Annotated in this window: 42 protein-coding genes, 1 tRNA gene and 1 rRNA gene (1 of these 44 running past the window's edge); 29 read left to right on the plus strand and 15 right to left on the minus strand. The window is 72.6% G+C overall.

Annotated elements, in window-relative coordinates; all coding sequences use genetic code 11:
* The 3 genes from rrf to HCC30_RS00015 form a co-directional block, all read left to right on the plus strand.
* Positions 1-93 (plus strand): 5S ribosomal RNA (gene rrf / locus HCC30_RS00005); the annotation flags it as partial.
* Positions 94-197: 104 nt separating this feature from the next.
* Positions 198-884 carry a DegT/DnrJ/EryC1/StrS family aminotransferase gene (locus HCC30_RS00010; RefSeq protein ID WP_169439843.1) on the plus strand — a complete coding sequence of 229 codons (687 nt, stop codon included), beginning with the start codon at positions 198-200 and terminating at the stop codon, positions 882-884.
* A gap of 133 nt (positions 885-1,017) precedes the next feature.
* Positions 1,018-1,090, plus strand: a tRNA-Thr gene (locus HCC30_RS00015).
* A gap of 138 nt (positions 1,091-1,228) precedes the next feature.
* Here the strand turns inward: HCC30_RS00015 and HCC30_RS00020 are convergent.
* Positions 1,229-3,862 carry a SpoIIE family protein phosphatase gene (locus HCC30_RS00020; protein ID WP_169439844.1) on the minus strand — a complete coding sequence of 878 codons (2,634 nt, stop codon included), beginning with the start codon at positions 3,860-3,862 and terminating at the stop codon, positions 1,229-1,231.
* Between the two features lie 367 nt (positions 3,863-4,229).
* On the opposite strand from HCC30_RS00020, the gene HCC30_RS00025 reads away from it, so the two are divergent.
* The 8 genes from HCC30_RS00025 (at position 4,230) to HCC30_RS00060 (ending at position 18,351) form a co-directional block, all read left to right on the plus strand.
* Positions 4,230-10,001, plus strand: a complete 5,772-nt coding sequence (locus tag HCC30_RS00025; RefSeq protein ID WP_169439845.1) for a HAMP domain-containing protein — start codon at positions 4,230-4,232, stop codon at positions 9,999-10,001.
* 280 nt (positions 10,002-10,281) lie between these two features.
* The gene (locus HCC30_RS00030) at positions 10,282-10,992 is read left to right on the plus strand and encodes a response regulator (RefSeq protein WP_169439846.1); all 711 of its coding nucleotides are present in this window, start codon (positions 10,282-10,284) and stop codon (positions 10,990-10,992) included.
* Between the two features lie 148 nt (positions 10,993-11,140).
* Complete coding sequence (locus HCC30_RS00035) at positions 11,141-13,912, plus strand: DNA translocase FtsK (RefSeq protein ID WP_169439847.1); 2,772 nt, start codon at positions 11,141-11,143, stop codon at positions 13,910-13,912.
* A 188-nt stretch (positions 13,913-14,100) separates the two neighbouring features.
* Positions 14,101-14,907, plus strand: a complete 807-nt coding sequence (locus HCC30_RS00040) for a helix-turn-helix domain-containing protein (protein ID WP_169439848.1) — start codon at positions 14,101-14,103, stop codon at positions 14,905-14,907.
* A 142-nt stretch (positions 14,908-15,049) separates the two neighbouring features.
* On the plus strand, positions 15,050-16,621 hold the full coding sequence (gene rimO / locus HCC30_RS00045; RefSeq protein WP_169439849.1) for a 30S ribosomal protein S12 methylthiotransferase RimO: 1,572 nt from the start codon (positions 15,050-15,052) through the stop codon (positions 16,619-16,621).
* Complete coding sequence (gene pgsA, locus HCC30_RS00050) at positions 16,618-17,277, plus strand: CDP-diacylglycerol--glycerol-3-phosphate 3-phosphatidyltransferase (protein ID WP_169439850.1); 660 nt, start codon at positions 16,618-16,620, stop codon at positions 17,275-17,277. Before rimO ends, pgsA begins: the two co-directional genes overlap by 4 nt.
* Positions 17,274-17,816 carry a nicotinamide-nucleotide amidohydrolase family protein gene (locus HCC30_RS00055; RefSeq protein ID WP_346776429.1) on the plus strand — a complete coding sequence of 181 codons (543 nt, stop codon included), beginning with the start codon at positions 17,274-17,276 and terminating at the stop codon, positions 17,814-17,816. Before pgsA ends, HCC30_RS00055 begins: the two co-directional genes overlap by 4 nt.
* Before the next feature lie 154 nt (positions 17,817-17,970).
* The gene (locus tag HCC30_RS00060) at positions 17,971-18,351 is read left to right on the plus strand and encodes a helix-turn-helix transcriptional regulator (protein WP_169439851.1); all 381 of its coding nucleotides are present in this window, start codon (positions 17,971-17,973) and stop codon (positions 18,349-18,351) included.
* Positions 18,352-18,937: 586 nt separating this feature from the next.
* Here HCC30_RS00060 and HCC30_RS00065 read toward each other — a convergent pair.
* Both HCC30_RS00065 and HCC30_RS00070 read right to left on the minus strand, forming a co-directional pair.
* Positions 18,938-19,756, minus strand: coding sequence for an Fpg/Nei family DNA glycosylase (locus HCC30_RS00065; RefSeq protein WP_169439852.1), 819 nt, complete (start codon positions 19,754-19,756; stop codon positions 18,938-18,940).
* An 82-nt stretch (positions 19,757-19,838) separates the two neighbouring features.
* The gene (locus HCC30_RS00070; protein WP_169439853.1) at positions 19,839-24,569 is read right to left on the minus strand and encodes an ATP-dependent helicase; all 4,731 of its coding nucleotides are present in this window, start codon (positions 24,567-24,569) and stop codon (positions 19,839-19,841) included.
* 90 nt (positions 24,570-24,659) lie between these two features.
* Between HCC30_RS00070 and HCC30_RS00075 the strand changes: the two genes are divergently transcribed.
* From HCC30_RS00075 to HCC30_RS00085, 3 genes are all read left to right on the plus strand, one after another.
* Positions 24,660-25,523 carry an AraC family transcriptional regulator gene (locus HCC30_RS00075; RefSeq protein WP_169439854.1) on the plus strand — a complete coding sequence of 288 codons (864 nt, stop codon included), beginning with the start codon at positions 24,660-24,662 and terminating at the stop codon, positions 25,521-25,523.
* Positions 25,524-25,652: 129 nt separating this feature from the next.
* Entirely contained in the window at positions 25,653-26,363 is a 711-nt protein-coding gene (locus HCC30_RS00080) for an AzlC family ABC transporter permease (protein WP_346776471.1), read from the plus strand.
* Positions 26,360-26,668: an AzlD domain-containing protein gene (locus HCC30_RS00085; RefSeq protein WP_169439856.1), complete on the plus strand. Its 309-nt coding sequence runs from the start codon at positions 26,360-26,362 to the stop codon at positions 26,666-26,668. The genes HCC30_RS00080 and HCC30_RS00085 overlap by 4 nt, the downstream gene beginning before the upstream one ends.
* On the opposite strand, the gene HCC30_RS00090 is transcribed toward HCC30_RS00085, so the two are convergent.
* Complete coding sequence (locus tag HCC30_RS00090; protein ID WP_169439857.1) at positions 26,637-27,968, minus strand: MFS transporter; 1,332 nt, start codon at positions 27,966-27,968, stop codon at positions 26,637-26,639. The genes HCC30_RS00085 and HCC30_RS00090 overlap by 32 nt on opposite strands.
* Positions 27,965-29,434: an alkyl sulfatase dimerization domain-containing protein gene (locus tag HCC30_RS00095; RefSeq protein ID WP_169439858.1), complete on the minus strand. Its 1,470-nt coding sequence runs from the start codon at positions 29,432-29,434 to the stop codon at positions 27,965-27,967. The genes HCC30_RS00090 and HCC30_RS00095 overlap by 4 nt, the downstream gene beginning before the upstream one ends.
* A 186-nt stretch (positions 29,435-29,620) precedes the next feature.
* Here HCC30_RS00095 and HCC30_RS00100 point away from each other — a divergent pair, with 186 nt between their 5' ends.
* Positions 29,621-30,895 (plus strand): helix-turn-helix domain-containing protein, encoded by a 1,275-nt coding sequence (locus HCC30_RS00100; protein WP_346776430.1) that lies wholly within the window; start codon positions 29,621-29,623, stop codon positions 30,893-30,895.
* A 4-nt stretch (positions 30,896-30,899) separates the two neighbouring features.
* On the opposite strand, the gene HCC30_RS00105 is transcribed toward HCC30_RS00100, so the two are convergent.
* Positions 30,900-31,811, minus strand: a complete 912-nt coding sequence (locus HCC30_RS00105) for a hypothetical protein (protein WP_169440464.1) — start codon at positions 31,809-31,811, stop codon at positions 30,900-30,902.
* An 80-nt stretch (positions 31,812-31,891) separates the two neighbouring features.
* Here HCC30_RS00105 and HCC30_RS00110 point away from each other — a divergent pair, with 80 nt between their 5' ends.
* The 4 genes from HCC30_RS00110 to recX all read left to right on the plus strand — a co-directional run bounded on the left by HCC30_RS00110 (position 31,892) and on the right by recX (position 35,662).
* Positions 31,892-32,086: a DUF3046 domain-containing protein gene (locus tag HCC30_RS00110; protein WP_169439860.1), complete on the plus strand. Its 195-nt coding sequence runs from the start codon at positions 31,892-31,894 to the stop codon at positions 32,084-32,086.
* 367 nt (positions 32,087-32,453) lie between these two features.
* Entirely contained in the window at positions 32,454-33,527 is a 1,074-nt protein-coding gene (locus HCC30_RS00115) for an AI-2E family transporter (RefSeq protein ID WP_169439861.1), read from the plus strand.
* Between the two features lie 248 nt (positions 33,528-33,775).
* Positions 33,776-34,897: a recombinase RecA gene (gene recA, locus HCC30_RS00120; RefSeq protein WP_169439862.1), complete on the plus strand. Its 1,122-nt coding sequence runs from the start codon at positions 33,776-33,778 to the stop codon at positions 34,895-34,897.
* Between the two features lie 3 nt (positions 34,898-34,900).
* Positions 34,901-35,662: a recombination regulator RecX gene (recX, locus tag HCC30_RS00125; protein WP_169439863.1), complete on the plus strand. Its 762-nt coding sequence runs from the start codon at positions 34,901-34,903 to the stop codon at positions 35,660-35,662.
* Positions 35,663-35,802: 140 nt separating this feature from the next.
* Here recX and HCC30_RS00130 read toward each other — a convergent pair whose 3' ends face one another.
* The 5 genes from HCC30_RS00130 to HCC30_RS00150 all read right to left on the minus strand — a co-directional run bounded on the left by HCC30_RS00130 (position 35,803) and on the right by HCC30_RS00150 (position 41,444).
* Complete coding sequence (locus HCC30_RS00130; protein ID WP_169439864.1) at positions 35,803-37,785, minus strand: FAD-dependent monooxygenase; 1,983 nt, start codon at positions 37,783-37,785, stop codon at positions 35,803-35,805.
* Positions 37,786-37,991: 206 nt separating this feature from the next.
* Positions 37,992-38,843 carry an amino acid ABC transporter permease gene (locus HCC30_RS00135; protein ID WP_169439865.1) on the minus strand — a complete coding sequence of 284 codons (852 nt, stop codon included), beginning with the start codon at positions 38,841-38,843 and terminating at the stop codon, positions 37,992-37,994.
* A complete protein-coding gene (locus HCC30_RS00140) occupies positions 38,840-39,487 on the minus strand; it encodes an amino acid ABC transporter permease (protein WP_169439866.1) in 648 nt (215 codons plus the stop codon). The genes HCC30_RS00135 and HCC30_RS00140 overlap by 4 nt, the downstream gene beginning before the upstream one ends.
* A 156-nt stretch (positions 39,488-39,643) precedes the next feature.
* The gene (locus HCC30_RS00145; protein WP_169439867.1) at positions 39,644-40,555 is read right to left on the minus strand and encodes a glutamate ABC transporter substrate-binding protein; all 912 of its coding nucleotides are present in this window, start codon (positions 40,553-40,555) and stop codon (positions 39,644-39,646) included.
* Between the two features lie 103 nt (positions 40,556-40,658).
* Positions 40,659-41,444 carry an amino acid ABC transporter ATP-binding protein gene (locus HCC30_RS00150; RefSeq protein WP_169439868.1) on the minus strand — a complete coding sequence of 262 codons (786 nt, stop codon included), beginning with the start codon at positions 41,442-41,444 and terminating at the stop codon, positions 40,659-40,661.
* Between the two features lie 378 nt (positions 41,445-41,822).
* Between HCC30_RS00150 and HCC30_RS00155 the strand changes: the two genes are divergently transcribed.
* The 3 genes from HCC30_RS00155 to HCC30_RS00165 all read left to right on the plus strand — a co-directional run bounded on the left by HCC30_RS00155 (position 41,823) and on the right by HCC30_RS00165 (position 44,759).
* Positions 41,823-42,584, plus strand: coding sequence for a response regulator transcription factor (locus HCC30_RS00155; RefSeq protein ID WP_169439869.1), 762 nt, complete (start codon positions 41,823-41,825; stop codon positions 42,582-42,584).
* A gap of 21 nt (positions 42,585-42,605) precedes the next feature.
* Positions 42,606-43,997: a HAMP domain-containing sensor histidine kinase gene (locus HCC30_RS00160; RefSeq protein ID WP_169439870.1), complete on the plus strand. Its 1,392-nt coding sequence runs from the start codon at positions 42,606-42,608 to the stop codon at positions 43,995-43,997.
* A 93-nt stretch (positions 43,998-44,090) separates the two neighbouring features.
* Positions 44,091-44,759, plus strand: a complete 669-nt coding sequence (locus tag HCC30_RS00165; protein ID WP_169439871.1) for a hypothetical protein — start codon at positions 44,091-44,093, stop codon at positions 44,757-44,759.
* Positions 44,760-44,771: 12 nt separating this feature from the next.
* Here the strand turns inward: HCC30_RS00165 and HCC30_RS00170 are convergent, their stop codons facing one another.
* Positions 44,772-47,822, minus strand: coding sequence for a glycoside hydrolase family 38 C-terminal domain-containing protein (locus tag HCC30_RS00170; RefSeq protein ID WP_169439872.1), 3,051 nt, complete (start codon positions 47,820-47,822; stop codon positions 44,772-44,774).
* Between the two features lie 155 nt (positions 47,823-47,977).
* The gene (locus tag HCC30_RS00175; protein ID WP_169439873.1) at positions 47,978-48,979 is read right to left on the minus strand and encodes a TAXI family TRAP transporter solute-binding subunit; all 1,002 of its coding nucleotides are present in this window, start codon (positions 48,977-48,979) and stop codon (positions 47,978-47,980) included.
* 77 nt (positions 48,980-49,056) lie between these two features.
* On the opposite strand from HCC30_RS00175, the gene miaB reads away from it, so the two are divergent.
* Both miaB and HCC30_RS00185 read left to right on the plus strand, forming a co-directional pair.
* Positions 49,057-50,544, plus strand: coding sequence for a tRNA (N6-isopentenyl adenosine(37)-C2)-methylthiotransferase MiaB (miaB, locus tag HCC30_RS00180; RefSeq protein ID WP_169439874.1), 1,488 nt, complete (start codon positions 49,057-49,059; stop codon positions 50,542-50,544).
* A gap of 146 nt (positions 50,545-50,690) precedes the next feature.
* Positions 50,691-51,398, plus strand: a complete 708-nt coding sequence (locus HCC30_RS00185) for a class III extradiol dioxygenase subunit B-like domain-containing protein (RefSeq protein WP_169439875.1) — start codon at positions 50,691-50,693, stop codon at positions 51,396-51,398.
* Between the two features lie 137 nt (positions 51,399-51,535).
* On the opposite strand, the gene HCC30_RS00190 is transcribed toward HCC30_RS00185, so the two are convergent.
* Positions 51,536-51,763: an antitoxin gene (locus HCC30_RS00190; RefSeq protein WP_169439876.1), complete on the minus strand. Its 228-nt coding sequence runs from the start codon at positions 51,761-51,763 to the stop codon at positions 51,536-51,538.
* A gap of 34 nt (positions 51,764-51,797) precedes the next feature.
* The gene (locus HCC30_RS00195; protein WP_169439877.1) at positions 51,798-52,190 is read right to left on the minus strand and encodes a hypothetical protein; all 393 of its coding nucleotides are present in this window, start codon (positions 52,188-52,190) and stop codon (positions 51,798-51,800) included.
* A gap of 184 nt (positions 52,191-52,374) precedes the next feature.
* Here HCC30_RS00195 and miaA point away from each other — a divergent pair, with 184 nt between their 5' ends.
* The 5 genes from miaA to hflX all read left to right on the plus strand — a co-directional run.
* Positions 52,375-53,325 (plus strand): tRNA (adenosine(37)-N6)-dimethylallyltransferase MiaA, encoded by a 951-nt coding sequence (gene miaA, locus HCC30_RS00200; protein WP_169439878.1) that lies wholly within the window; start codon positions 52,375-52,377, stop codon positions 53,323-53,325.
* Positions 53,326-53,467: 142 nt separating this feature from the next.
* Positions 53,468-53,953: a hypothetical protein gene (locus HCC30_RS00205; RefSeq protein ID WP_346776431.1), complete on the plus strand. Its 486-nt coding sequence runs from the start codon at positions 53,468-53,470 to the stop codon at positions 53,951-53,953.
* Positions 53,954-53,983: 30 nt separating this feature from the next.
* Positions 53,984-54,904: a diaminopimelate epimerase gene (dapF, locus tag HCC30_RS00210; RefSeq protein ID WP_169439879.1), complete on the plus strand. Its 921-nt coding sequence runs from the start codon at positions 53,984-53,986 to the stop codon at positions 54,902-54,904.
* Positions 54,905-55,076: 172 nt separating this feature from the next.
* Complete coding sequence (locus HCC30_RS00215; protein ID WP_346776432.1) at positions 55,077-57,251, plus strand: HD domain-containing protein; 2,175 nt, start codon at positions 55,077-55,079, stop codon at positions 57,249-57,251.
* 209 nt (positions 57,252-57,460) lie between these two features.
* Positions 57,461-57,671, plus strand: partial view of a GTPase HflX gene (gene hflX, locus HCC30_RS00220; RefSeq protein WP_169439880.1) — the 5' portion only. It continues 1,298 nt past the right edge of the window; the window shows 211 of its 1,509 coding nt (coding positions 1-211); its start codon is at positions 57,461-57,463; the stop codon falls past the right edge of the window.

The following is a 57,671-nucleotide window of genomic DNA, read 5'->3' on the forward strand; positions in this document are numbered from 1 at the left end:
ACGCCCGGTTACATTCCGAACCCGGAAGCTAAGCCTTTCAGCGCCGATGGTACTGCATGCGGGAGCGTGTGGGAGAGTAGGACGCCGCCGAACTCCTTTTAGAGAAAGAGGACTGTGGTCCGGGATTTAATCCCTGGACCACAGTCCTTTTTTGTTGCGTCATCTGTTGTTCACATCACCTGGACAGCATCACAGGCATGGGGACGACACAGTTCATCGCTGCCGGAGTGGGTGCCGGAGACGACGTCGTACTGCCGGCGTTCGGAGGAGAGGCGGCCGCGGTGGCCGTCCGTGAGCTCGGGGCCCGGCCTGTCTTCGCGGACATCGATCCGTGGACCTACTGCATCGATCCGGCCTCGGTCGAGGATGTGCTGACGGAGCGGACCGTCGCCGTCGTCGCGCTCCATCTCTTCGGGCATCCGGCCGACTTGGACGGGCTGCGGGCCGTCGGCGGACGTCACGGGGCGGCTGTGGTGGAGGCCGAGCCGCTGCCGCAGTGCGCGACCGTGGACGCCGTACGCCGTCGGCAGCACGCCGCGTACCTGGACCGCCGGCTGACGGGTGTGGTGAAGCCCGAGGTGGCCGAGGGGACGCAGCACGGGTTCTCCGCGTACGTGGTGCGGGTGCCGGGGAACGGGAGACCGGACCGGGACGCGTTCAAGAGAGCCCTGCGGGCGCGCGGAGTTGAGTGCTACGTCCCCGTGAAGGCGCCTGTGCACCGGCTGCCGGGTTTCTCGGCCGGGACGCGGCTCCCGGTGGCGGAGAGGGCCGCCGACGAGACGCTGGCGCTTCCCGTGGACGCCTCGATGTCGAAGCGGGATCTGCACCGTGTGGTGTCCGCCTGCAACGCCCTGGGCGGCCTGCTGATGGAACCCGCCTGCTGACGTTGCCGGTTGGGCTTCTGCGGCTCGGTTCCGGGCCGCGGAAGGGCGCGTTGACGAGGGGCGGCGGAGGCCCGTCCGGGGTGGTCATCGGGGCTCCGAAAATGATGTAGAGTTTACGTCGTGCACAGCGCACGCCCCAATAGCTCAGTCGGCAGAGCGTCTCCATGGTAAGGAGAAGGTCAGCGGTTCGATTCCGCTTTGGGGCTCAGAGCAAGGAAGTTGAGAAGGCCCCCACCATTCGGTGGGGGCCTTCTTGTGTTTCCGGGGTCCGTGCACGGGCGGGAAAGCGACGAGGGGCGTGTGGCAGCGGGTGGGGATTGTCCCGTGCTGCCACACGCCCCCGGTCACTCCGGTACGCGCATCGCGAGGATCGCCATGTCGTCGGAGGGGGCGTCGCTGGCGAAGCGTTCGACGGCGCGCATGATGCGCGCGGCGACGGCGCCCGCGGTGAGGCCCGTGCAGGTGGTGAGGACGCCGGCGAGGCCGTCGTCGCCCAGCATGCGGGTGCCCTCGCGGCGTTCCGTGACGCCGTCGGTGACGCAGAGCAGGACGTCCCCGGGGTCGAGGACGACGTCCTGTTCGTAGAGTTCGAGGTCGTCGATCACGCCGAGCAGGGGCTGGGGTTCGGCCGCCGGCTCGACGCTGCCGTCCTGGCGGAGGCGGAGCGGCAGCGGGTGGCCGGCGCAGACGACCTTGAGGGCCGCGCTCCCGTCGTCCTGCGGGCGCATCTCGCCGTAGAGCAGCGTGAGGAAGCGGCTGCGGGTGCCCTCGTCGAGGATGGCGCTGTTGAGGCGTTCGAGGACGGCGGGGCCGCCGAGGCCCTCGCGGGCGAGCAGGCGCAGCGCGTGCCGGGCCAGGCCGGTGACGGCGGCGGCCTCGGGGCCCGTGCCGCAGACGTCGCCGATGGCGAACCCGTAGGTGCCCTCGCTGATTTCGAAGAGGTCGTAGAAGTCGCCGCCGACCTCGTTGCCTTCGCCCGCGGCGCGGTAGATGACCTCGACCTCGACTCCGCCCCGTACGTCGGGGAGTTCGGGCGGGAGGAGGCTGCGCTGGAGGGACTGGCTGATGGCGGTGCGCTCCGAGTAGAGGCGCGCGTTGTCCAGGGCGAGTGCGGCCCGTCGGGAGAGGTCCTCGGCGAGTTCGAGGATCTCCTGGCGGAAGCGTTCGTCGGTGGGCTTGCCGAGCGTCAGCATGCCGATGACGCGGTTGCGGGCGACGAGCGGCAGGACGACGGTCTCGCCGCCGACGGCGGCCGCGGTGGCCAGTGCGCCGCCGGGGGCGAGGTGGTGGTCCTCCTCGCCGAGGACGACGCTGCGCAGGGAGGTGCGCAGGGCGGCGGAGTGCGCCGCGTCGGAGGGCGCGGTCCACACGCGGGCGCCCGGGGTGGGGACCGGTTCGGGCGGATCGACCTTGGAGAGCAGGGCCTTGAGGTTGTCGATGCGTTCCTCGTCCTCGTGCAGGACGTAGGAGAGCTTCGGGTCGGAGCCCTGGTCGGCGACGGTGTAGACGGCGCACCAGGAGGAGAGCGTCGGGACCGTCATCTGGGCCATGAGGGCGAGGGTCTGGTCGCGGTCGAGCGTGCCGGCGAGCAGGTCGGACGCCTCGACGAGGAAGGAGAGCGAGCCGCGGCGCAGCCGTTCCAGCTCGGTGAGGCGGGCCCGTTCGACGGCGAGGGCGATGCGGTCGGCGGCGAACTGGAGCCGGAGGGCTTCCTCGTTGGTGTAGCGCCCCGGGGTCTCGGTGGCGACGCCGACGGAGCCGGTGAGGCGGCCCTCGACCTTGAGCGGGACGGTGACGACGGAGCGCATGCCGGTGCCCGCGAGGAGCGGGACGGCGCCGGGGACGACGGTGAGGTCCTCGTGCACGGAGGGCATCCGCGCGGATCCGTACCGCCCGCTGCCGGCCTCGACGGGGACGCGGGCGAAGCGCTGCCGCGCGGAGGGCAGGCCGGTGGAGGCGCGGACCTCCAGCTCGGTCTCGTCGTCGGTGGCGAGGAGGAGGTACGCGGCGTCGCCGTCGAGCATGTCGCGGGCGCGTTCGACGGTGCGCTGGAGCAGGCCGTCGAGGTCGTCCGGGGTGGGGGAGCCGATGAAGACCTCGAACGGGTCCGTGGCCGGGTGCTCGCTCCCGTCCGTGCGCCGTCCCGCGCTGTCGGGCGCCGGGGTGCGGGTGGGCGACTGGAGGACGGCGCGCTCGTGGTCGCGCACCAGCAGGCAGACCGTGGACGGTTCGCCGTCGCCGTCGCGTACCCGCAGGTGGGAGCCGTAGACGGGGAGGGTGCGGCCGTCGACGCCGCGCATGCCGTAGGAGCCCTCCCAGCGGGAGAGCTGGAGTGCCTCGGCGATGCCGGTGCTGGTGCCCGGGGTGTGCGGCCAGGCGGCGAGGTCGGTCAGCGGCTTGCCGACGACCTGTTCCGCGGGGTAGCCGAAGAGTTCCTGTGCGTCGTCGTTCCAGGCGGAGATGGTGCCGCCGCGGTCGACCTGGATCACGGCGACGTGCACCCGGGTGTCCGCGACGGGCAGGGCCGCGTCGGGGAGGGCCGGGCCGGCGGCGCGGGTGCCGACGGGGCGGTCGGGGAGGTCGAGGCGGAACCAGACGTGTTTGTCGGCGGCCGTGTAGTCGACGCCCCAGCGTGAGGCGAGCGCCGCGCACAGCAACAGGCCGCGGCCGCCCTCGCGGTCGGGGCTGCCCATGGCCGCCGAGGGGTCCTGGACGGGGAGTTCGCGCTCGGGGTAGCGGTCGATGACCTCGATGCGGACGCCGTCGGTGTCGCGCAGGCACAGCACTTCGGCGGAGGTGCCCGCGTGCACCACGGCGTTGGTGACCAGTTCGCTGGTGAGGACGACGGCGTCGTCGATGATGTCGGCGAGGCCCCAGCCCTGCAGGGTGTCGCGGACGAAGGCGCGGGCCGTCGCGACGGAACGGCCGACCGGTTCGAAGGTGGCCGCAGCCCTCGCGGTGATCACTGGTCTCCCCATGGGTGTCCGATCGCTGCCCGTGCGCACAGCGGTGTCCGCCGCCGACGTGTGGCCCCCGTCCACGGGAGGCTCCCCTCGCCCGGTGCCCTCCTCTTGCGTCACCGCAGCGCCCCTCCGTTGCCCTTCGTGCTCACGCGGCCGCCCTGGTTCTTCCTTTCCGGTGGCCGGAACGGATGGACAGCCGGATGCCAGGTTACTTACGTTCGCAGTGTGCGCGGGTGCCGGATGCCGGTGAAATCTGTCGGGGGCCGGGCCGAGAGCGGGTGTGCGATGCTGCCGAACTGTTATCGCCTGGTTCGGGCAGGGTGAAACACTGGGAAGGCTCGAAGCAAAAGCCCGGGTGGACGGTCGATCCTGGAGGGACACGGTGGAGTCTGGCGCGGCGGCGCGTAGCACCAACACGCGCGCGAAGGGCGGACGATCCCGGAAGAACGGGACGATCGAAGTGGACGCGGCCGCGGTCAACAGACTGCTGACGGCGCTCGTCTCGATGCGGGACGGCAACTTCCGGAAGCGGCTGACCGTCACGGGCGACGGGCCGATGGCGGAGATCGCCGCGGTCTTCAACGAGGTCGCGGACCAGAATCTGCACCTCACCGGCGAGCTGGCGCGGGTGCGGCGGGTGGTCGGCCGGGAGGGAAAACTCACAGAGCGGCTGGATCCCGGCACCTGTGAGGGCTCCTGGGCGACGGCGATCGAGGCGTCCAACGCGCTGGTCGACGATCTCGTCCGGCCGGTCTCGGAGGTCGGCCGGGTGCTGTCGGCGGTCGCGGACGGTGACCTGGAGCAGCGGATGGATCTGCGCTCCCGGGGGACGGACGGCGCGGGGCATCCGCTGCGCGGCGAGTTCCTGAAGGTCGGCCGTACGGTCAACGGGCTGGTCGATCAACTGTCGACGTTCACCGACGAGGTGACCCGGGTCGCCAGCGAGGTCGGCACCGAGGGCAAGCTCGGCGGGCAGGCCCGGGTGCGTGGGATGTCCGGTTCCTGGAAGGACCTCACGGACTCCGTCAACACGATGGCCTCCCGGCTGACGGCGCAGGTGCGGGACATCGCGCTGGTGACGACGGCGGTGGCGAAGGGTGATCTGTCGCGCAAGGTCACCGTCCACGTGTCCGGCGAGATGCTTGAGCTGAAGAACACCGTGAACACGATGGTGGACCAGCTCTCCTCGTTCCAGTCCGAGGTGACCCGGGTCGCGCGCGAGGTCGGTACCGAGGGTGAACTCGGCGGCCAGGCGCGGGTGCAGGGCGTGGCCGGGGTGTGGAAGGACCTCACCGACTCGGTGAACCTGATGGCCGGCAACCTCACTTCGCAGGTGCGGGAGATCGCCCAGGTCACCACGGCGGTCGCGAACGGCGACCTGTCGCAGAAGATCACGGTGAACGCGCGCGGCGAGGTGGCGCAGCTCGCCGAGACGATCAACACGATGACGGAGACGCTGCGTACGTTCGCCGACGAGGTCACCCGTGCGGCCAACGAGGTCGGTACCGAGGGTGTGCTCGGCGGGCAGGCGCAGGTGCCGGGCGCGGCCGGGATCTGGAAGGACCTCACCGACTCGGTGAACGGCGCGTTCCGGAACCTGACGGCGCAGGTGCGGGACATCGCGCAGGTGACGACGGCGGTGGCCAACGGTGATCTCTCGCAGAAGGTCACCGTCGATGTCTCGGGCGAGATGCTCGAGTTGAAGAACACCGTGAACACCATGGTGGATCAGCTCTCGTCCTTCGGTGCCGAAGTCACCCGCGTCGCACGGGAGATCGGCGTCGAGGGCGAACTGGGCGGCCAGGCGCAGGTGCCGGGTGCGGCGGGGACGTGGAAGGACCTCACGGACTCGGTGAACACCGCGTTCCGGAACCTCACGGGCCAGGTGCGCAACATCGCCCAGGTGACGACGGCGGTGGCCAACGGCGACCTGTCGCAGAAGGTCACCGTCGATGTGTCCGGCGAGATGCTCGAGTTGAAGAACACCGTGAACACGATGGTGGACCAGCTCTCCTCCTTCGCCGAGCAGGTCACGCGGATGGCGCGGGACGTGGGCACGGAGGGCCGGCTGGGCGGTCAGGCCCGGGTGGACGGCGTCTCGGGCACCTGGAAGGACCTCACCGACTCGGTGAACTTCATGGCGGGCAACCTGACGTCGCAGGTCCGCCAGATCGCGCAGGTGACGACGGCCGTCGCGCGGGGTGACCTCTCGCAGAAGATCGAGGTCGACGCGCGCGGGGAGATCCTGGAGCTGAAGAACACCATCAACACGATGGTCGACCAGCTGTCCGCGTTCGCCGACCAGGTGACGCGGGTGGCCCGTGAGGTGGGCACCGAGGGCAGGCTCGGCGGCCAGGCCCAGGTGCCCGGAGTCGCGGGCGTGTGGCGGGACTTGACGGATTCGGTGAACGGCATGGCCGGGAACCTGACGGCGCAGGTCCGCAACATCTCGCAGGTCGCGACGGCGGTGGCGCGCGGTGACCTGTCGCAGAAGATCGACGTGGACGCGCGCGGGGAGATCCTGGAGCTCAAGACCACGATCAACACGATGGTCGACCAGCTCTCGTCGTTCGCCGAGGAGGTCACCCGGGTCGCCCGCGAGGTGGGTACGGAGGGCATCCTCGGCGGTCAGGCCGAGGTCAAGGGTGTCTCCGGCACCTGGAAGGACCTCACCCAGTCCGTGAACTTCATGGCGAACAACCTGACGTCGCAGGTCCGCAACATCGCCGAGGTCACGACCGCGGTCGCGCAGGGCGACCTGTCGAAGAAGATCACCGTCGACGCCAAGGGCGAGGTGCTCGCGCTCGTCACCACGGTGAACACCATGGTGGAGACGCTGTCCTCGTTCGCCGAGCAGGTCACCCGCGTGGCCCGGGAGGTGGGCACCGAGGGGCAGTTGGGCGGCCAGGCCCGGGTGCGGAACGTCTCCGGCATCTGGAAGGACCTGACCGACAACGTCAACCTGATGGCCAACAACCTGACGTCGCAGGTGCGTCAGATCGCGCAGGTCACGACCGCGGTCGCCGGCGGTGACCTCACCAAGAAGGTGACGGTCGAGGCGAGCGGCGAGGTCGCGCAGCTCGCCGACACGGTCAACACGATGGTGACGACGCTCTCGTCCTTCGCCGACCAGGTGACGAGGGTGGCCCGCGAGGTGGGCACCGACGGCATGCTGGGCGGCCAGGCCCGGGTGGCGGGCGTCGCCGGTACGTGGAAGGACCTCACCGAGTCGGTGAACTCGATGGCGTCCAACCTGACGGGCCAGGTGCGGAACATCGCGATGGTCACCACGGCCATCGCCAAGGGCGACCTGACCAAGAAGATCGACATCGAGGCCAACGGCGAGATCCTCGAGCTGAAGACGACGATCAACACGATGGTCGACCAGCTGTCCTCCTTCGCCGAGCAGGTGACCCGGGTGGCCCGGGAGGTGGGCACCGAGGGCCAGTTGGGCGGCCAGGCGCGCGTCCAGGGCGTCGCCGGCGTGTGGAAGGACCTCACCGAATCGGTGAACGAGATGGCGGGCAACCTCACCCGTCAGGTCCGCGCGATCGCCGAGGTCGCCACCGCGGTGACCCGCGGCGACCACAACGTCCGCATCGACGTCGAGGCGGCCGGGGAGATCCTCCAGCTCCAGGGCTACATCAACTCGATGATCACCAACCTGCGCGAGACCACGCTCGCCAACCAGGAGCAGGACTGGCTCAAGGGCAACCTGGCCCGCATCTCCGGCCTCATGCAGGGCCGCCGTGACCTGGAGGACGTCGCCCGCCTGATCATGAGCGAGCTGACGCCCGTCGTCTCCGCGCAGCACGGCGCCTTCTTCCTCGCCGTCTCGCAGGACGAGGACATGGAGGACATCCGCGTCGGCGCCGACGACGAGCGCGGCGAGTCCTACGAGCTGCGGCTGCAGGGCAGTTACGGGTACGCGCACGGCGCGATGCCCGCGACGTTCAAGCCGGGCGAGTCGCTGATCGGCACGGCCGCGGCGGAGAAGCGCACCATCCTGGTGGAGAACGCGCCGCCCGGTTACCTCAAGATCTCCTCCGGCCTGGGGGAGGCCCCGCCGTCGCACGTGATCGTGCTGCCGGTCATCTTCGAGGGGACGGTGCTCGGGGTCGTCGAGCTCGCCTCGTTCCAGCCGTTCACGCAGATCCAGAAGGACTTCCTCAGCCAGATCGCCGAGATGATCGCGACGAGCGTCAACACGATCAGCGTCAACACCAAGACGGAGATCCTGCTGAAGCAGTCGCAGGAGCTCACCGAGCAGCTGAAGGAGCGCTCGGCCGAGCTGGAGAACCGGCAGAAGGCACTCCAGGAGTCCAACGAGCAGCTGGAGGAGAAGGCCGAGCAGCTCGCGCAGACCAACAGCGACATCGAGATCAAGAACCGCGAGATCGAGGAGGCGCGGCAGGTCCTGGAGGAGCGCGCCGAGCAACTGTCGGTGTCGATGCGCTACAAGTCCGAGTTCCTGGCGAACATGTCGCACGAGCTGCGTACGCCGCTGAACTCGCTGCTCATCCTCGCCAAGCTGCTCGCGGACAACGCGGAGGGCAATCTCTCCCCGAAGCAGGTGGAGTTCTCCGAGACGATCCACGGCGCCGGTTCCGACCTGCTCCAGCTGATCAACGACATCCTCGACCTGTCCAAGGTCGAGGCGGGCAAGATGGACGTCAGCCCGACCCGGATCGCGCTGGTCCAGCTCGTCGACTACGTGGAGGCCACGTTCCGGCCGCTGACGGCGGAGAAGGGGCTCGACTTCTCGGTCCGCGTCTCGCCCGAACTGCCCGCCACGCTGCACACCGACGAGCAGCGGCTGCTGCAGGTGCTGCGCAACCTGCTGTCGAACGCGGTGAAGTTCACCGACGGCGGCGCCGTCGAGCTGGTCATCCGCTCGGCCCGGACGGACGTTCCCGACTCGATCCGCGAGCAGATGCTGGAGCACGGTTCGCTGCGGGACGCGGACGCGGAGCTCATCGCGTTCTCCGTGACGGACACCGGCATCGGCATCGCGGCCAGCAAGATGCGCGTCATCTTCGAGGCGTTCAAGCAGGCCGACGGCACGACCAGCCGCAAGTACGGCGGCACCGGCCTGGGCCTGTCCATCAGCCGGGAGATCGCGCGGCTGCTGGGCGGCGAGATCTACGCGGCCAGCGAGCCGGGCCGCGGCTCGACGTTCACGCTGTACCTGCCGCTGCACCCGACCGAACTCCCGCCGCAGGGCTACCCGCAGCTCGGCTCCGGCACCACGCTGGCCGTCTCGGCGGCCGCGGCGACCGGGGCAGCGGCGGCGGAGCCCGTCGAACCCCTGGAGCGGGGCGAGGAGTCCGCTGAGGAGGCGTGGGACGACGCTGCCTCCGCGGCCCCCGGCGACTCCGGCGCGGCCGCGCAGACGGGCGCACAGCCGTCCGGCGCGGCCGACGGCGCGGCGTGGGGGCCCAACGGGCAGGCGACGGAGGCCGGTTCGGCCGCCGCGGCCAGGACCGCACCGGCGCCCGCACCGGCTCCGGCCGAGGACGGCGCCGGCGGGGTGGCCGACGTGGCCGCGAGCGAGGCGGAGCGGGCGGCGGCCTCGCTGGCGCGCCGCCGCAGGCAGCGCTCGGCGAACGGCCCCGAGCGGCACTCGCTGCCGCCCGAGGCGCGCCCCGGTCAGCAGATCCTGCGCAACGGCCGGGAGAACGGCCGGCCGCAGCAGCCGGCGCCCGAGGTCCGGCAGGAGGACGACTCGTGGCTGCACAGCGGCCAGGACCTGGTGGAGCCGGGCCCCGGCGGCGACTTCAGCGGCGAGAAGGTGCTCATCGTCGACGACGACATCCGGAACGTCTTCGCGCTCACCAGCGTCCTGGAACAGCACGGGCTGCAGGTGCTGTACGCGGAGAACGGCCGGGAGGGCATCGAGGTCCTGGAGCAGAACGACAACGTCGCGGTCGTCCTGATGGACATCATGATGCCGGAGATGGACGGCTACGCGACGACGGCCGCGATCCGGAAGATGCCGCAGTTCGCCGGGCTGCCGATCGTCGCGCTGACGGCGAAGGCCATGAAGGGCGACCGGGAGAAGAGCATCGAGGCCGGTGCGTCCGACTATGTCACCAAGCCGGTGGACACCGACCACCTGCTGTCCGTCATGCGGCAGTGGATGCACGGGGAGTGATGTGACACGGTGCAGGTCGGTCACGTGAGCGGTGCCGTGGCGTCCCAAGAGGGCGTCCGGCGCTGACTCTCGGTGGCCGAAGCGGCAGGAAAACACGGTAAAGCGGGAACCTTATGGTCTCCTGGTGCGTTTCTGCTACGGACACAGTGACATCACCGTGACAGGGTGTGGTGGACCGCGACGGGCGGCTACCATGACCCGCACAAGGACGGGCGGCGATGCATAAGGATCCGCCCCAGGGGCGGCGTCCGAGGGGCTGCCGGGGCGAGGAGGACGGGCCATGGTTCAGAAGGCCAAGATCCTCCTGGTCGATGACCGGCCGGAGAATCTGCTGGCGCTGGAGGCCATTCTCTCCGCGCTCGATCAGACGCTGGTGCGGGCATCGTCAGGGGAGGAAGCGCTCAAGGCGCTGCTGACGGACGATTTCGCGGTCATTCTGCTGGACGTGCAGATGCCGGGGATGGACGGTTTCGAGACAGCGGCCCACATCAAGCGGCGGGAGCGCACCCGGGACATCCCGATCATCTTCCTCACGGCCATCAACCACGGCCCGCACCACACCTTCCGGGGGTACGCGGCGGGCGCGGTCGACTACATCTCCAAGCCGTTCGACCCGTGGGTGCTGCGCGCCAAGGTCTCGGTCTTCGTCGAGCTGTACATGAAGAACGTCCAGCTGCGGGAGCAGGCTTCGCTGCTGCGCGTCCAGCTGGAGGGCAACGGCGGCCCGGCCGGCGGCCAGCAGCCCGAGCCCCCGGCGGACGAGGAGGAGGGTGAGCCCCCGGGCCTGCTCGCCGAACTCTCCGCGAGACTCGCGGCCGTGGAGGAGCAGGCCGAGGCGCTGTCCAAACAGCTGGGCGACAGCGCCGACTCGGCCGCGGTCGCCACGGCGGCGCACCTGGAGCGCAAACTCACCGGCCTCCGCAGGGCACTTGACGCCCTGGAGCCCGGCACCGGCGGAAGCGCCTCCACCCAGGTCCCCTCCCAGACCTGACGCGCGCCGCGAGCCCCCGGCGGGAGTGAACCGGAGGGCGGGGCGCGGGAGTTGAGAGACGGTCACGGGGCCCCGGAGGGGTCGCCGTTGCACAGGTGTGCCATGGGCGTCCGTGCCTCCGCAGGCCGGCGACGGTAACCTCACCACCATGGCCTCACGTACGTCCGGATCCGGTAAGGCAGCCGGGAAAGCGCCCGCGAAGAAGGCTGCCGCGAAAAAGGCGCCGGCGAAGAAGGCCCCGTCGGGGAAAGCGCCGGCCAAGAAGACGGCGGCGAAGAAGACCACGGCGAAGAAGTCCGCGGCCAAGGCCCCCGCCAAGGCCAGGGCGAAGCCCGCACCGTCCCCCACCGGCGGCATCTACCGCATGGTGCGCGCCTGCTGGCTCGGGCTGGCGCACGGCGTGGGCGCGGTGTTCCGCGGCATAGGGCGCAGCACCAAGGGACTCGACCCCGCGCACCGCAAGGACGGCCTCGCGCTGCTGCTGCTCGGCGTCGCCCTCGTCGTCGCCGCCGGCACCTGGTCCAATCTGCAGGGACCGGTCGGCGATCTGGTGCAGATGCTGGTCACCGGCGCCTTCGGACGGCTGGACCTGCTGGTGCCGGTGCTGTTCGGCGCCATCGCCGTACGCCTCATCCGGCACCCGGAGAAGCCGGACGCCAACGGCCGCATAGTGATCGGCCTCTCCGCGCTCGTCGTCGGCGTGCTCGGACTGGTGCACATCGGCTGCGGGGCGCCGGGGCGCGGTGAGGGCACGGCCGCCATGCGGGACGCGGGCGGCCTCATCGGCTGGGCCGCCTCCCAGCCGCTCCTGTTCACCGTCGGCGACGTGCTGGCGGTGCCGCTGCTGGCGCTGGTCACCGTCTTCGGCCTGCTCGTCGTCACCGCCACCCCGGTGAACGCCATCCCCCGGCGGCTGCGCGAGCTCGGGGTGCGCCTCGGCGTCGTCGACGGGCACGAGGGCCACGAGGACGCCGACGCGTACGAGGACGAGGACGACGCGCGGCCCGTGCGGCACAGCATGCGCAAGGACCACCTCGACCCGGCGCTCGCCGAGAAGGAGGCGCTGGACAGCCGCCGCAAGGCCAGGGGCAAGGGCCGCGCCGGACGCACGGCCGCCGCCGAGAGCGCCGACTCGGGCCCGGAGACGGCCGGTTCGCCGGACGCCGTGGACGTCGCCGCCGCCGCGGCCGCCTCGCTCGACGGCGCCGTGCTGCACGGCGTCCAGCCCTCACCGCTCGTCGCCGACCTGACGACGGGCGTCACCGCGGAGCGCCGCAAGGCCGCCCGAGCGGGCCAGGTGCCCGGTGCGCGCGGCGAGGAGCCGGGCGCGGACGACGGCGTCGACCGGACGGAGCGCACGCCCGTCCCCGACCTGACCAAGGCGCCCCAGCCGCCGGACCCCGCCTCGCTGCCGCCGCGGGCCGAACAGCTCCAGCTGGCGGGCGACATCACCTACGCGCTGCCCTCGCTCGACCTGCTGGAGCGGGGCGGCCCCGGACGGACCCGCAGCGCGGTGAACGACCAGGTGGTCGAGTCGCTGACCACGGTGTTCAGCGAGTTCAAGGTGGACGCGACGGTCACGGGCTTCACCCGCGGGCCCACGGTGACCCGGTACGAGATCGCGCTCGGCCCCGGCGTGAAGGTCGAGAAGATCACGGCGCTGGCGAAGAACATCGCGTACGCGGTGGCCAGTCCGGACGTGCGGATCATCAACCCGATCCCCGGCAAGTCCGCCGTCGGCATCGAAATCCCCAACAGCGACCGGGAGATGGTCAACCTCGGCGACGTCCTGCGGTCCGCCGAGGCGGCGGGCGAGGAGCACCCGCTGATCGTGGGCCTCGGCAAGGACGTCGAGGGCGGCTACGTCGACGCGAACCTCGCGAAGATGCCGCACATCCTCGTCGCCGGCGCCACCGGCTCCGGAAAGTCCTCCTGCATCAACTGCCTGATCACCTCGGTGATGATGCGGGCCACCCCGGAGGACGTGCGGATGGTCCTCGTCGACCCCAAGCGCGTCGAACTCACGGCGTACGAGGGCATCCCGCACCTGATCACGCCGATCATCACCAACCCGAAGAAGGCCGCCGAGGCGCTCCAGTGGGTCGTGCGCGAGATGGACCTGCGCTACGACGACCTGGCCGCCTTCGGGTACCGGCACATCGACGACTTCAACGCGGCCGTCCGCAACGGCAGCGTCACCCCGCCCGAGGGCAGCGAACGCGAACTCGCCCCGTACCCCTACCTGCTGGTGATCGTGGACGAGCTGGCCGACCTGATGATGGTCGCCCCGCGGGACGTCGAGGACGCCATCGTCCGCATCACGCAGCTCGCCCGTGCCGCCGGCATCCACCTGGTGCTGGCCACGCAGCGCCCGTCCGTCGACGTCGTCACCGGTCTGATCAAGGCCAATGTGCCCTCCCGGCTCGGCTTCTCGACCTCCTCGCTGGCCGACAGCCGCGTCATCCTCGACCAGCCCGGCGCGGAGAAGCTCATCGGCAAGGGTGACGCGCTGTTCCTGCCGATGGGCGCCAGCAAGTCGACGCGGATGCAGGGCGCCTTCGTCACCGAGGACGAGATCCAGGGCGTCGTGCGGCACTGCAAGGAACAGATGGCACCGGTCTTCCGCGAGGACGTGACCGCGGGCCAGGGGCAGAAGAAGGAGATAGACGAGGAGATCGGCGACGACCTGGACCTCCTCTGCCAGGCCGCCGAGCTGGTGGTCTCCACCCAGTTCGGCTCCACCTCGATGCTCCAGCGGAAGCTGCGCGTGGGCTTCGCCAAGGCCGGACGGCTGATGGACCTGATGGAGTCGCGCGGAGTGGTGGGCCCCAGCGAGGGCTCCAAGGCACGGGACGTCCTGATCAAGCCCGATGAATTGGACGGTGTACTGGCGGTCATCCGTGGAGAGCCTCATCCTTGAGGGTGACCCGTGGAACCGTTTCGGTTGCCGGTACGTCAACTCGACGAAGCCGACGACGGGATGTGTCACTGTCAGGCTGTACGGCAATCCTGATGGCGGACCCCTCCGTCGCTCCGCTTGCCCCACCCTTTTGCACCGCCCCTAGACTGAACCTCCAGCAGGTGGCTACACGCTCGAAAGGCGCTCCCGTGTCCATCGGCAATTCACCGGAAGAGGAAGAGGACCGGCCTTCGGTCGGTCGAGCCCTTCAACAGGCCCGTGCTGAGGCGCGGCTGACCGTCGATGAGGTCAGTGCGTCCACGCGGGTGCGCGCGCCCATCGTGCAGGCCATCGAACAGGACGATTTCTCGCGTTGTGGCGGCGACGTGTACGCCCGGGGTCACCTCCGCACGCTGGCGCGCGCGGTCGGTCTCGACGCGGACGAGCTCGTCGCCAGGTTCGACGAGGAACACGGTGGCCGTCCCGCACCCACACCTCCCTCGAACCTGTTCGAGGCCGAGAAGATCCGATCCGAGCCCCGGCGTCCCAACTGGACCGCCGCGATGGTCGCGGCCATCGTCGCGGTGGTCGGTTTCGTCGGGTTCACGCTGGTGGGCGGTGGTGGCGGGGACAGCGAGTCCGGCAAGCCCGTCGCCCGGTCCACCCCGACGACGAAGCCCGAACCGTCCTCCTCCGCGCCCGCCGAGCGGGAGGACCCCAAGCCGTCCGAGAGCGCGATCGCGGCGGCACCGGCCGACAAGGTCACCGTCCGGATGATCGCGGAGAAGAGCAGCAGCTGGATCTCGGCCGAGGACCACAACGGCCGGCTGATCCACGAGGGCGTGCTCGAAAAGGGCCAGACCAAGACCTTCACCGACGACGAGCGGATCAACCTCGTGCTCGGCAACGCCGGCGGCGTGAAGCTCTACGTCAACGGCAAGGAGGTCAAGGAGACCGGCGAGGTCGGCCAGGTGCAGCGGGTCAGCTACACCAAGGGCGACCCGGAGGTCGGCTGAACCGCGAGGCCGCGGCCACGCCCCGGTTCCCCCGGCCCTCGCGGGCCGGAAGGGGCCGGGGCGTCGTCCGTGACGGGGCCCTCCGAGGCCCGGGCCAACCCTGGCGGCGGGCGGCGGCAGTGCGACGAAGTACGCTGAGCGCATGCCCGAACCCCGCACCGTCGCTCTCGTCACCCTTGGCTGCGCTCGAAACGAGGTCGACTCCGAGGAGCTCGCAGGCCGCCTCGCCGCGGACGGCTGGCAGCTTGTGGAGGAGGCCGCAGAGGCCGACGTCGCCGTCGTCAACACCTGCGGTTTCGTCGAAGCCGCCAAGAAGGACTCCGTCGACGCCCTTCTGGAGGCGAACGACCTGAAGGCCCAGGCCCGCGAGGGCGACGGCCGCACCCAGGCCGTCGTCGCCGTCGGCTGCATGGCCGAGCGGTACGGCAAGGAGCTCGCCGAAGCCCTGCCGGAGGCCGACGGGGTGCTCGGGTTCGACGACTACGCGGACATCTCGGGCAGACTCCAGACGATCCTCGGCGGGGGCGTCCACGCCCCGCACACCCCGCGCGACCGGCGCAAGCTGCTGCCGATCAGCCCCGCCGAACGCCAGGACGCGGGCGACGGCGTCGCGCTCCCCGGACACGGCACCGAGCCAGGACTCGACGAGGCACCCGCCGACCTGCCCGACGGCCTGGCCCCCGCCTCCGGGCCGCGGGCCCCGCTGCGGCGCCGCATGGGCAACAGCCCCGTCGCCTCCGTGAAGCTCGCCTCCGGCTGCGACCGCCGGTGCTCCTTCTGCGCCATCCCGTCCTTCCGCGGCTCCTTCATCTCCCGCCGCCCCTCCGACGTCCTGAACGAGACGCGGTGGCTGGCCGAGCAGGGCGTGAAGGAGATCATGCTGGTCTCCGAGAACAACACCTCCTACGGCAAGGACCTCGGGGACATCCGGCTGCTGGAGTCGCTGCTGCCCGAGCTCGCCGAGGTCGACGGCATCGAGCGGGTCCGCGTCAGCTACCTGCAGCCCGCCGAACTCCGCCCCGGACTGGTCGACGTGCTGACCGGGACGGAGGGCGTCGCCCCGTACTTCGACCTGTCCTTCCAGCACTCGGCGCCCGGCGTGCTGCGCGCGATGCGGCGCTTCGGCGACACCGACCGGTTCCTGGAGCTGCTGGAGATGATCCGGACGCGGGCCCCGCAGGCCGGCGTCCGCTCCAACTTCATCGTCGGCTTCCCCGGCGAGACCGAGGAGGACGTCGCCGAGCTGGAGCGCTTCCTGACCTCCGCGCGGCTCGACGCCATCGGCGTCTTCGGGTACTCCGACGAGGAGGGCACCGAGGCCGCCGGGTACGAGGAGAAGAACGACCCCGAGGTGGTCGCCGCGCGGCTGGAGCGGGTCTCCCGGCTGGCCGAGGAACTGACGGCGCAGCGCGCCGAGGAGCGCGTCGGCGACACCCTGCGGGTGCTCGTCGAGGCGGCGGGCGAGGACGAGGGCACCTTCGTGGGCCGGGGCGAGCACCAGGCGCCGGAGACGGACGGCCAGGTGCTGCTCACCGGCCTGGCCGAGGACGCGGGCGCGGAGGGACGCGGAAGCCCCGTCGGACGTATGGTCGAGGCAAAGGTCGTGGCGGCCGAGGGCGTGGATCTCGTCGCCGAGGTGCTCGGCACCGTGGCGGTGGCCGGATCCGGAACGGACGGCGCCCCCGCGGCGGTCAGTGAGGAGGCGGGCCAATGAGCGGAGTGCCGGCCTCCGCAGCCGGCAGCAGCCCGATGGCCAAGCCGAGAGCCACCGCCGCACCGGTGCGGCAGGTCAGCCTCTGGAACATCGCCAACATCCTGACGATGGTGCGGCTGCTGCTGGTCCCCGCGTTCGTGGCGCTGATGCTGTGGGGCGGCGGGCACGACCCGGCCTGGCGTTCCTTCGCGTGGGCGGCGTTCACCGTCGCCATGATCACGGACCTGTTCGACGGCGAACTCGCCCGCAGGTACAACCTCGTCACGGACTTCGGGAAGATCGCCGACCCGATCGCGGACAAGGCCATCATGGGCGCCGCGCTCCTCTGCCTGTCCTCGCTCGGCGACCTCACCTGGTGGGTCACCGGCACCATCCTCTTCCGCGAGCTCGGCATCACGCTGATGCGCTTCTGGGTGATCCGGCACGGGGTGATCCCCGCCAGCCGGGGCGGCAAGCTCAAGACGCTCGCCCAGGGCGTCGGCGTCGGCATGTACGTCCTGGTCCTGACCGGGCCGCTCGCGACGCTCCGCTGGTGGGTGATGGCCGCCGCCGTCGTCCTCACGGTCGTGACCGGGCTCGACTACGTGCGGCAGGCCGTGACGCTGCGGCGTGCGGGACGCGCCCGTGAGCGGGCGGAGCGGGCCGGGCAGCCGTGAGCGGCGACGGCCCGGAAGGCACCGACCCGGCCCTGGTGGCCGCGCAGCTGCTCGGGCTCCTCTCGCACGCGGGACAGACCCTGGCGGCGGCCGAGTCGCTGACCGGGGGACTGGTCGCCGCGGAGATCACCTCCGTGCCGGGCGCCTCCCGGGTCTTCCGCGGCGGTATCACCGCGTACGCGACGGACGTGAAACGGGACGTCCTCGGCGTCGACGGAGCGCTGCTGGACGAACGCGGCGCCGTCGACCCGGACGTGGCACGGCAGATGGCCCGGGGCGTGCGGGCCGCGCTGGGCACCGACTGGGGCGTCGCCACGACCGGCGTCGCGGGCCCGGAGCCGCAGGACGGGCAGCCCGTCGGCACGGTCTTCGTCGCCGTCGCCGGCCCGGACGGCACTGCGGCGGCACAGCGGCTGCGGCTGGACGGGGACCGCGCCGCGGTCCGTGCGGGAAGCGTCACCGGGGTGCTGGAGGCGCTCCTCGGCGAACTGCCCGGGAACGCGGCCGCACAGGATACGGAACAAGCAGGGGGATTTTGATGTTTGCAGCCCTGAGTGAACACGACATCGCTCCCCGCACGGCCGCCGTGGAAGGCGGTACGGTGGAGCCTGAAGGATTCAGGCCCGGCGGGCCGTTGAGGCTGGTCGGGATCAGGCTGTGGAAGACGCCGCGCGTTGAGAGGGAGGAGCACCGATGATTCTGCTCCGTCGCCTGCTGGGTGACGTGCTGCGTCGGCAGCGCCAACGCCAGGGCCGTACCCTGCGCGAAGTCTCTTCGTCCGCCCGGGTCTCGCTCGGCTACCTCTCCGAGGTGGAGCGCGGCCAGAAGGAAGCCTCGTCCGAACTGCTGTCCTCGATCTGTGAGGCGCTGGACGTGCGGATGTCCGAGCTGATGCGTGAGGTCAGCGACGAACTGGCGCTCGCGGAGCTCGCCGAGTCCGCCGCCAGCGACACCGTTCCCGCCCCGATGCGTTCGATGCTCAACAGCATGTCCGTGACGTCGGTGACCGGCGTCCCGGAGGAACGCGTCACCATCAAGGCACCCGCGGAGGCCGTGGACGTCGTCGCGGCCTGAACGACAGAGCGCTGAGCAAGGCCCCGCCGGAAGGATCCGGCGGGGCCTTCGCCGTGCCCGGCAGAGTGCGTCCGGGCCGGTTCGGGCATGCCGCCGGTCGCCGCTGTGTGGTCGCAGGCTCGCTGTGCGTGGGTGACGATGAAAACCGCCGGATGCCCGGGCGGGCACCGGTGTGCGGGGGCCTCGACGGATGACGAGTGCGGTCGGCCTGGGGGTGCCGGGCGCGTGAGAGGTGAGGTCATGTCCACGAGCCCGGTTCCCACGGCACGCTGCGCGGTGGCGGGTCTCTGCGGGGCCGCCTGGGTGTGCGCGATATGGCGGCTCACCGACGGCGAGGGCGGGCCCGCCGAGGTGGCGTTCGCCGCGAGCGGCTGGGGCCTCGGCCTGCTCCCCGTGCACGTCAGCCTCCGCGGCGGACGAGGGGAGCGCGGGGCCGGGGACGGGCGGGTGCGGGAGGCGCGGGCGCCGGGCGCCGGGGGCGAGGACGCGCGCCGCCCGGGTAGGGGTCCGGTGCGGGGGACGGCACGGTCCCGGGCCCGGGCGATACGGGCCGCGGTCGCTCGGGGGCGGGACCGCTCGGGGGACGTCAGTCGGCCGGGGGCTGCGGGCCGGACTGGCAGCGGGGGCAGTAGTAGATCGTGCGGGGCCGGTCGGGCGGACCGTAGCCGCCCGTGAGGACGGGCGTACCGCACCGGTGACAGGGGTGGTGCTCGCGGCCGTACACCCACAGGGCGCGGTCGCGGTGGCGGCTGTCGGGGGCGTGCGTGGTGCGGCGGGACGGCCGGTCCTTGTTGGCCTCCAGGAGGTTCTTCGCGGCCGCCAGCAGCTTGCCCGGCAGCGCGTCCGGGAGCTCCACCATCGGCGTCCAGGGGGAGACGCGGGCGAGGAAGCACAGCTCGGAGACGTAGACGTTGCCGATGCCCGCGACGGAACGCTGGTCGAGCAGGGCCTCGGCGAGCAGCCGGCCCGGGTCGGCGACGAGCCGACGCTCGGCCTCGGCCGGGTCCCAGTCCGGGCCGAGGAGATCGGGGCCGAGATGCCCGACGGCCGTGGACTCCTCGCTGGTGCGCAGCAGTTCGAGCAGCGGGATGCGGTAGCCGGTGGCCGTGTACCGCTCGCCGGTCAGCCGGGCCCGGATCTGGTGCGCGGGCCCGCCCCGGGGCGGGGTGCCCGTCGGGGCGACGTGCCAGACGCCCTCCATGCCGAGGTGCGAGTGCAGCGTGAGGCCGTCCTCGAAGCGGGCGAGCAGATGCTTGCCGCGCGGGACGACCTCCTCCACCTGCCGTCCGGAGAGATCGACGGTGGCGAGCTTCGGGGTGCGGAAGTCGCTGCGCACGAGCCTGCTCCCGGCGAGCGCTTCGTGCAGCTGCCGGGCCGTCCGCCAGACGGTGTCTCCTTCGGGCATGGACCCATCCTCGCAGCGGCCGGTGAGCGCGGCGCGTGCTCGCCGTACGTCCGGTGGGTGGTGCCCCCGGGAGGGCGGGGCGTCAGGCGGCGCGGAGGCGGAGGCCGCGGGGTGTGGCGTGGAAACCGGCGGACTCCAGCAGCGGGCCCAGCGGTGAGGACAGCGCCGCCTGGCCGTTGACCCGCTCGACCGTCACCGTGCCCAGGGCGCCCTCGCGGGCCGCCGTCGCCAGCGCCTCGGCGGCCGCCCGCAGCGCGGGGGTGTCGAACGGGGCGCGGGACGGCTCCTCCGCCGGGGCGTCCTCCTGCCCCTCGGGCCAGGCCAGGAGGGTCTTGCCGCCGCGCTCCATGTACAGCGCGAGCTCCCCGTCGACGAGGACGACGAGGGAACCGGCCTTGCGGCCCGGCTTGTGCGTCGCACCGGGCGGCGGTTCGGGCCAGGGGAGCGCCGCGCCGTACGCGTTCGCCGGGTCGGCGGCGGCGAGGGCGAGCGCGCGCAGCGGACGCTCCCGCTCCCGCGCCGTGTTGACCGCGCGCAGCCGGTCCACCGCGCCGTCCATCGCGAACTGGGCGGCGCCCAGGCCCTCCACCGCATAGCCGCGGCGGGCCTGGCCGCTCTCCTCGAACGCGGCCAGCACGCGGTACGCCGCGGAGAAGCCGCCCTCCACGCCCTCGGCCGCGACGGCTCCCCGCGTCACCACGCCGTGCCGGTCGAGCAGGGAACGCGCCAGGGCGTGCGCCCGGTGCGTCGGGTCGGGCTCCGGCGCGGGCAGCAGCGACCAGCGGCCCGCGACCGTGGGCGGGCCCTGCCGGGAGGCCGTCGGCCGGTTCGTGCCACTGCGGGCGGCGGCGGCCGTCAGCGAGCCGTACCGGCCCCGGGGCACCTGGCGTCGGGCGCGGTGGGCCGTGGAGCCCGCCGTGCGGCCCGAGCCGAGGAGGGAGCGGAGCGGGGCCAGGGTGTCGTTCGTCAGCCGCCCGGACCAGGCGAGATCCCAGAGCGCCTCGGCCAGCTCCGGGTCGGTGGCCGCGGGGTGCGTCGTCGCCCTGACCCGGTCGGCGATCTGCCGGAAGAACAGGCCGAAGCCGGGGGCCAGGACGTCGAGCACCGAGCTGTGCAGCGGGGTGAGCTCCACCGGCAGGGGCGGCGGGAGCAACAGCGGCGCGGTGTCCGCGAGATGGAGCGAGACCCAGCCGTCCTTGCCCGGCAGGGCGCCCGTGCCCGCCCACACCACCTCACCGGAGGCGGTCAGCTCGTCCAGCATCGCCGGGGTGTAGCCCACGACCCGGCCCGGCAGCACCAGCTTCTCCAGCGCGGACGCCGGGACGGGCGCGCCCTGCAACTGCTCGACCGTGCGCACCAGTCCGTCGATGCCGCGCAGGCTGCGGGTGCCCAGGTGCTGCCACTGCGGCAGGAACGCGGCCAGCGCCGGCGGCGGCACCGGCTCCAGCTCCTGCCGCAGCGCCGCCAGGGAACGCCGCCGCAGCCTGCGCAGCACCGCCGGATCGCACCACTCCTGGCCGATGCCCGACGGGTGGAACTCCCCCTGCACCAGACGCCCGGCCGCGCCCATCCGCTGCAGCGCGCCCTCCGCGACGGCCGTGCCCAGACCGAAGCGGGCGGCCGCCTCCTCGGAGGTGAACGGGCCGTGCGTGCGCGCGTACCGGGCGAGGAGATCGCCCAGCGGATCGGGCACCGGCTCGGTGAACGCCTCCGGGACGCCGACCGGCAGGGCCGCGCCCAGCGCGTCCCGCAGCCGGCCCGCGTCCTCGACCGCGACCCAGTGTTCCTCACCTGCGATCCGGACGCGGATGGCCCGGCGCCGGGCGCCGAGCTCCTCCGCCCAGGACGGGTCGGCGCCGCGCTCGGCCAGCTCCGCCGCCGTCAGCGGGCCCAGCAGGCGCAGCACGTCGGCGACGCCCTCCGCGTCCTTGACGCGGCGGTCCTCCGTACGCCACTGGAGCTCGCGCTCCAGCTCCGTCAGCACCTCCGCGTCCAGCAGCTCCCGCAGCTCGGCGCGGCCCAGCAGCTCCGACAGCAGGCGCGAGTCGAGGGACAGGGCGGCGGCGCGGCGCTCGGCGAGCGGGGAATCGCCCTCGTAGAGGTACTGGGCGACATAGCCGAACAGCAGGGAGCGGGCGAAGGGCGACGGCTCGGGCGTGGTCACCTCGACCACGCGGACGCGGCGGGACTCGACGTCGCCCATCAGCTCCGCCAGGCCCGGCACGTCGAAGACGTCCTGGAGGCACTCGCGGACCGCCTCCAGCACGATGGGGAAGGAGCCGAACTCGCTCGCCACCTGCAGCAGTTGGGCCGCGCGCTGCCGCTGCTGCCACAGCGGGGTGCGCTTGCCCGGGTTGCGGCGGGGCAGCAGCAGGGCGCGGGCCGCGCACTCGCGGAACCGGGCCGCGAACAGCGCCGAACCGCCCACCTGGTCCGTCACCAGCTGATCGACCTCGTCGCTGCCGAACAGCACGTCGGCGACGCCGACCGGCGCGGCCTCATGGTCCGTGCCGGAGGCGGACGGGGCGGCGCCGGCCTCCGCGTCGAGCAGATCGAGGCCCATCAGGTCGGTGTCCGGGAGGCGGAGGACGATGCCGTCGTCCGCGTGCATCACCTGCGCGTCCATGCCGTACCGCTCCGTCAGCCGGGCGCCCAGGGCCAGCGCCCATGGCGCGTGCACCTGCGCGCCGAACGGCGAGTGCACCACCACCCGCCAGTCGCCCAGCTCGTCCCGGAACCGTTCGACCACCACCGTCCGGTCGTCCGGCACGTGGCCGCAGGCCGTGCGCTGCTCGCGCAGATAGGCCAGCAGATTGCCGACGGCGAGCTCGTCCAGCCCCGCCGAGGTGAGCCGCTCGCGGGCGTCCGGCTCGGACAGCGAGCCGATCTCGCGGAGGAACGCGCCCAGCGCGCGGCCCAGTTCGAGCGGACGGCCCAGCTGGTCGCCCTTCCAGAACGGCAGCCGGCCCGGCACCCCCGGCGCGGGCGAGACCAGGACCCGGTCCCGGGTGATGTCCTCGATCCGCCACGAGGTGGTGCCGAGCGTGAAGACGTCCCCCACCCGGGACTCGTACACCATCTCCTCGTCCAGCTCGCCCACCCGGCGGCCGCCGCCCTTGCCCTCGGCGCCCGCCAGGAACACCCCGAACAGGCCGCGGTCCGGAATCGTGCCGCCCGAGGTGACGGCCAGCCGCTGCGCACCGGGCCGCCCGCTGACCGTGTGCGCGACGCGGTCCCACACCAGACGGGGCCGCAGCTCGGCGAACGCGTCCGACGGATAGCGGCCCGCGAGCATGTCCAGCACCGAGTGGTACGCCGACTCGGGCAGCGCCGCGAACGGGGCGGCGCGGCGGACCACGGCCAGCAGCTCGTCCACGTCCCAGGTGTCCAGCGCCGTCATGGCGACCAGCTGCTGCGCCAGGACGTCCAGCGGGTTCGACGGCACCCGCAGCGCCTCGATGCGGCCCTCGCGCATCCGCTCCGTCACCACCGCCGACTGGACCAGATCGCCCCGGTACTTGGGGAAGACGACGCCCGCCGACACCGCGCCCACCTGATGGCCCGCGCGGCCCACCCGCTGCAGCCCGGACGCCACCGACGGCGGCGACTCGACCTGCACCACCAGATCCACCGCGCCCATGTCGATGCCCAGTTCGAGACTGGACGTGGCCACCACCGCGGGCAGCCGGCCCGACTTGAGATCGTCCTCGATCTGCCCGCGCTGCTCCTTGGACACCGAACCGTGGTGCGCCCGCGCCAGCAGCGGCGGCGCCCCCTTGGCCGCGCCCGCCTCCGCCATCAGCTCGGCCGGTGAATGGTGCTCGGGAAGCGGCTCCCCGGTGGCCCGCTCGTACGCGATCTCGTTCAGCCGGTTGCACAACCGCTCCGCCAGCCGACGGGAGTTGGCGAACACGATCGTCGAGCGGTGCGCCTGCACCAGATCGGCGATCCGCTCCTCGACCGACGGCCAGATGGAGGGCGTGCCGCCGTCCCCCGGGCCGTCCGCGCCGGCGTCCCGCGCGGGCGAGGCGCTCAACTCGCCCATGTCCTCCACGGGGACGACGACGGACAGGTCGAACTCCTTGCCCGAGGGCGGCTGCACGACCGTCGCCCGGCGCCCCGGCGACAGGAACCGCGCCACCTCGTCCACCGGGCGGACCGTCGCCGACAGGCCGATGCGGCGGGCCGGGCGCTCCAGCAGCTGGTCCAACCGCTCCAGGGACAGGGCGAGATGGGCGCCGCGCTTGGTGCCCGCCACCGCGTGCACCTCGTCGAGGATGACCGTCTCGACCCCCGTCAGCGCGTCCCGCGAGGCCGAGGTCAGCATCAGGAACAGCGACTCGGGGGTGGTGATCAGGATGTCCGGCGGGCGGCGGGACAGCGCCCGCCGCTCGTTCGCCGGGGTGTCCCCGGAACGGATACCGACCCTGATGTCCGGCTCGGGCAGACCCAGCCGGACGGACTCCTGCCGGATGCCCGTCAGCGGGCTGCGCAGATTCCGCTCGACGTCCACCGCGAGGGCCTTCAGCGGCGACACGTACAGCACCCGGCAGCGCTTGACCGGGTCGGCCGGCGGAGGAGCGGACGCCAGCCCGTCCAGCGCGGACAGGAAGGCGGCCAGCGTCTTGCCCGAGCCCGTCGGCGCGACGACCAGCGCGTCCGACTCCTCGGCGAGCGCCGCCCACGCCCCCGCCTGCGCGGACGTGGGCGCGGAGAAGGCACCCGTGAACCAGGCACGGGTGGCGGGGGAGAAGCCGCTCAGCGCGGGGGAGCCGCCGTCCGCGCCGGGAGCCTCCGGTGATGTCTGGCCCATGCGCTCCATCGTGCACCCGGCCACTGACAACGCCCTGCGGGCCCCGCACGATGGGGGCAGGGAACGCGGGGGTGACGGAGCGGAGGGGCCATGGGACGTGCGGCGGACGCGGGCGGTGCGCCGGGGGAACGCGCCCGGCACTGGCGGCACCCCGAGCTGCCCGGCGTCGACCTGCTGCGGGCCCGGTACGTGCACAAGACGTTCGTGCGGCACACCCACCGCACCTTCGTCATCGCCGCCGTCACCGAAGGCGTCGAGACCTTCGACCACGGCGGGTACGGCGGCGGCGTGCACAGCGCCGGCCCCGGCGGCCTCGCCCTGATCAACCCGGACACCCCGCACACCGGACGCGCCGGAACCCCCGGCGGCTGGCGCTACGACGTGCTCTACCCCGAGCCGGAACTCGTCGCCGAGGTCGCCGCCGAGACCACCGCCGTCCGCGGCACCGCAGGCTTCGCCGCCCCCGTCGTCCACGACCCGGAGACCGCCCGGCTGGTCACGGGGGTGCACCTCGCGGCCGAGCGGGGCCAGTCGCTCGCCGCGGACAGCCTGCTGCGGCTGGCCGTCGCCCGGCTGCTGCACCGGCACGGCGGGCCGCTCCCGGAGCGCACCGTCGCCTCGGCGGGCGCGCGCCGGGCCGCCCGCGCCCGCGCGATCCTCCAGGAGCGGATGACCAGGCCGCCCACCCTGGAACGGCTCGCCGCCGAGGTCGGCTGCGCCCCCTTCGCGCTGCTCCGCGCCTACCGCGAGACGTACGGGATGCCGCCGCACGCCTGGCTCACCGACGCCCGCGTCCACCGGGCACGCGAACTGCTGGAGAGGGGACTGCCGCCCGCCGAGGTCGCCGCCGCGGTCGGCCTCGCCGACCAGCCGCACCTGAACCGGCACTTCAGCCGCATCGTCGGCGTACCACCGGGCGCCTACCAGCGGGAGCGCACCGGACGCCGGACGTGACGCCGCCGCGCAAGAACGTTCAAGACCGCGCGGGCCCGCCGCTCTAGCGTGCGGTGCGTGACCACACCCACCGGAGCCGACAACACCGCGGCCGGCCCGAACGGCGCCACGCCCCGCGACCAGCGGGCGGTGATCCGCGACGCGCTCGGCGTCGGCGTCGCCGTCGGCCTCTCCGGCTTCGCCTTCGGCGCGACGGCCGCCGGCGCGGGCCTCGGCGTGCTCCAGGCGTGCGCGCTCAGCCTGCTCGTCTTCACCGGCGCCTCGCAGTTCGCCTTCGTCGCCGCACTGGGCGCGGGCGGAAGCCCGCTCGCCGCCGTGGCCGGAGCCCTCGTCCTCGGCGCGAGGAACGCCTTCTACGGGCTGCGGCTGTCCACCCTGCTGCGCCTCCCGCCCGCCGTGCGGCCGGCGGCCGCGCACTGGGTCATCGACGAGACCTCCGTCGTCGCCCTCGCCCAGGGCGACACCCGCTCCGCCCGGCTCGGCTTCACCGTGACCGGCGCCTCGCTCTTCACCCTGTGGAACCTCACCACCCTGCTCGGGGCGCTCGGCGCGGAAGCCCTCGGCGACACCGACGCCTGGGGACTCGACGCCGCCGCACCCGCCGCGTTCCTCGCCCTCCTCGCGCCCATGCTGCGCACCGCACGGGAACGCGCCACCGCACTGCTCGGCGCGGCCCTCGGCCTCGGCCTGCTGCCGCTCCTCCCGTCCGGCGTCCCCGTCCTGGCCGCCGCCCTCGCGGCGCCGCTGGTCCTGTGCGCGGGCACCTTCCGGCGGGGGAGACGGGACGGTGCCGCGGCACAGGACAGGACGGACGGCGACGGAAGGGGAGCGGAGAAGTGAGTGTCTGGATCGCCATCCTCGCGACAGCGGCGGGCTGTTACCTGGTGAAGCTGCTCGGGCTGTCGGTGCCCGCCGGGGTGCTCGAACGTCCCCTGGTGAAGAAACTCGCCGCACTGCTGCCGGTCGCGCTGCTCGCCGCGCTCACGGCGCAGCAGACCCTCGCCGAGGGCACCGTCCCCGTCCTGGACGCCAGGGCCGCGGGGCTGGGCGCCGCGGCCCTGGCGCTGCTGCTGCGGGCCCCGTTCCTGCTGGTCATCGGCGCGGCCGTGGCCGTCACCGCCGGGGCGCGGGCGCTGGGCGGCTGACCGCCTCCCCGTCCGCCGGCGCGGAAGCGGAGACGCCCAGGCGGGCGGCGTCACGTTCCGGACGGAGGAAGAAGGTGACCGCCACGGCGGCCGCCGCGACGAGGCACGCCTTGAGGAGATAGGCGTCCCGGTAGCCGTCCGTGACGGAGGCGTGGGCGTCCACCACGGCGCCCATCGTCAGCGGCGCCACCACACCGGCCAGCGCGAAGACACCCGTCAACGCGCCCAGACAGACGCCGCGTTGGGCCGCCGGGGCGATCCGGGAGACGGCCGTCGACGCCACCGTGAGGACGATGTCGACCAGGGCCATCGGGCCGAGCAGCAGCACCACCTTGAACCACAGCACGTCGGTCAGTGCGAAGGCGGCCGTGGCGACGGCGGCGACGCCGAGCAGCAGCCCGTTGTTCGCCCCCTCCGACAGCGGCGAGCGGCTCGCCGGGCCTCCCGCGGCCGCCCGCCGTACCGAGCGCTGCACCAGCAGCCCGTGCCCCACCATCGTCAGCCCCTTGGCGAGCGCGCCGCACATCAGCAGCAGGCTCGCGCTGCGCAGACTCAGCCCGGCCGCCTGCTGGAAGTAGTCCGCGGACCAGGTCAGCCCGGCGGACAGCGTCCAGTACGCGGCGAACGCGCCGAAGGCCGCCGCCAGCCACGTCCCCGACAGCAGAATCCGCCGGTACGGCACCGTCTCCCCGGCACCCGCGCCGGCCCGGCCCCGGGACGCCGCGCGGCCGACGGGCGGCGCGTACGGGCCCTCGCCGCCGTACCGGTGCCAGACGGCGGCCCACAGCAGCCCGACGACGCCGACCGTCCCGAACGCGGCCCGCCAGCCCCAGTGGTCGATGACCAGGCCCAGCGTGGGCGCCGCGACCGCCACCCCGGCGGCCGCGCCGAACAGCAGCACCGACGTGGGCAGGGTCCGCTCCCGGTGCGCGAACCAGCCGTGCAGATGGTGCAGCGCCACCGGCGCCGCCGGGCCCTCCGCCGCGCCCAGCAGGACGCGGGTGACCAGCAGCGTCCCGAAACCGGCGACGCTCAGCAGCATCGGCAGCTGCGCCACCGACCACAGCAGTGCCATGCCCAGCAGCAGCACCGGGGTGCGCACCCTGCGGGTCAGCGCCGAACCGGCCAGCGCCGCGAGGCTGAACAGGGCGAAGAAGGCCGAGGAGACGGTGCCGAACTCCTCGCGGGACAGCCCGAGATCGGCCATCACATGGGTCGCCGAAAGCCCCAGCACCGTCTTGTCCGCGAAGTTCACCAGCATGAACCCGAGCAGCATCCATGTGGTGCCCCAGCGCGTCACCGCTGCTCCCCGGCCGGCCACTCGGCCCCGCCCACCGCGCCGTCCTCCGCCGTGCTCCCGGCCGTGCCCTCCGCCGTGCTCTCCGCCGTGACGAGGCCGACGCCGATCGCCCCGGCCGCCCGCCGCGCCCCCGCCGCCGTACGCGTCAACTCCGTTGCCACGTCCGTGCCTTCCGCCACCGCCGCCGACTCGGCGGCGGCCCAGTGGAAGATGCCCCGCGCCATCGTCGACGTCTCCGCCGCCGCCCGCCGCGCGAACACCTCGGCCCGCACCCGCGCCACCTCCGGATCGTCCGGCGCCGCCAGGGCCGCCGTCTCCGCCAGATGGCACGCCAGCCGCGGCCGCTCACCCCGCAGCAGCACCGAGGCCCGCTCCGCGAGCCGGCGCGCCCCACCCGCCGCGTCCGCGAACTCCCGCGCCAGCTCCCCCTCCGGCGCCGGCTTCAGATGCGCCGGGTTCTGGTCGTACCAGCCGCCCCACAGCCGCCACAGGTTCCGCACCACGAACTCCGGCTCGTCGTAGGCGGGATGGAGATACGGCTTCGCGAGCAGCCCGTCGGGGACCCGCACCCGCCGGAGCACCTCGTCCAGCCGCAGCCCCTCGTTCATCAGGCTCCGGGTCTGCTCGCACAGCGACTCCAGCAGCGCGGCACTGTCCCCGAGCGCCTCGCTCACCCGGTCCGCGCCCCTGACCGGAATGCCGTGCCCGGGCAGCAGCACCTCCGCGCCGAGCCGCTGCATCGCGCGCAGCGCACGCGCCCACTCCTCGGGATAGCGCTGCACCTTCTGCGGATTGCCCGCGTTCGGCGTGTTCCAGATGAACAGATCCCCGGTGCACAGCGTGCGCAGTTCGGGCACCCACACATAGGTCGCGTCGTCCGTCTCGCCCCGCGCGTGCACCAGCTCGAAAGTGAGCGCACCCTGCCGCACCGTGAGCCGCTCCCGGTACGTCCGGTCCGGATAGCGGTAGCGAGTCGGCCAGTTCAGGGCCGGGACGCCGAACTGGCGCCGGTTGATCCACGCGTTGTAGCCCGCCGTCTCCTCGTAACGCCGGAACCGGTCCACCACAGCGGAGTGCCCGATCACCTCCGGACGCGGCACACCCCGCGCCTCCGCCTCCTCGTCGAACGGGCCCGTCCCGAGCACATGGTCGACATGCCCGTGGGTGAACACCACCGTCCGCACCGGATCACCCGAGAACGACCGCACCGCCGTGTGCAGCGCACGGGCCGTCCGGACGTCACCCGTGTCCACCAGGACGAGCCCCTCGCCCGTGTCGAAGACCGCCACATTGGCGAACGCCGGGAAGAACCCGGTCCGTTCACCGATCCGGATCAGCTCCTCCCCGGTGAACGCGCCGGTGAGATGCGCCGTCAGCGACTCCTCACCCCGCCACACGCGCTCGGTGTAGTCCTCGTATCCGGAAGAATTCCGACGGGCGCTGTGCCCGTTCCGGTCAGCGGTCATGACAGGGCTCCTCGTGAGGCAGGGGGCGGTACGACGTCCATGCGGCCGGAAACCGCGGTGACCTGCGGCGCCGCGCCACCGAGTCTCGGACGGGCCGCCGCCCCGCGACATCCGCCGGTGTCACACCCGCCCGGGCTGCGTACTGTGACGGGTCACAAGCACCGCACCCGACCTGCAGGGGGCCTCGTGCAACTCACCGACAGCGCCCGCGAACTGGCACTCCGCTGCGAACCGCAGATCAACGCACTCGCCCGCCGCATGGCCCGCGAGACCTTCGAGACCCTCCCCGGATACGCCTCCATACCCGGCGACATGAAGGACCTGGAGATCGCCGCCACCGCCCGCCACGGCATGCGGCTGTTCATGCGCCACGTACGGGACCCCGACGACCGCCACGGCGGCAGCGCCCTCTTCCGCGAACGCGCCGCACAACGCGCCGAGGAAGGCGTCCCCCTGCACCTGCTGCTGCGCACGCACTCACGCGGAGTGCACGTCCTGTGGCAGGCCCTCCGCGAAGCGGCCCGCCCCGGCGAGGAGACCGCCCTCGCCGAACTCACCGAACTCCTCTTCCGCGCCCACGAGAAGACCGTCAGCGCCGTCGCCGAGACCTACCTCGACGAACAGGCCGCCCTCGACGCCGAACGACGCGAACACCGCCGCTCCCTCACCCGCGCACTCCTCGACGGCACCCTCACCACCGACGGCACCGCCACCGAACAGCTCGCCGAACTCGGCCTCGCACCCGAAGCCCCCTGCCTCGTCCTCGCCCTCACCGGCACCGCCCCCGCACCACCCGCCACCGGCCGGCACCCGTCCCCGCCCGTCGGCGAACGACGCGCACTCCGACGCCTCCAGACCGCACTCGACCACGCCTTCGGCGTCGAGGTCGCCGCCCTGCACGCGCGCACCGGACACGGCCGCACCACCGGCCACCCCGTCGGCCACGCCGTGGTGCCCCAGCCGGCACCCGGCCCCGATGGAAGAGGCCAACCCGCCCTCCCCGACGGCCTGTTGGAACGCCTCCGCCGCGCCGGCGGCGACCAGGGACTCCGCGTCGCCGCCGTCCCCTGCGAGCGCCCCCACGACGTGGCACAGGCCGCCGGCACCGCCCGCGAAATCCTCCGCGTCGCCCGCGCCGCCGGACACCCGCCAGGCCTGCACACCCTGGAAGACGTCCTCCTGGAATTCCACCTCTCCCGCCCCGGCGCCAGCGGAAGCGCCATCGCACAGCTCCTCGACCCCCTGGACGACCGCCCCGAACTCCTCGAAACCCTCCGCGTCCACCTGGAACAGCGCAGAGAACGCCGCGGCACCGCACGCCACCTCGGCGTGCACCCCAACACCGTCGACAACCGCCTCGCCAGAGCAGCCGAACTCACCGGACTCGACCTCACCGCACCACGCGGCGCCACCCTCGCCCTCGCCGCCCTGCTGCTCCGCGCCACCCCCGCCGAACACTGACCGCCTACAACCGCCTGCCGAACGCACGCAGCGTCAACAGCGCCTCCACCGTCACCCCCGGACGGCTCTCCAACGCCGTACCGGGCGCCCACTCACGCCAGTTCACCGGCCAGCCCCCGTCCTCCCGCTGCCGCGCCTCCAACGCGTCCAGCCCACGCTCCATCTCGTCCTCCGTGAACCAGCGACGAGCCAGCGAACCCGGAGTCCGCGCGAAATCCGTCACGTAGTGGAACTCACCCGGCGCATACCCCTCCGCCACCGCGAACTCCGCCTCCCGCTCCGGGTCCGTCACCGCCAGCCCCTGCGCCCGCACCAACGACCCCAGCCGGTCCGCCGCCGCCTCCGCACGCCCCCGGTCCGCCGCACTGTCCAGGAACGCCAGCGCAGCGTGCACCTCGTACGGATGCGTACGCTCCAAGGACTCGATCGCCGACCAGCAGAAATCCGTCGCCCGGAACAGCCACGCGTGCCACACGTCGTTCCGCTGCAACGCACCCACCACCGGCCCCGTCGCCAGCAGATCACTCGGCGGATCGTCCACCACCGGAATCCACGGCGCCGCCGGATAGCCACGCAACGACGGATGGACCGCCGGCAGCGCACCGTCCGCGGTGGACACATCCGTCAGATAACGGCAGATCTGCTCCACCCGCCGCCCACCGCACCGCCCGATCACATCCAGCACCCGCAACGCGGCCGCCGTGTGCAGCGGTTGACTCACCGGCCCCCGCAGATCCGGCTCCAGCGCGTGACCGTAACCACCGTCCGGATTCCGGTACGCGGTGAGAGCCATCTCCACCGCGTCCGGAGAGCCGTCGAGAAAATGGAACTCGAACCGGCGCTGCTCCAGCACCCGTGCGGTGAGCCAGACGAACCGCTCGGCGCGGGACAGAACCGTCGTACCAGGAAGAGCCATGGCCCGACCGTAGGACGCCGGGGAAGCCCCGGTCACCGCCTGCGGCACCGAGGCACTCGTGAGAGCGGGATACTGGTGGCATGCGGTTGACGGAATTCTGGGACCGGATGGCGGGCCACTTCGGCGACTCGTACGCCGACTCGTTCGCACGCGACCACGTGATGTCCGGCCTCGGCGGCCGGACCGTCCACGAGGCGCTCGACGCGGGCTGGGAGGCCAAGACGGTCTGGCGGGCCGTGTGCACCGCCATGGACGTTCCGCCCGACAAGAGGTGAGTCGCACACCCCCGGGTGCGGCCCTTGGGCCAGACTTGCCCGGGTGGGAGCGGCAGAGAACGACGCCCGCGACGACGGGCAGGAGCAGCACCGGGTGCCCAGAGGGCGAGCCGCGTCCGACCCGAGCGGCAACCACGGTGCCGACCGAGCGGACAACAGGGCGGGACGGACCGGCGTGACGGACAACGGGGGCAGGGCGGGAACGCACGGACCGGACGGACCCCCGGCGGACACCGGACCGGCCACCACCGGAGCCACCCGCGTCCCGCGCGAGGAAGCGGAACCACCCGTCACACCACCGCCCCGCAGCGGCGGCACACCACCGGGACGCCCCGGCCGGCACCTCAGGCGCAGCGGCGACCGCGGCATGCCCCCCTGGCTGCCGCGCGCCATGGTCCTCGCCCTCGCCCTCATCGGCTGCTACCAGCTCGCCGACTGGGCCTTCCACCAGCTCATCGGGCTGCTGCTGAACATCGTCATCGCCTTCTTCCTGGCCCTCGCCATGGAACCGGCCGTCGACTGGCTCGCCCGCGGCCGCATGCGGCGCGGCGTCGCCACGGCGATCGTCTTCCTCACCGTCCTCCTCGCCGCCGCCGGCTTCTTCACGGCACTCGGCTCGGTCTTCGCCGACCAGATCACCCGGATCATCGAGGACTTCCCCTCCTACGTCGACGACCTCGTGGTGTGGATCAACGACACCTTCCACACCAACCTCAACACCGGCAAGCTCCAGCAGGACGTCCTCCACTCCGACTGGGTACGCAACTACCTCCAGGAGAACGCGCAGAACGTGTGGGGCATCTCCGCCACCGTCCTCGGCGGCGTCTTCCAGCTCCTCACCGTCTCGCTGTTCACCTTCTACTTCACCGCCGAAGGACCCCGCCTGCGCCGCACCCTGTGCTCCGTACTGCCGCCCGTCCGGCAGGGCGAGGTGCTGCGCGCCTGGGAGATCGCCGTCGCCAAGACCGGCGGCTACATCTACTCGCGGGCCCTGATGGCACTCGTCTCCGGCCTGGCCCACTACCTGTTCCTGCAACTGCTCGGCGTGCCCTACGCGCCGGCCCTGGCCGTGTGGGTGGGCGTCGTCTCCCAGTTCGTGCCCACCGTCGGCACCTACCTCGCGGGGGCGCTGGCGATACTGATCGCCTTCACCGCCGACCCGTGGAAGGCGGTGTGGGTCCTCGTCTTCGTGGTCGTCTACCAGCAGTTCGAGAACTACGTGCTCCAGCCGCGGATCACCGCCAGGACCGTCGACATCCACCCCGCCGTCGCCTTCGGCTCGGTGATCGCCGGCACGGCCCTGATGGGCGTGGTCGGCGCACTCATCGCCATCCCCGCCACGGCCACCCTCCAGGGCTTCCTCGGCGCCTACGTCACGCGCTACGACGTCACCGACCCGCGCGCCCGGGACGACGACCAGGAACGCCGCGGCCGCTCCTGAGCTGTACGAGCGTTTTCCCGCACCAGCACAAGCCCATGGCCTGCGGCTTTTCCGGTTGTCCACAGGTCGGCGACGTGGCTTGACTCAAAAATCGAACATCGATTCTTATGGGTGTTCTCCGGCAGGCTCGCCCCGCCGGGCCACCCGGCCCGGCCGAGGCCGGAACCCAGGCCGGAGCCGATTGTCAGTGGCAGCCGCTAACGTCGTTTGACGTGAAGCGATCGACTCAAGCAAACCGGGTGGCACCGATGGCAGAAACCGACCGAGAAAAAGCGCTGGAGACAGCGCTGGCGCAGATCGAGCGGCAGTTCGGCAAGGGCGCCGTGATGCGCATGGGCGAACGGCCCGACGTACCCGTCGAGGTCATCCCCACCGGGTCCACCGCACTCGACGTGGCACTCGGCGTCGGCGGTCTGCCACGAGGCCGCGTGGTCGAGGTCTACGGACCGGAATCCTCCGGTAAGACGACCCTGACCCTGCACGCCGTGGCCAACGCACAGAAGGCCGGCGGCACCGTCGCCTTCGTCGACGCCGAACACGCGCTGGACCCCGAATACGCCAAGAAGCTCGGCGTCGACACCGACGCCCTGATCCTCTCCCAGCCGGACAACGGCGAGCAGGCCCTCGAGATCACCGACATGCTGATCCGCTCCGGTGCGCTCGACCTGATCGTCGTCGACTCCGTCGCCGCGCTCGTCCCCCGCGCGGAGATCGAGGGCGAGATGGGTGACTCGCACGTCGGTCTGCAGGCCCGGCTCATGAGCCAGGCACTGCGGAAGATCACCGGCGCGCTCAGCCACTCCAAGACCACCGCCATCTTCATCAACCAGCTCCGCGAGAAGGTCGGCGTGATGTTCGGCTCGCCCGAGACCACCACCGGTGGCCGCGCGCTGAAGTTCTACGCCTCGGTGCGGCTCGACATCCGCCGCATCGAGACCCTCAAGGACGGCACCGAGGCGGTCGGCAACCGCACCCGCGTCAAGGTCGTCAAGAACAAGGTCGCCCCGCCCTTCAAGCAGGCCGAGTTCGACATCCTCTACGGCCAGGGCATCAGCCGCGAGGGCGGCCTGATCGACATGGGCGTCGAGCACGGATTCATCCGCAAGTCCGGCGCCTGGTACACGTACGAGGGCGACCAGCTCGGCCAGGGCAAGGAGAACTCCCGCAACTTCCTGCGGGACAACCCCGACCTGGCCAACGAGATCGAGAAGAAGGTCAAGGAGAAGCTCGGCATCGGCGTCCAGTCCGACGCGTCGGGCGAGGCAAGCACCGAAACCGCCGAGGCGGACAGTGCGGCCGGAACCGCCAAGGCCGTACCGGCCCCGGCGTCGAAGGCCAAGGGAAGCAAGTCCTCCACCGCCAAGAGCTGACGCATGACACGGCGCACGCCATGGCCGGAGGACCAGGACAGCGGTGATCCCGCCCCGTCGAGGGCCGGGGAGGGATCACCGCACGCGCCGGGCGCTTCGCTGTCGCGGGGGGACGGCGAAACACCCGACGACACCGCGTACGCCCTCGACGGGACCGGCCGGAGCGCGGGCACCGGCCGGGGCCCGCGTGGCGGCTCCCGTCGCGGAGACCGGGGGCGGCGCAACGGCCCCGGCCCGTCCGACTCACCGGAACAGTCGCAGGACCCGGCGGAACGGGCCCGCGCCATCTGCCTGCGACTGCTCACGGGCACCCCACGCACCCGGCAGCAACTCGCAGACGCCCTGCACAAGCAGGAAATACCGGAAGACATCGCGGAGGAGGTGCTGTCCCGCTTCGAAGAAGTGGGCCTCATCGACGACGCGGCATTCGCCGACGCCTGGGTCGAGTCGCGACACCACCGTCGCGGCCTCGCCCGCCGCGCACTCGCCCGCGAACTGCGCACCAAGGGCGTCGAGTCGGCCGTCATCGACGAAGCCGTCGGCCAACTCGACCCCGAACAGGAAGCCGAGACCGCCCGCGACCTCGTCGACCGCAAACTCCGCTCCACACGCGGCCTCGACCGGGACAAACGCATCCGACGACTCGCCGGCATGCTCGCACGCAAGGGCTACGCGGAAGGACTCGCCCTGCGCGTCGTACGCCAGGCCCTCGAAGAAGAAGGAGACGACGCGGAGGAACTCGACCACTACCTCCCGGACGACTGACGGGGTGTTCCGGCCCGCCCTGTTCCGTTAGGTGTGACGTGCGTGGGGAGACATACGGGGGCGTGAATCTTGGGGGCGGGGGGGGGAGGGGGAGGCCCCCCCGAAGCTAAGCAGCCCCCCCACCCATCCCCCCCCGGACGTCACCCCCGCCCGCCCCCACCCCCCACCGGCGTGTGCCCCGCGCCTCGGGCGACTTCGGCGCAGGCGCGGAGTTCGTCGGTGCGTACGCCGGGGAGGGCGGCGACGAGGTGGCCGTCGGCGCGGATGACCAGGAGGGTGTGGGCGGCGGCCCCGGGGTAGCTCTCGGCGACGAGGAGTTCGGCGCGGAGCGGCAACCCGTCCACGGTGGCGGCGAGTTGGGGCATCATCCCGGCGGAGAGCCAGTGGCGGCTGTCCCAGACGCCGGTGCCGGGGGCGACGAGGACGACCAGGAGTTCCCCGCCGGTGCCGTGGAACCGCTGGTGCAGCGAGCACTGTTCGCCGTGCAGGGTGGTGACGGGTACGTCGTGGACGACCGCGCCGGGTTCGGTGTCGACGGGGACGGATTCCACGGTGCCGCGTGGCGGCAGGAGCGGCGAGCGCGGGTAGTCGGCGGGGGCGCCGAGGGCGCCGAGGCCGAGGTGGGTGTCGGTGAGGAGCCCGAGTCGGGCCCGGGCTCCGCCGCTGGGCAGGAGGGCGCGCAGGCCGCCGCCGTTGCGGCGTACGACGGGGAGGGCCTGGTCGACGGCGCGGAGGCGGGCGACGACGGCGCCGCGCCGTTCCGCGGTGTAGCTGTCGAGCAGCGCTTCGGTGGGGTCCTGGCCGGTGGGTCCGCCTTCGCCGATGACGTGCGGGCGGTTGCGGTTTCCGGCGCCGGAGTGCCAGGCGAGGGCGAGTTTCCAGGAGAGGTTGCGGACGTCGCGGAGGCCTTCGTCGACGGACTGGACGCCCAGTGCGCCGAGGAGGTGCGCGGCGTCGCCGGCGAGGAAGGCGCGGCCCACGCGCCAGCGCTGCGCGAGGCGTTGGTGGCAGGTGTGGACTCCGGTGTCGAGGAGTTCGTACGGCGGGTGGGGGGTGGCGTTGTCGGGGCGGCGTCCCCGTCCGCGGGGCTGGAACCGGCCGAATCCGCGTACCGTTCCCGCGGCTTCGGGTTCCGGTTCGGTGGCGGGTTCCGGCCCGGTGATCGCCGCGGGTGTCCCCGGCCCTCCGACTCCGCCCGGGGTTCCTGACTTCAGGAGCCCGCCGGGCCGCTCGAAGCCTTCGAGTTCGCCGAGGCCCCGCCCGTGGCGGCCGGGGCGTCGGGTGCCGTCCGGGCCTTCGGGCCGGCCGAGTATGTCGGAGCCGGGGTCGCCCGGCCTGAGTTCGTACGCCCCCTGCCCTCCGTACGTCTCGTGCCAGTCGGTGAGGGTGGTGCGGATGCGGTCGAGGAGCTGGTCGGGGGTGACGAGGTCGCCGCGGGGCGGCAGCAGCCAGTCGAGGCGCCAGACGCCGTCGGGCAGGGGGCGGGCGGTGACCTCGCCGGTCTCGTCGCCGAGGTCGCGGTGCAGCAACGCCTGTCCGGGCCAGGGGAGTTGGGTGCGGAGGGCGGCGACGGCGTGCCGTTCGACGGCGGTGCGTCCGGTGAAGCGGACGCCGAGGAGTTTGCGGACGGTGGAGCGTGCGCCGTCGCAGCCCACGAGGTAGCTGCCGCGTCGCCAGGCGCCGCCCTTGCGGGCGCCGGAGGGTCCGGCGGTGGCGTCGGCGAGGTGGCCGCGGGTGTGGGCCGTGACGCCGTGGGCGTCCTGTTCGACGAGGTCGACGTGGCTGCCGGTGACGATTTCCGCGAGGGGCTCCTCGTCGACGGCGGTGCGCAACGTGCGTTCCAGGACGTGCTGTTCGACGTGGACGGGGGAGGTGTCCGTGTCGAGTGCGATGTGCCGCACGGTCTGGTTGCGGCGCTGGGCGCGCCAGCCCGTCCAGCGTGTCCCGGGCAGGGGTGGGAGGGCGGCGGCGGTGTCGGCGCGGAGGACGCAGGTGCGGGCGGCGCGTGGGGTGGTTTCGCCGTCGGTGGCGTCGAGGACGAGGGTGGGGACCTCGTACCGGGCGAGGGAGAGGGAGAGGGCGAGGCCGACGGGGCCGGCGCCGACGATGATCACCGGGTCCACGGGTGTCCGCTCTCGCTGTCCGTGGCGGGCCGGCGGGCCTCACGGTCCTTGTGGGGCAGGGGAGTTGCGAGGGGTGGACAGGGGGAAGGGGCCCGGTGCGTGATCACAGGTGGTATGCAACCCATTGCCTGTTCGGGCGTCAAGTGAGGGGGTGGCGGCCCGGATCGGCCGCCACCCCCTCTCACCTGCTGCCGGGGGCCCGGGGGTTACTTCTCGGTGGCGTCCGCGGTGGCCGGTGCGGCGGTGATGCCGGTCTTGGCGCGCCGTCCGCGCTTCTCGATCCAGGTGGCGAGGGAGGACAGTGCGAGGCAGAGCGCGATGTAGATGGCGCCGATGACGATGGTGGTCTGCACGTACGGGTAGGTGCCCTCGACCATGGTGTTGGACGAGATCAGCCGTGCGGTCTGCAGGAGTTCGGGGTAGAGGATCATGAAGCCGAGCGAGGTGTCCTTGAGGGTCACCACGAGCTGGCTGATGATCGACGGCAGCATGGAGCGGACGGCCTGTGGGATCAGGACGGTGACCATGACCTGGGTCTTGGTGAGTCCGATCGCGTAGGCGGCCTCGCGCTGTCCGACGGGTACGGCTTGGATACCGGCGCGGAGGACCTCGGCCTGGACGCAGCCGTTGTAGACGGCGAGTCCGATGACGAGGGCCCACATGGGGGTCATCTGGCCGAGGACGCCGACCCACAGGGCGAAGATGGTGATGAGCAGCGGGATGGACCGGAAGAGGTCGATGAACCCGGTGCACAGCCAGCTGACGGCCTTGTGCTCGGAGAGCCGTCCGACGCAGAGGACGACGGCGAAGACGAGGGAGAGCACTCCGGCGAGGGCGAACACCTTGAGGGTGGCGAGGAGTCCGTCGCGGATGTTCTCGCGGATGCCGGCGTAGTTGAAGATGTCCCACAGTGCGCCGTTGAACTCGCCCTCGGCGGCGAGCCGCATGACGATCACGGCGAGGAGACCGAGGACGGCGGCGGTGCCGAGGATCGAGAAGACGATGTTGCGGGCCTTGGCGCGGGGGCCCGGTGCGTCGTAGAGAACGCTCGCGCTCATCGGGCGACCTCCAGACGGCGCTCCAGCAGCCGGAAGAGGCCGCTGATCGAGTAGGTGATGACGAGGTAGGCCAGCGTGATCCAGACGAAGATCAGGCCGATCGCGTAGCCGTCGTTGCTGAGGATCTTGGACACGTTGAACAGTTCGACGTTGTTGAAGGCGCCGGCGATGGCGGTGTTCTTGGTCAGCGCGATCATGATGCTGCTCAGCGGGGCGACGACGGTCCTGGTCGCCTGGGGCAGGACGACGATGCGCATCGACTGGAGGAAGGTCATGCCGATGCTGCGGGCCGCTTCGGCCTGGCCGAGGGGCACGGTGCTGATGCCGGAGCGGACGGCTTCGGCGACGAAGGCGGAGGTGTAGAAGCCGCAGGCGGCGACGCCCAGCAGGAAGGAATTGATGCCGGGGAAAAGGATTTTGGGCACGATGAAGAACGCCACGAGGAAGAGCAGCGTGAGCGGGGTGTTGCGCAGCAGCGTCACCCAGAGCGTGCCGAAGAGGCGCAGCGGGGGGACAGGCGAGACCCGGAACCCGGCGATGACCACACCGAGTACCAGGGCCACCACGGCACTGACGGCGGTCAGTGACACGGTGCCTATGAATCCTTCGCGGAACAGCGCCAGGTTGTCGAGCAGTACGTTCATCAGGAGTCTCGTCTCCGCGGGGGCGGGAGGGCGCCACCGCAGGGGTTTCCGCGGCACGGGTGGACGCCCCCGTACGGGCAGCGGGGTGTTGCCCGCCCGGGCGCGTGTGTCCGCGCCCGGGCGGGGAGGTCGGTCTGCGGGCGGGGCCCGGGCCGGTCAGCGCTCCAGCTTCGGCGGGGTCTGGTAGTCGGAGCCGGACTTGCCGAGCGTCGCCTCGTACGCCTTGCGGTAGTCCTGGTTGTCCTGGTGGTTCTCCAGGGCGTCGGTGACGGCCTCGCGGAGTGCCTTGTCGCCCTTCTTGAGGCCGATGCCGTAGGGCTCGTCGCTGAAGGTCTCGGTGAGGACCTTCAGCTTCTTGGGGTTGTCGGCGGCGTAGCCCTTGAGGATGGCGTCGTCGGTGGTGACGGCGTCGACCTGTTCGTCGAGGAGCTGCTTGACGCAGTCCGAGTACTTGGCGAGTTCGGTGACCTTGGCGCCGTACTTGGGCTTCTTGATGTTCTGCAGCGGGGTGGAGCCGACGATGGAGCAGACCTTCTTGCCCCGTACGGTGTCCGGGCCCTTGATCTTCTTCTCGTCCTCGCGGACGAGGAGGGCGGCACCGGCGTGGTAGTACGGCCCGGCGAAGTCGACCTGCTTCTTCCGCTCGTCGTTGATCGTGTAGGTGCCGATCATGAGGTCGACGTCGCCCTTGGCGACGGCGGTCTCGCGGGCGCCGGAGTCGACGGTCTCGAACTTGACCTGCTTCGCGGAGAAGCCGAGGTCGGCGGCGACCATCTTGGCGATCTCGATGTCGAACCCGGAGTACTCCTTGGTCGACTGGTCCTGGAAGCCGAGGTAGGGCTGGTCGGCCTTGGCGCCGATGATCAGCTTGCCGCGCTTCTTGGCCTTGGCGATGACGGGCGAGTCGATCTTCACGTCCTTGGCCACGTCGTACGTGGGGAGCTTGGACTTGTCGGTCTCGCCGCCGGGCTTGTCGCCCGCGGTGCCGGACTTGCCGCCGCAGGCGGTGGCGGAGAGGGCGACGGCGAGAACCACGGCCGCGCTCGCGGTGGTCTTGCGGAGCTTCATAGTGCACATCCCTTGCTCGTGAGTCTTCGGCGCCGCCCGTCGCGTGGGCGCTTCGGCCGGGTGGGGCTGTCCGGGCGCGGCCTGGGGCCGCGCGGGGCAGCCGTCAGTGCTGCAGGATTTTCGCGAGGAAGTCCTTCGCCCGGTCGCTGCGCGGGTTGTTGAAGAACTCCTCGGGCGTGGCCTGTTCGACGACGCGTCCGTCGGCCATGAAGACGACGCGGTTCGCGGCGGAGCGGGCGAAGCCCATCTCGTGGGTGACGACGACCATCGTCATGCCCTCTTCGGCCAGTTGTTTCATGACCTCGAGGACCTCGTTGATCATCTCGGGGTCGAGCGCGGAGGTGGGCTCGTCGAAGAGCATCACCTTCGGGTCCATGGCCAGTGCGCGGGCGATGGCGACGCGCTGCTGCTGGCCGCCGGAGAGCTGCGCCGGGTACTTGTCGGCCTGGGTGCCGACGCCGACCCGGTCGAGCAGGGCGCGTGCCTTGGTCTCGGCCGCCTGCTTGTCCGTCCTGCGGACCTTGGTCTGGCCCAGTGTCACGTTTTCGAGCACGGTCTTGTGCGCGAAGAGGTTGAACGACTGGAAGACCATGCCGACGTCGGCGCGCAGCCGGGCGAGCTGCTTGCCCTCCTGGGGCAGCGGCTTGCCGTCGATGGTGATGCTGCCGGAGTCGACCGTCTCCAGGCGGTTGATGGTGCGGCACAGCGTGGACTTGCCGGACCCGGAGGGGCCGATGACGACGACGACCTCACCGCGCTTGATGGTCAGGTCGATGTCCTGGAGGACATGCAGCGCACCGAAGTGCTTGTTGACGTTGTCCAGTACGACCAGATCGTCCGTCGACGGCTCGGGACCGCCGGGGTTCTTGGTCACCGATACTTCGCTCATCGGCGTGTAGCTCCGTCCTCGTCGGTTGCGAGGACCTTAGTGAGCGGCTGCTACCAGCGTCATTACATCTGAGCTGAAATTGAGCATAACGATCCGGCCGCGAACGGCCACACCGGGTCAAGACGGCGCAGATGGCGGTTCGGCGGGTGTCCGGCGGGGCGGTTGTTGTCCTCGGGTGACCGGTGGGGCACGCGCTGTTCCCTGTCGTGACCGTATGCGTGACGGGGGCGTACCGGCTGCGTAACGAACCCTTTCGCGGGCGGAGGGGGTCTTGACTCCCCTGTGCGGATGCGCGTGGATGCAGTGCCGGTGAACGGCGGGTGTCGGAAGGGCGCGTGGGCGCGGGTACGTACAGGAGCAGAGGGAGGAGAGGGTCCGATGAGGCTGTTGCTCGTCGAGGACGACGACCGCGTCGCCGGGGCGCTCTCCGCCGTCCTGTCCCGGCACGGTTTCGACGTGGTGCACGCGCGCACCGGCGAGGACGCGCTGCGGCATCTGCTGCCGGGCGGGGACGGCCCGCCGTTCGGTGTGGTGCTGCTGGATCTGGGGCTGCCGGACCGGGACGGGTTCGAGGTGTGCGGCCGGATCCGGAAGGTGAGCACCACTCCGGTCATCATGGTGACGGCGCGGGCCGATGTGCGGTCCCGGATTCACGGGCTGAATCTCGGCGCTGACGACTACGTGGTGAAGCCGTACGACACGGGTGAGCTGCTGGCGCGCATCCATGCGGTGAGCCGCCGGGTGCCGGCCGACGAGCCGGGGGACGGTGCGGCGGTTCCGGCGCAGGGTGACGGGGCCGCCCCGGTGGGCACGTTGCGGCTCGGTGCGGTGACGGTGGAGCTGGAGACGCGGCGGGTCGCGGTGGACGGCGCTGCCGTGCCGCTGACCCGTAAGGAGTTCGACCTGCTGGCGCTGCTGGCGCAGCGTCCCGGTGTGGTGTTCCGCCGGGAGCAGATCATCAGCGAGGTGTGGCGCACCAGTTGGGAGGGGACGGGGCGCACGCTGGAGGTCCATGTGGCCTCGTTGCGTTCCAAGCTGCGGCTGCCCGCGCTGATCGAGACCGTGCGGGGTGTGGGGTACCGGCTCGTCGAGCCCGCCGCGGGGGCGCCTGCGCGCCGTCGCCGCGGGTCCGGCGCGTAGCGGCCGCGGGCCGGGCCTGTCGTGCGCAGTCGTCTTCTTCCGCTGCTGATCCTGCTGATGGCGGGGGTGCTGCTGGCGTTGGGGTTCCCGCTGGCGGCGAGCCAGGCGGCGGCGGAGCAGCAGCGCGTCGTCATCGACCGGATCGACGACACGGCGCGTTTCGCGGCGCTGGCGCAGTTCGTCACGGAGCCGAGCGAGACGCGGGAGCGGGTGGAGATCCTGCGGGACGAACTGGGCCGTTATCACGAGCTGTACGGCATCCGGGCCGGTGTCTTCGACCGGGACGGCGACGCGATGGGCAAGGCTCCGGAGGACTGGGCGGTGCCCCGGGACGGGGAGGGCGCGCGGGCTTTCGCCGAGGCGCTGGCGGGGCGGCGCAGTCACGATCCGCCGCAGGTGTGGCCGTGGCAGCGGGGGCGTATCGCGGTGGCCTCGCCGGTGATCCGGGACGGGGACGTGGTGGCGGTGGTGCTGACGGACTCGCCCACGGGGCAGTTGCGTTCCCGGATCGTGGAGCGGTGGGTTCCGCTGATCGCGGGTGAGGCGTTCGCGATGCTGCTGGCGGTGGGTGCGGCGCTGCGGCTGACGGGCTGGGTGCTGCGGCCGGTGCGGACGCTGGACCGGGCGGCGCACGAGATCGCGACGGGGCGGCTGAAGTCGCGGGTGGCGGCCTCGGGCGGGCCGCCCGAACTGCGGCGGCTGGCGCGTTCGTTCAACGAGATGGCGGACAACGTGGAGGAGGTGCTGGAGCAGCAGCGTGCTTTCGTCGCGGACGCCTCGCACCAGTTGCGCAATCCGCTGTCCGCGCTGCTGTTGCGGATGGAGCTGCTGGCGCTGGAACTGCCGGAGGACAGTGCGGAGATGGCGTCGGTGCGGGCGGAGGGGAAGCGGCTGGCGCGGGTGCTGGACGATCTGCTCGATCTGGCGCTGGCGGAGCACACGGCGGCGGATCTGCGGCTGACGGACGTCGCGGCTCTGGTGCGGGAGCGCATCGCGGCGTGGGGTCCCGCCGCGGAGTGCAAGGGGGTGGCGCTGTCGGCTGCCGGGCAGGCGGCGGCGACGGGGTGGACGGATCCGGTGGCGTTGTCGAGCGCGTTGGACGCGGTGGTCGACAACGCGGTGAAGTTCACCCCTGAGGGCGAGTCGGTCACGGTCACGGTCACCTCTGAGGGGGAGTGGGTGACGGTGGAGACGGCCGACGGGGGTCCGGGTCTGACGGAGGACGAGCTGGAGCGGGTGGGGGACCGGTTCTGGCGCAGCGGGCGGCATCAGAACGTCTCGGGTTCGGGTCTGGGCCTGTCCATCACGCGTGCGCTGCTGGCGGCCTGCGGTTCGGGCATCGCGTACCGCGCGAACGAGCCGAACGGGCTGGTCGTCACCCTCACCGTTCCGCGCAACGAACCTCACTCGTAAGGGAATTGACGGACAGTCCGGTTCCGGCGCCGGGGCGCCCCGCGCTGCACTAGGGTGCCGCGCATGACTTCGCCGGAGAGGGGGACTCTGCCCTTGACCCAGCCCCAGGCCCAGGCCCAGCCGGAGCCTCAGGCCCAGCCCCAGGACGTGCGCCCGGAACCCGCGGTGGTGACGGCCGCCGTCCGGCCTGCGCGGCGCCGGAGACGGCCGACGAGAGGGGAGCTGCTGCTCGGTCTGCCGCTGGCCGCGCTGGCGGCCGGTGTGCTGCTGGCCGTGCCGGCGGCGGCGCTGGCCGGTGGTGGCGCGGGCGCGGCGGTGGCCGTCGTCGGGGTGTACGCGGTGGCGGCGGTGGCGGCCCTCCGGGCGCCGCTGGTGCGGGAGTTGGCGGCGCCGCGGCTGGCCGTGGACGACGAGGGGGTGTGGCTGCAGCGGGGGAGCAGGCGGCGGCAGGGCCTGCGGTGGGCGGAGATCGCCGCCGTGCGGGTGGTCGGCGCGGTGCCGGGGGCGTCCGGGCGCGGGAAGCCGCCGCATGTGGTGCGGACGGGGCAGGCGCGGGAGCCGTTCGCCGACGTGTATCCGGTGGAGCGGATCTCCGACGACCCGGAGACGCCGCTGGGCTGCCGTGTGGTGACGGCGCAGCCGGCGACTCCGGGCCTGCACGGCCGGCGGTACGTGGTCGAACTCGCGGGCCCCGGCGAGGAGGTCGCGGCTCTGGACCGTGCGGTCCGGCATTTCGCGCCGGAGAAACGGCTCACGGTCTGACGGTCCGGTGCCTCACGGCCGCGCGAAGCGCAGGGTGAGGATCTCGAAGGGGCGCAGGGTGAGGGGCACGGCCCCGACCGGGCCCGTGGCGGGCAGCCGGTGGCGCGGTCCGGGGCCGCCGGCGGTGCCGTCCATCGGGCGTTCCAGCAGGTCGGTCTCGGTCACCGAGGCGGCGGCGAAGCCGGGGGACAGTACGGCGTGCGCCCGCCCGCCGCTCGCCTCGTACAGCCGGGCGACGACGTCGCCGCTGCGGTCCTCGGCGAGCTTCACAGCCTCTACGACGACGGCGTCGTTGTCGCAGGTCAGCAGGGGTGCGACGGGCCCGGCGCCGCTGCGCCCGCGGGCGGGCAGGTTGATGCGGTGGCCCTCGCGCACGGCGTCGCCGATGCCGGCACCGGGGGCGAGGGCGTAGCGCAGCCGGTGGGTGCCCTGGTCGGTCTCGGGGTCCGGGTAGCGGGGCGCGCGCAGCAGGGAGAGGCGCACGGTGGTGGTCTGTCCGCCGTCCTCGCGGATGGTGCGGGTGACGTCGTGCCCGTAGGTGGAGTCGTTGACGAGGGCGACGCCCCATCCCGGTTCCCCGACGTGCAGCCAGCGGTGTGCGCAGATCTCGAACTTGGCCGCTTCCCAGGTGGTGTTGGTGTGGGTGGGCCGGAAGACGTGGCCGAACTGGGTCTCGGCGGCGGACCGTTCGGCCTTCACGTCCAGCGGGAAGGCGGCCTTGAGGAAGGTTTCCTGCTCGTGCCAGTCGATCTCGGTGTCGATGTCGAGCCGCGCGGAACCGGCGGTGAGGCTCAGCCGCTCCACTGCTCGGGAGTCGCCGAAGCCGCGGACGACGCGGACGGTGGCGGTGCCGGGGGTGCCGGTGTCGAGGGTGAGTTCCTCGGCCTGGGTGAGGTCGGTGACGGTGTTGCGGTAGAAGGCGTCGACGTCCCAGGCGTCCCAGTGGTTGGGCAGGTCCGGGTGGATCTGGAGCAGGTTGGCGGCCCGGCCGGGGGCGAGGGCTTCGCGTCCGGCGCGCAGGTCGTAGGCGGAGACGACGAGTCCGCGTGCGTCGACGGTGACCCGCAGCAGCCCGTTGTCCAGCACGTAGCCGCCGTCGTGCGGCTCCGCGGCGACGTCCCCTCGTGCCCCGTCCGGGACGGCGTCCGCGCCGCCGGCCGGGATGCCGTCCCGGTGGTGCGGTGCGCTGTTGAACTCCAGCGGCACCTGCCCCTCTCCGGCGAGGGCCTGCTGTGCCGCGTCGACGATCTCCCGCAGTTCGGCGGTGACGCGCGCGTAGGTCTCGCGGGCCTCGCGGTGGACCCAGGCGATGGAGGAGCCGGGCAGGATGTCGTGGAACTGGTGCAGCAGCACCGTCTTCCACAGCCGGTCCAACTGCTCGTACGGGTACGGGAAGCCGTTCCGCACGGCGGCGGTGGCGGCCCACAACTCGGCCTCCCGCAGCAGGGATTCGCTGTGCCGGTTGCCCTGCTTCGTCTTCGCCTGGGACGTGTAGGTGCCCCGGTGCAGCTCCAGGTAGAGCTCGCCGGCCCATACGGGCGCCCGCTGCCCGTACTCCTCGTGCGCCTTGCGGAAGAAGTGCTCCGGCGCCTCCACCGTCACGCGCGGGGAGCCCTCCAGATCGCGGGTCCTGGCCGCCCGCGCGAGCATCTCGCGGGTCGGGCCCCCGCCGCCGTCGCCGAAGCCGAAGGGCGCCAGGGAGTGCGAGGCGGCGCCCTTCTCCCGGAAGTTCCGTGCCGCGTGGGCGAGTTCGCGTCCGCCCAGGTCGGAGTTGTAGGTGTCCACCGGCGGGAAGTGGGTGAAGACGCGGGTCCCGTCGATGCCCTCCCACCAGAAGGTGTGGTGCGGGAAGGCGTTCGTCCCGCTCCAGGAGATCTTCTGGGTGAGGAACCAGTCGGCCCCCGCCAGCCGCACGATCTGCGGCATGGCGGCCGTGTAACCGAACGAGTCGGGCAGCCACACCTCGCGGGTCTCGATGCCGAACTCGTCGAGGAAGAACCGCTTTCCGTGCACGAACTGCCGCACCATGGCCTCCCCGCCGACCATGTTGGTGTCCGACTCCACCCACATGCCGCCCACCGGCACGAACCGGCCCTCCGCGACCTTCTCCTTCACCCGCGCGTACACCTCGGGCCGGTGCTCCTTCAGCCAGGCGAACTGCTGCGCCTGCGACATGGCGAACACACAGTCCGGATCGCGGTCCATCAGCGCCACCACGTTGGACGCCGTACGCGCCACCTTCCGCACCGTCTCGCGCAGCGGCCACAGCCACGCCGAGTCGATGTGCGCGTGCCCGACGGCGCTCACCCGGTGCGCCGAGGGGCGCGCGGGCGCGGCCAGCACCTCGCCGAGCGCGCCCCGCGCCCGCGCGGCGCTGCCCGCCACGTCGGCCAGGTCCACGGCGTCCAGCGCGCGTTCGACGGCGCGCAGCAGCTCCCAGCGGCGCGCGTCCTCCAGCGGGAGCGCGCGCATCAGGGAGCCGGTCACCTCCAGGTCCTGCACGAGCTCCCACACCTCCGCCTCGAACAGCGCGAGGTCCATCCGGCGCAGCCGGTACAGCGGCCGGTCGTGCGCGGTGAGCGGATCGCCCTGACGGGTGGGCGTCTGCGGGGTGTTGAGGATCGGGTTGGAGGCCGCCTCGACGTACAGCAGCACCTCCTCGCCGCCCCGCGCCCGGTCCGTCACCCGCGTCCAGTCGTTGCGCGGGTGCAGCCCCTTCACGGCGGTGCCGTCCGGGAGGTGGACGAGGCCCTCGCACTGGAAGCCCGGCATGTTCCGCTCGAAGCCGAGGTCCAGCAGCGCCTCCACGGCGCGGCCGCCCCACTCCGGCGGCACCCGCCCGGAGACCCGGAACCAGGTGGTGCCCCAGGCGGGCCCCCAGGCGTCCCCGACGGCGGCGGGCCCGTACGGGGCGGCGATCGCGTCGGCGGCGGGCGGGGGTTCGCCCCCGGCGTCCCACCGTTCGACGGTGAGCGGCACCGGGTCGCTGTGCACGGCGGGACGGAGGCGCTCCTCCAGCACCCGGCGCAGACGGTCCTCGACAACGCTGCGGTCATCGTGCATGACGGACGGCTCCGTTCTGTGGGGCGGACGGCACTCACGGCGGCGGACCCGGCGCGCGGAGACGGTGACCACGACGGACCCGGTGACAGGGTCTTCCCCGGCACGGCGCCCCCGAGACCCGCGCGGCGGCACGGCCGGGAGCGCGGGGGCGCACGCTACGGCTTGACGGAGCGGTAGTAGCGGGCCGCGCCCTCGTGCAGGTCCAGCGGGTCCGTGTAGATGGCCGTGCGCAGGTCGACCTTCTGCGCCGCGTGGACCTGGCGGCCGATGTGGTTGCGGCTGTCGATGACGGAGCGGGTGATGCCCTCGGTCAGCGCCGCGCCCGTCCGGTCGGAGGTGACCAGCAGGTTGGCCACGGCGAGCGTCTTGACCGGCTCGCCCTGCTGCGCGTCGGGATAGGCGTCCGGCGGCATGACGGCGGAGCGGTAGTAGCGCGTCTCCTCCTGCTTGGCGTGCAGCGCGGGCAGCAGGTCGCCGAGCTGGACGAGACGGACGGGGGAGCGCGCGGCGAGCCGTCCCACGGCGCCGGTGGGCAGCCCGCCCGACCAGAAGAACGCGTCCAGTTCGCCGTCCTCCAGCAGTCCCGGCATGCGGTCGATGCCCTCGGGCACGGCCTCGACGTCCTTGTCGATGTCGAGTCCGGCCGCCTTCAGCAGCCGCCCCGCTATCAGGTTCACCCCGGACCGCTCCTGCCCCACCCCGACCCGCAGCCCGCGCAGATCCTTCGCGCTGCGGACGTCGGACCCGGCGGGCACGATCAGCTGGATGTAGTCGTCGTACAGCCGCGCGCAGGCCCGCAGCCCCCCGGCGCCGGGCCCGGCCTCCTCGCGGTACAGGGCGACGGCGTCGGCGGCGGCGACGGTGAAGTCCGCCTTTCCCTTCGCGACGCGGTGCACGTTCTGCACCGAGCCCTGGCTCTCCTGGAGCCGCAGGTCGACCTCGGGGAGGTCGCGCTCCAGCCGTTCCTTCAGCAGCGTCCCGTACCGCGCGTACACCCCGGTCGGGACGCCGGTCGCCAGGGTGACCCGCCCCTTCGGCTCCGGCGGGCCGCCGGGCAGTGTCCACCACAGCAGCAGCCCGGTCGCGGCGGCCGCGGCCCCGGCGGCCCGCAGCGCACGCCGCCGCACCGTGCGGCGGGGGAGAGGGAGCTTCGGCATGCGGGGATACTGCCAGCCTGCGGCTTCCGAGGGGAGGGGCGGGGGACGGCGGGGACCGCGTACCCTGGTCGACCGAGATGACTGTGAAGACATATGAGCTGCGGACGTTCGGCTGTCAGATGAATGTCCACGACAGCGAGCGGATGGCGGGCCTGCTGGAGGACGCCGGGTACGTACGGGCCCCCAAGGATGCCGACGCGGCGGACGTCGTCGTCTTCAACACCTGCGCGGTGCGGGAGAACGCCGACAACAGGCTGTACGGGAATCTCGGACAGCTCGCCCCCAAGAAGGCGTCCCGGCCCGGTATGCAGATCGCCGTCGGCGGCTGCCTGGCGCAGAAGGACCGCGACACCATCGTGCGCAAGGCGCCCTGGGTGGACGTGGTCTTCGGCACGCACAACGTCGGCAAGCTGCCGGTGCTGCTGGAGCGTGCGCGCGTCCAGGAGGAGGCGCAGGTCGAGATCGCCGAGTCCCTGGAGGCGTTCCCCTCGACGCTGCCGACGCGGCGCGAGAGCGCGTACGCGGCCTGGGTCTCCATCTCCGTCGGCTGCAACAACACGTGCACCTTCTGCATCGTTCCGCAGCTGCGCGGCAAGGAGAAGGACCGCCGGCCCGGCGACATCCTCGCCGAGGTCGAGGCGCTCGTCGCCGAGGGCGTCACCGAGGTCACCCTCCTCGGCCAGAACGTCAACGCCTACGGTTCCGACATCGGTGACCGGGAGGCGTTCAGCAAGCTGCTGCGCGCCTGCGGGAAGATCGAGGGCCTGGAGCGCGTCCGCTTCACCTCGCCGCACCCGCGCGACTTCACCGACGACGTGATCGCCGCCATGGCGGAGACGCCGAACGTCATGCCGCAGCTGCACATGCCGCTCCAGTCCGGCTCGTCGCGGGTGCTGAAGTCGATGCGCCGCTCGTACCGGCAGGAGCGCTTCCTCTCGATCATCGAGAAGGTGCGCGCCGCCATGCCGGACGCGGCGGTCTCCACGGACATCATCGTGGGCTTCCCCGGCGAGACGGAGGAGGACTTCCAGGAGACCCTGCACGTCGTGCGGGAGGCCAGGTTCGCGCAGGCATTCACCTTCCAGTACAGCAAGCGCCCCGGGACCCCGGCCGCCGAGATGGACGGCCAGATCCCGAAGCAGGTCGTGCAGGAGCGCTACGAGCGGCTGGTCGCCCTCCAGGAGGAGATCTCCTGGGAGGAGAACAAGAAGCAGGTCGGCCGCACGGTGGAGGTCCTGGTCGCCGAGGGCGAGGGCCGCAAGGACGACAGCACCCGGCGGCTGTCCGGCCGCGCCCCCGACAACCGGCTGGTGCACTTCACGCGCCCCGAGGAGCCGGTCCGCCCCGGCGACATGGTGTCCGTCGAGGTCACCTACGCGGCGCCGCACCACCTGCTGGCCGAGGGCACCCCGGGCCCGGTGCGCCGCACCCGCGCGGGCGACGCCTGGGAGATGCGCAACGCGCAGCCGCAGGAGGAGACGCCCCAGGGCGTCATGCTGGGCCTGCCCACGGTCGGTGCCCCCGCGCCGCTGCCCGCGGACACCGGCGGCTGCAGCGCCTGCTGACTCTCCGTCATCTCGAGGTGGACGCCCGGTGCGGGAGCGCCGGGCGTTCGCCGTGCCGCGGCGTCAACCTGGAAGTCGGCTGATTCCCCCGGTTACGCACGTGCCCGGTATGGGATGCGCGGCCCGGTCCGCTTAAGCTGCGCGGCATGCTTGTCGCCGCTGCCGTGTGCCCCTGTCCGCCCCTGCTCGTACCCGAGGTGGCCGGCGGGGCCGCCTCCGAGATGAACGACGCCCGTGAAGCCTGCTACGACGCGCTCGGTGTGCTCGCCGCGGCCCGTCCCGACCGGCTCGTCGTGGTCGGTCCGGCGGACCAGGCCGGACGTGGCACCCACCCGGAGGGCGCCCGCGGTTCGTTCCGCGGTTTCGGCGTCGGTCTGGACGTCACGCTCGGCTCGGGCGAACCGGCCCAGCGGGAGCTGCCGCCCTCGCTGGCGGTCGGCGCCTGGCTGCTGGAGCGCACCAAGTGGCGCGCCGCCCCCGTCGAGGGACTCGGCGTCGGCGAACCGCTCTCGCGCGAGCGCTGCACCGCCGCGGGCGCCCAACTGGCCCGCGACACCGACCGGTTGGCGCTGCTCGTGATGGGCGACGGCAGCAACTGCCGCACCCTGAAGGCCCCGGGCTACTTCGACGACCGCGCGATCGCCTTCGACACGGAGGCGGGCCGCGCCCTGGGCAGCGCCGACACGGGTGCGCTGCTCGCCCTCGACGAGGAACTGGCCTACGAGCTGAACGTCTCGGGCCGCTCCAGCTGGCACGTGCTCGCGGGCGCCGCCGAGGGCGCGGGCCTGGACGGGCGGCTGCTGTACGAGGACGCCCCGTACGGCGTCGGTTACCTCGTCGCCAGCTGGACCTGACCTTCGCGGCACCCCGCTTCGGGGTTCGCGGATGCGACGGCCGGTGAACGGCTGCGGGCGTACGCCCCGGGAGGGAGCGTACGCCCGCACGCGTTTGACGCCGTCCGCGGCTTCGGCCGCCGCGGTGGCCGTGGGGGTCAGGCGCCGCCGGGGCCCTTGCCGCCGCCGTTGCCGGAGCCGCCCTGACCGCCTTCGCGGCCGAGACGCTCGGTGGCGTCCTTGGCCTTCTGGGTGCCGGAGCGGATCTGGTTGCTGTACTTGCCCTTGGTCTTCGAGTCGGCCACCTGCGCGGCCTTGTCGATTCCCTTCGTGACCTTGTCCCCGTGCTGCCCCAGCATGCCCTTGACCTTGTCCATGAAGCTCATGGTGGCCACCTTCCTCCCAGTACGTCGGCGACGACTACGTGCGTGAACTGTCACCCGTCCCGCTGTCGGCTGCCTCGTCGGCGGACTGTTGCTTCGGAATACCGACGCCGTCGGGGCTGACGACATTATCGTCCCCGCCGTCCGCCTCGGCAGTGGCTCCCGCCTTCTCCGTACCGTCGGACGGTGCGGGGATCGTGGCCGTACCGGCGCTTTCGGACGTCCCGGCGGCGGGTTCCGCTTCCGTCCCGTCCGGCGGGGCGGAAGCGGCGGTGCCGGAGGCGGGCTCCGCGTCGCTGCCGGTGGCGTCCCCTCCGGTCTTGTCCCCGTGCGCCTCGACCGCGCCGTCGGCGGTCTCCGCCGCCGCGCCGCTTCCGGGCTTCGGCGTCCTGTCCGAGGAGCGGCCGAGAAGTCGTGCGAACACACCCATGTGCTGGTCTCCAGACCTGAATCGTGCGGGCGGGACTCCGCCCTCGCCGGAGCGCCAGGGTGCAGTCCGGTTCCGCCGGTCCGGTCGGCCGGCTGTCGGAATCCCGCCCGGGCAACGACGCCCGTGCGCCGCCTGTCACGTCGCTCGTTCGAAGGGCGAGGACGGTGTTTGCGAGACTTACCGGGTGAACGCCGCATCGTCTCCCCCCTCCAGCCTCCCGCCCGTCGTCGCCGTCGTCGGCCCCACGGCCGCGGGCAAGTCCGATCTGGGAGTCGCGCTGGCGCGACATCTGGGGGGTGAGGTCGTCAACGCGGACTCGATGCAGCTCTACAAGGGCATGGACATCGGCACCGCGAAGCTGACCCACGAGGAGCGGCAGGGCGTCCCGCACCACCTGCTGGACGTCTGGGAGGTCACCGAGGCGGCGAGCGTCGCCGAGTACCAGCGGCTGGCCAGGGCCGAGATCGACCGGCTCCGCGCCGCGGGCCGCACCCCCGTCCTGGTGGGCGGCTCGGGGCTGTACGTGCGGGGGGCGATCGACGCGATGGAGTTCCCCGGCACCGACCCCGCCGTCCGGGCCCGGCTGGAGGCCGAGCTGGCGGAGCGGGGCTCCGGGGTGCTGCACCAGCGGCTGGCCGAGGCCGACCCGGGCGCCGCGCACGCCATCCTGCCGAGCAACGGGCGCCGGATCGTGCGCGCCCTGGAGGTCATCGAGATCACCGGCCGCCCGTTCACGGCGAACCTGCCGGGGCACGAGGCCGTCTACGACACGGTGCAGCTCGGGGTGGACGTGGCCCGCCCCGAGCTGGACGAGCGGATCGCGCTGCGGGTGGACCGTATGTGGGACGGCGGGCTCGTCGAGGAGGTGCGCGCGCTGGAGGCGGCGGGCCTGCGGGACGGGCTGACGGCCTCGCGGGCGCTCGGCTACCAGCAGGTGCTCGCACAGCTCGCGGGCGAGTGCACCGACCAGGAGGCGCGCGCCGAGACCGTACGCGCCACCAAGCGCTTCGCGCGCCGTCAGGATTCCTGGTTCCGCCGCGATCCGCGGGTGCACTGGCTCAGCGGCGCGGCCGCCGACCGGGGGGAACTCACCGGCAGGGCGCTGGCGTTGCTCGAAGAAGCGGTCACAGCCTGATCACGTCATGGCATCGGGACGCTTCGGGGGCCGGTGGGGCCCTCCGGGGCGTGCCATCATCGACCATCGTCGAGCCGTGAAGCCGGATTGGGGAGGGCGGGTGGCGATGGAGGCCGGCCCTCGTGACAACGAAGAGACCACCGTGGACGACGTACGCGACGGACCGCGGGTGCGCGGTGCGCACGGCGTCCCCGGCGAAGCCCCGGTCCGAGGCGTCGGCGGGAGCGCTTCCGCGCGGGCCGGCGGGCACCACGACGACGAGGGCGACGGCACCGTCGAGGAGACCCCCGAGGAGCCGCAGGAGCTGCGCCCGCAGCGGAAGCTCCGGCTGTGGCAGCTCGCGCCCATCGTGATCCTGGCCGCGCTCGGTTCGCTGATGTTCGCCTTCCCGCTGGCCTTCGAGCCGAGCGGCGGCTCCGGCGCGGTGGCCTCCATGCTCGGCCTGCTGATCTGCGGCTGCGCCGCCGGCTGGGGCGTGATGGCGGCCCGCAGGGTCGGCCACACCTGGCCCGGGCTGCCCGCGCGGGGCTCGGGCGACCGGGCCGACTGGCGGGTGGCCGCGCTGTACGCGCTGGTCGTGGGCACGCTGGTGGCCCTGGCGATCTGGCGCGTCGCCCGGCTGAGGTAGGCCGTGACACGCCCCCTTACGATGGAAAACGTGACCACTGCGCAGCCCGTGCCGTTCCTCAAGGGCCACGGCACCGAGAACGACTTCGTGATCATCCCCGACGCGGACGGTGACCTCACCCTGTCCGCCGCGACCGTCGCGCGCCTGTGCGACCGGCGTGCGGGCATCGGCGGCGACGGCCTGCTGCGCGTCGTGCGGACCGCCGCGGAGCCCGGGGCCCGCGCGATGGCGGACGAGGCCGAGTGGTTCATGGACTACCGCAACGGCGACGGCTCCGTCGCCGAGATGTGCGGCAACGGCGTCCGCGTCTTCGCCCACTACCTGGTGCGCGCCGGGCTGGCCAAGCCCGGTGACATCCCGGTGGCCACCCGCGCCGGCGTGCGCCGGGTGCGCCTGGACGAGGAGACCGGCGACATCACGGTGGCCATGGGCGCCGCGCGGCTGCCCGGCGGTGACGTCACGGTGCGCGTGGGCGAGCGGAACTGGCCCGCGCTGCACGTGAACATGGGCAACCCGCACGCGGTGGCCTTCGTCTCCGGGCTCGACGAGGCGGGCAGCCTGTACGAGCCGCCCGTCGTCGAGCCGGCGTCCGCCTACCCGGACGGGACGAACGTCGAGTTCGTCGTCGACCGCGGCCCGCGCCACGTCGCGCTGCGGGTGCACGAGCGCGGCTCGGGCGAGACCCGGTCCTGCGGCACCGGCGCCTGCGCCGTGATGGTCGCCGCGGCCCGCCGGGACGGCGCCGTCGCCGCGGAGACGGGCGAGCCCGTCACGTACACCGTCGATCTGCCCGGTGGCACCCTGGTCATCACGGAACTGCCGGACGGCGGGATCGAGATGACGGGTCCCGCGCGGATCGTCGCCGAAGGTGTCATCGACCCCGACTGGCTCGGCCGGGACGAGCCGCACGCCGGGGCCGGGGACCGCGCCGAACATCGCACGAACGGGTGATCCGGTTCAGGGTGTGCGAGACCCGGTCAGCGGTGCGTGATGGGGTCTGTAGCATCACATTCCCGGTTTCCGGGGGTGTCCATGAGCGGGAGGTGCCCATGAGCGAGCGGGTGAGCGGGCCGGCCGGCCCGACGCGCACCGGACACCGGCGCGTACACCGGGGGGCGCGCAGGTGAGTGCGGCCAGGAATCTCCGCAAGCTCAGCCGGGTGGCCCTGCTGGGGCATCCCTCGCGCCGGGGCGGGCTGCCGCACGCGATGGAGCACGTCGCCAAGGTGCACCGCGCCCACCATCCCCGCGCCAACCTGGGCCCGCTGCGCCGCGCGTATCTGCTCGCCGAGTCCTCGCACCGGGGCCAGATGCGCAAGAGCGGGGAGCCGTACATCACGCACCCGCTGGCCGTGACCCTGCTGCTGGCCCAACTGGGCGCCGAGACCACGACGTTGACGGCCTCGCTGCTGCACGACACCGTCGAGGACACCGAGGTGACGCTCACGCAGGTGCGGGAGGAGTTCGGCGAGGAGGTCAGCTATCTCGTCGACGGCGTCACCAAGCTGGAGAAGGTCGACTACGGCGCGGCGGCCGAGCCGGAGACCTTCCGCAAGATGCTCGTGGCCGCGGGCAACGACGTGCGCGTCATGTCGATCAAACTCGCCGACCGGCTGCACAACATGCGCACCCTCGGCGTCATGCGCCCCGAGAAGCAGGAGCGCATCGCGAAGGTCACCCGGGACGTCCTGATCCCCCTCGCCGAGCGGCTGGGCGTCCAGGCGCTCAAGAGCGAGCTGGAGGATCTCGTCTTCGCGATCCTGATGCCCGAGGAGCACGCCAGGACCCGGGCGATGATCCAGGAGCACGCGCGCGAGGCCGACCCGCTGACGGAGATCGCCTCCGACGTGCGCCGGGTGCTGCGGGAGACGGGCATCACCGCCCAGGTCCTCATCCGCCCCCGGCACACCGTCTCGGTGCACCGGCTGCACCTCAAACGCGGGGAGCTGGACGCCTGCGACTTCGGGCGGCTGCTGATCCTCGTCGAGGACGACGCGGACTGCTACGCGGTGCTGGGCGAGCTGCACACCTGCTTCTCGCCGGTGATCTCCGAGTTCAAGGACTTCATCGCCGTCCCGAAGTTCAACCTGTACCAGTCGCTGCACACCGCCTTCGCCGACGAGCGGGGCCGGGTGGCCGAAGTCCTGGTCCGTACGCGGCGGATGCACCGGGTCGCGGAGGCCGGGGTGATCGCCCTCGGCAACCCGTACGCCCCGGCGCAGTCCGACGCCGAGGGCGAGGGAAACGCTTCGGCAGCGGGCGCGCGGGGGCGCGGGGAGCGGCCCGACCCGACGCGTCCCGGCTGGCTCTCGCGCCTCCTGGAGTGGCAGAGCCACGCCACCGACACGGACACCTTCTGGAGCGAGCTCCGCGACGAACTGGCTCAGGACCGCGAGATCACCGTCTACTGCGCGTCCCCCGGCACGGCCACCGCGCCCGGCGGCGGCGCCCTGCCGCTGCCCGCCGGTGCCAGCTGCGTCGACGCGGCCTACGCCCGCTACGGCGAGGCGGGGCACCGCTGCATCGGCGCCCGCGTCAACGGCCGGCTGGCCGCGCTCGGGACGGTGCTGCGGGACGGGGACGCGGTGCAGCTGTTCCTGGAGCCCGCCGTCACGAGCCCGTCGGGCCCTTCGCCGGAGTGGCTGGACCACGCCCGCACCCCCGCGGCCCGCATCGCGATCCGGCACTGGATGGAGAGCCACCCCGAGCAGAACGCCGACGGGCAGGGCGAGTTGACCGGCGCCGGGCCGCGCGCCGGGCGGCGCACCGGCGAGGACCCGGCGGCCGGAAACGGCGCACTGTCCGGGACGGAGAGCGCCGCACCGGAGAGCGCCCGGCCCGAGGCGACGCCCGTCGTCACCGACGAGCCGGAGGCCGTGGTGCGGCTCGCGCGCTGCTGCACGCCCGTACCGCCGGACGCCGTCACCGGCTTCGCGGTGCGTGGCGGGACGGTCACGGTGCACCGGGAGAACTGCTCTGCGGTGGGCAGCATGCGCGAGTCCGGCCGCCGCGTGGTGGGCGTGCGCTGGGAGCAGCGGGAGGCGGGCTGCCGGGTCACGCTCCGTGCCGAGGCCTTCGGCCGGCAGCACCTGCTGGCCGACCTGACCGAGATCATCGCGGCGCAGGGCGCGGCCGTCGTCTCCGCGGACGTGGAGCCGCCCCGTGAGCAGCGCGTACGGCACACCTACACGCTCCAGCTCCCCGACGCCGCCGGGCTGCCCGCGCTGATGCGCGCCATGCGCCGGGTGCCCGGGGTCTTCGACGTCTCCCGCAGCGTGCGGCGGCTGCCCGCCGGCTGACTCGGCCGGTACGGCGGCCCGCCGCAGTAATCCGGGTGACCGGTGCCGCGTTCCCGTGCCACCATCTCGGGGCACAGGGCCGGTGCGGACGGTGTGCCGGGGCGGGAATCAAACCGGCCGCGGAATCGTTCGCGGAGTACGGGCCCGAGCGGCCCCAGCGGTCCCCTGCCGGGGCCCGTCCGGAATTCTTCTTCTACGCAAAGGATCCAATGACCTCCTCCTCTCCTTCGGGTTCCCTCCCCCGGAACGGCCGGCGCCTTACCGAGTCGAGCCGCCGAGCTGACGCCCTGATGGAAGAGGACGTCGCTTGGGGTGACGAAGCGGACGGCGGCCGTGACGGCGAGCAGTACGACCGTTCGGAACGCGCGGCCCTGCGCCGCGTCGTCGGTCTCTCCACCGAGCTGGAGGACGTCACCGAGG

The sequence above is a fragment of the Streptomyces sp. HNM0574 genome, assembly GCF_012726235.1.
Lineage (GTDB): Bacteria > Actinomycetota > Actinomycetes > Streptomycetales > Streptomycetaceae > Streptomyces.

Bases quoted from the DNA above. Each gene is read 5' to 3' on its own strand.
- HCC30_RS00010 (WP_169439843.1), top strand. From the start codon at position 198: ATGGGGACGACACAGTTCATCGCTGCCGGAGTGGGTGCCGGAGACGAC.
- HCC30_RS00020 (WP_169439844.1), bottom strand. From the start codon at position 3,862: ATGGGGAGACCAGTGATCACCGCGAGGGCTGCGGCCACCTTCGAACCG.
- HCC30_RS00030 (WP_169439846.1), top strand. From the start codon at position 10,282: ATGGTTCAGAAGGCCAAGATCCTCCTGGTCGATGACCGGCCGGAGAAT.
- HCC30_RS00035 (WP_169439847.1), top strand. From the start codon at position 11,141: ATGGCCTCACGTACGTCCGGATCCGGTAAGGCAGCCGGGAAAGCGCCC.
- rimO (WP_169439849.1), top strand. From the start codon at position 15,050: ATGCCCGAACCCCGCACCGTCGCTCTCGTCACCCTTGGCTGCGCTCGA.
- pgsA (WP_169439850.1), top strand. From the start codon at position 16,618: ATGAGCGGAGTGCCGGCCTCCGCAGCCGGCAGCAGCCCGATGGCCAAG.
- HCC30_RS00060 (WP_169439851.1), top strand. From the start codon at position 17,971: ATGATTCTGCTCCGTCGCCTGCTGGGTGACGTGCTGCGTCGGCAGCGC.
- HCC30_RS00065 (WP_169439852.1), bottom strand. From the start codon at position 19,756: ATGCCCGAAGGAGACACCGTCTGGCGGACGGCCCGGCAGCTGCACGAA.
- HCC30_RS00070 (WP_169439853.1), bottom strand. From the start codon at position 24,569: ATGGGCCAGACATCACCGGAGGCTCCCGGCGCGGACGGCGGCTCCCCC.
- HCC30_RS00075 (WP_169439854.1), top strand. From the start codon at position 24,660: ATGGGACGTGCGGCGGACGCGGGCGGTGCGCCGGGGGAACGCGCCCGG.
- HCC30_RS00095 (WP_169439858.1), bottom strand. From the start codon at position 29,434: ATGACCGCTGACCGGAACGGGCACAGCGCCCGTCGGAATTCTTCCGGA.
- HCC30_RS00105 (WP_169440464.1), bottom strand. From the start codon at position 31,811: ATGGCTCTTCCTGGTACGACGGTTCTGTCCCGCGCCGAGCGGTTCGTC.
- HCC30_RS00110 (WP_169439860.1), top strand. From the start codon at position 31,892: ATGCGGTTGACGGAATTCTGGGACCGGATGGCGGGCCACTTCGGCGAC.
- HCC30_RS00115 (WP_169439861.1), top strand. From the start codon at position 32,454: ATGCCCCCCTGGCTGCCGCGCGCCATGGTCCTCGCCCTCGCCCTCATC.
- recA (WP_169439862.1), top strand. From the start codon at position 33,776: ATGGCAGAAACCGACCGAGAAAAAGCGCTGGAGACAGCGCTGGCGCAG.
- recX (WP_169439863.1), top strand. From the start codon at position 34,901: ATGACACGGCGCACGCCATGGCCGGAGGACCAGGACAGCGGTGATCCC.
- HCC30_RS00135 (WP_169439865.1), bottom strand. From the start codon at position 38,843: ATGAGCGCGAGCGTTCTCTACGACGCACCGGGCCCCCGCGCCAAGGCC.
- HCC30_RS00140 (WP_169439866.1), bottom strand. From the start codon at position 39,487: ATGAACGTACTGCTCGACAACCTGGCGCTGTTCCGCGAAGGATTCATA.
- HCC30_RS00145 (WP_169439867.1), bottom strand. From the start codon at position 40,555: ATGAAGCTCCGCAAGACCACCGCGAGCGCGGCCGTGGTTCTCGCCGTC.
- HCC30_RS00150 (WP_169439868.1), bottom strand. From the start codon at position 41,444: ATGAGCGAAGTATCGGTGACCAAGAACCCCGGCGGTCCCGAGCCGTCG.
- HCC30_RS00155 (WP_169439869.1), top strand. From the start codon at position 41,823: ATGAGGCTGTTGCTCGTCGAGGACGACGACCGCGTCGCCGGGGCGCTC.
- HCC30_RS00170 (WP_169439872.1), bottom strand. From the start codon at position 47,822: ATGCACGATGACCGCAGCGTTGTCGAGGACCGTCTGCGCCGGGTGCTG.
- HCC30_RS00175 (WP_169439873.1), bottom strand. From the start codon at position 48,979: ATGCCGAAGCTCCCTCTCCCCCGCCGCACGGTGCGGCGGCGTGCGCTG.
- miaB (WP_169439874.1), top strand. From the start codon at position 49,057: ATGACTGTGAAGACATATGAGCTGCGGACGTTCGGCTGTCAGATGAAT.
- HCC30_RS00185 (WP_169439875.1), top strand. From the start codon at position 50,691: ATGCTTGTCGCCGCTGCCGTGTGCCCCTGTCCGCCCCTGCTCGTACCC.
- HCC30_RS00190 (WP_169439876.1), bottom strand. From the start codon at position 51,763: ATGAGCTTCATGGACAAGGTCAAGGGCATGCTGGGGCAGCACGGGGAC.
- HCC30_RS00195 (WP_169439877.1), bottom strand. From the start codon at position 52,190: ATGGGTGTGTTCGCACGACTTCTCGGCCGCTCCTCGGACAGGACGCCG.